This is a genomic window from Paenibacillus sp. IHB B 3415 (genome assembly GCF_000802655.2).
GTDB lineage: Bacteria > Bacillota > Bacilli > Paenibacillales > Paenibacillaceae > Paenibacillus_AQ > Paenibacillus_AQ phytohabitans.
Genome location: NZ_JUEI01000040.1, coordinates 1 through 57,671, shown reverse-complemented (window position 1 = coordinate 57,671; position 57,671 = coordinate 1). Strand labels below are relative to the sequence as shown.

50 protein-coding genes, 2 tRNA genes and 1 pseudogene (1 of these 53 running past the window's edge) are annotated in these 57,671 nt (G+C 52.5%); 39 read left to right on the top strand and 14 right to left on the bottom strand.

Annotated elements, in window-relative coordinates; genetic code table 11:
• A protein-coding gene (locus tag QW71_RS18215) for a SpaA isopeptide-forming pilin-related protein (RefSeq protein WP_160311822.1) crosses the window boundary here: on the top strand, window positions 1–1,355 show its 3' end. The gene continues 5,029 nt to the left of window position 1, outside the view; the window shows 1,355 of its 6,384 coding nt (coding positions 5,030–6,384); the start codon falls outside the window, past its left edge; the stop codon is at window positions 1,353–1,355.
• Window positions 1,356–1,457: 102 nt separating this feature from the next.
• On the opposite strand, the gene QW71_RS18210 is transcribed toward QW71_RS18215, so the two are convergent.
• Entirely contained in the window at window positions 1,458–2,603 is a 1,146-nt protein-coding gene (locus QW71_RS18210; protein WP_083442611.1) for a response regulator, read from the bottom strand.
• 273 nt (window positions 2,604–2,876) lie between these two features.
• On the opposite strand from QW71_RS18210, the gene QW71_RS18205 reads away from it, so the two are divergent.
• The 4 genes from QW71_RS18205 (at window position 2,877) to QW71_RS18190 (ending at window position 5,680) form a co-directional block, all read left to right on the top strand.
• Window positions 2,877–3,419: an RNA polymerase sigma factor gene (locus QW71_RS18205; RefSeq protein ID WP_042134488.1), complete on the top strand. Its 543-nt coding sequence runs from the start codon at window positions 2,877–2,879 to the stop codon at window positions 3,417–3,419.
• Window positions 3,416–3,880 (top strand): zf-HC2 domain-containing protein, encoded by a 465-nt coding sequence (locus tag QW71_RS18200; RefSeq protein WP_039301494.1) that lies wholly within the window; start codon window positions 3,416–3,418, stop codon window positions 3,878–3,880. Before QW71_RS18205 ends, QW71_RS18200 begins: the two co-directional genes overlap by 4 nt.
• 194 nt (window positions 3,881–4,074) lie before the next feature.
• Window positions 4,075–4,572: a hypothetical protein gene (locus QW71_RS18195; RefSeq protein ID WP_039301491.1), complete on the top strand. Its 498-nt coding sequence runs from the start codon at window positions 4,075–4,077 to the stop codon at window positions 4,570–4,572.
• Window positions 4,573–4,591: 19 nt separating this feature from the next.
• Window positions 4,592–5,680, top strand: coding sequence for a DUF4097 family beta strand repeat-containing protein (locus QW71_RS18190; RefSeq protein ID WP_039301489.1), 1,089 nt, complete (start codon window positions 4,592–4,594; stop codon window positions 5,678–5,680).
• A 104-nt stretch (window positions 5,681–5,784) separates the two neighbouring features.
• Here QW71_RS18190 and QW71_RS18185 read toward each other — a convergent pair whose 3' ends face one another.
• Window positions 5,785–6,765 carry an aldo/keto reductase gene (locus QW71_RS18185; protein WP_039301486.1) on the bottom strand — a complete coding sequence of 327 codons (981 nt, stop codon included), beginning with the start codon at window positions 6,763–6,765 and terminating at the stop codon, window positions 5,785–5,787.
• Between the two features lie 240 nt (window positions 6,766–7,005).
• Between QW71_RS18185 and leuB the strand changes: the two genes are divergently transcribed.
• From leuB to QW71_RS18160, 5 genes are all read left to right on the top strand, one after another.
• Window positions 7,006–8,088: a 3-isopropylmalate dehydrogenase gene (gene leuB, locus QW71_RS18180; protein ID WP_039301483.1), complete on the top strand. Its 1,083-nt coding sequence runs from the start codon at window positions 7,006–7,008 to the stop codon at window positions 8,086–8,088.
• A gap of 238 nt (window positions 8,089–8,326) precedes the next feature.
• The gene (locus QW71_RS18175; RefSeq protein ID WP_039301479.1) at window positions 8,327–8,866 is read left to right on the top strand and encodes a peroxiredoxin; all 540 of its coding nucleotides are present in this window, start codon (window positions 8,327–8,329) and stop codon (window positions 8,864–8,866) included.
• 228 nt (window positions 8,867–9,094) lie between these two features.
• On the top strand, window positions 9,095–9,502 hold the full coding sequence (locus QW71_RS18170) for a hypothetical protein (RefSeq protein ID WP_039301477.1): 408 nt from the start codon (window positions 9,095–9,097) through the stop codon (window positions 9,500–9,502).
• Between the two features lie 333 nt (window positions 9,503–9,835).
• Window positions 9,836–10,939, top strand: a complete 1,104-nt coding sequence (locus QW71_RS18165; protein ID WP_039301474.1) for an ATP-binding protein — start codon at window positions 9,836–9,838, stop codon at window positions 10,937–10,939.
• Window positions 10,940–11,084: 145 nt separating this feature from the next.
• On the top strand, window positions 11,085–12,629 hold the full coding sequence (locus tag QW71_RS18160) for a leucyl aminopeptidase (protein WP_047013842.1): 1,545 nt from the start codon (window positions 11,085–11,087) through the stop codon (window positions 12,627–12,629).
• A gap of 201 nt (window positions 12,630–12,830) precedes the next feature.
• Here the strand turns inward: QW71_RS18160 and QW71_RS41830 are convergent, their stop codons facing one another.
• The 4 genes from QW71_RS41830 to QW71_RS18145 form a co-directional block, all read right to left on the bottom strand.
• On the bottom strand, window positions 12,831–12,962 hold the full coding sequence (locus tag QW71_RS41830) for a hypothetical protein (RefSeq protein ID WP_268794622.1): 132 nt from the start codon (window positions 12,960–12,962) through the stop codon (window positions 12,831–12,833).
• Between the two features lie 108 nt (window positions 12,963–13,070).
• The gene (locus QW71_RS18155; RefSeq protein ID WP_039301473.1) at window positions 13,071–13,253 is read right to left on the bottom strand and encodes a FeoB-associated Cys-rich membrane protein; all 183 of its coding nucleotides are present in this window, start codon (window positions 13,251–13,253) and stop codon (window positions 13,071–13,073) included.
• 43 nt (window positions 13,254–13,296) lie between these two features.
• Window positions 13,297–15,309: a ferrous iron transport protein B gene (gene feoB / locus QW71_RS18150; protein WP_039301472.1), complete on the bottom strand. Its 2,013-nt coding sequence runs from the start codon at window positions 15,307–15,309 to the stop codon at window positions 13,297–13,299.
• A complete protein-coding gene (locus QW71_RS18145) occupies window positions 15,306–15,548 on the bottom strand; it encodes a FeoA family protein (protein WP_039301469.1) in 243 nt (80 codons plus the stop codon). Before QW71_RS18145 ends, feoB begins: the two co-directional genes overlap by 4 nt.
• Window positions 15,549–15,798: 250 nt before the next feature.
• Between QW71_RS18145 and QW71_RS18140 the strand changes: the two genes are divergently transcribed.
• From QW71_RS18140 to QW71_RS18125, 4 genes are all read left to right on the top strand, one after another.
• Window positions 15,799–16,758: an aldolase catalytic domain-containing protein gene (locus QW71_RS18140; protein WP_171717412.1), complete on the top strand. Its 960-nt coding sequence runs from the start codon at window positions 15,799–15,801 to the stop codon at window positions 16,756–16,758.
• 189 nt (window positions 16,759–16,947) lie between these two features.
• Complete coding sequence (locus QW71_RS18135; RefSeq protein ID WP_039301466.1) at window positions 16,948–19,071, top strand: bifunctional diguanylate cyclase/phosphodiesterase; 2,124 nt, start codon at window positions 16,948–16,950, stop codon at window positions 19,069–19,071.
• Between the two features lie 77 nt (window positions 19,072–19,148).
• A tRNA-Gly gene (locus QW71_RS18130) sits at window positions 19,149–19,222 on the top strand.
• A 60-nt stretch (window positions 19,223–19,282) separates the two neighbouring features.
• Window positions 19,283–19,356: transfer RNA gene (locus QW71_RS18125), tRNA-Gly, on the top strand.
• Between the two features lie 196 nt (window positions 19,357–19,552).
• Here the strand turns inward: QW71_RS18125 and QW71_RS18120 are convergent.
• Window positions 19,553–20,908, bottom strand: a complete 1,356-nt coding sequence (locus tag QW71_RS18120; protein WP_039301463.1) for a dipeptidase — start codon at window positions 20,906–20,908, stop codon at window positions 19,553–19,555.
• Between the two features lie 157 nt (window positions 20,909–21,065).
• Window positions 21,066–21,746 (bottom strand): SDR family NAD(P)-dependent oxidoreductase, encoded by a 681-nt coding sequence (locus QW71_RS18115; protein ID WP_039301460.1) that lies wholly within the window; start codon window positions 21,744–21,746, stop codon window positions 21,066–21,068.
• A gap of 114 nt (window positions 21,747–21,860) precedes the next feature.
• Here QW71_RS18115 and QW71_RS18110 point away from each other — a divergent pair, with 114 nt between their 5' ends.
• The 4 genes from QW71_RS18110 (at window position 21,861) to QW71_RS40975 (ending at window position 24,396) form a co-directional block, all read left to right on the top strand.
• Window positions 21,861–22,343 (top strand): helix-turn-helix domain-containing protein, encoded by a 483-nt coding sequence (locus QW71_RS18110; protein WP_047013841.1) that lies wholly within the window; start codon window positions 21,861–21,863, stop codon window positions 22,341–22,343.
• Window positions 22,344–22,387: 44 nt separating this feature from the next.
• Window positions 22,388–23,338: a TRM11 family methyltransferase gene (locus QW71_RS18105; protein WP_039301575.1), complete on the top strand. Its 951-nt coding sequence runs from the start codon at window positions 22,388–22,390 to the stop codon at window positions 23,336–23,338.
• Between the two features lie 84 nt (window positions 23,339–23,422).
• Window positions 23,423–24,040: an NUDIX hydrolase gene (locus QW71_RS18100; RefSeq protein ID WP_039301457.1), complete on the top strand. Its 618-nt coding sequence runs from the start codon at window positions 23,423–23,425 to the stop codon at window positions 24,038–24,040.
• Window positions 24,041–24,240: 200 nt separating this feature from the next.
• Window positions 24,241–24,396: a hypothetical protein gene (locus QW71_RS40975; RefSeq protein WP_200905936.1), complete on the top strand. Its 156-nt coding sequence runs from the start codon at window positions 24,241–24,243 to the stop codon at window positions 24,394–24,396.
• Window positions 24,397–24,494: 98 nt separating this feature from the next.
• On the opposite strand, the gene QW71_RS18095 is transcribed toward QW71_RS40975, so the two are convergent.
• Window positions 24,495–24,968, bottom strand: a complete 474-nt coding sequence (locus QW71_RS18095) for an ASCH domain-containing protein (protein ID WP_039301453.1) — start codon at window positions 24,966–24,968, stop codon at window positions 24,495–24,497.
• Window positions 24,969–25,037: 69 nt separating this feature from the next.
• Window positions 25,038–26,975, bottom strand: a complete 1,938-nt coding sequence (abc-f, locus tag QW71_RS18090; protein WP_039301451.1) for a ribosomal protection-like ABC-F family protein — start codon at window positions 26,973–26,975, stop codon at window positions 25,038–25,040.
• Window positions 26,976–27,399: 424 nt separating this feature from the next.
• Here abc-f and QW71_RS18085 point away from each other — a divergent pair, with 424 nt between their 5' ends.
• The gene (locus QW71_RS18085; protein WP_039301572.1) at window positions 27,400–27,777 is read left to right on the top strand and encodes a PH domain-containing protein; all 378 of its coding nucleotides are present in this window, start codon (window positions 27,400–27,402) and stop codon (window positions 27,775–27,777) included.
• Window positions 27,778–27,825: 48 nt separating this feature from the next.
• Here QW71_RS18085 and QW71_RS18080 read toward each other — a convergent pair whose 3' ends face one another.
• Together QW71_RS18080 and QW71_RS18075 are read right to left on the bottom strand one after the other, a co-directional pair.
• Window positions 27,826–28,365, bottom strand: a complete 540-nt coding sequence (locus QW71_RS18080; protein WP_039301448.1) for a chromate transporter — start codon at window positions 28,363–28,365, stop codon at window positions 27,826–27,828.
• Window positions 28,365–28,943 (bottom strand): chromate transporter, encoded by a 579-nt coding sequence (locus QW71_RS18075; RefSeq protein WP_039301445.1) that lies wholly within the window; start codon window positions 28,941–28,943, stop codon window positions 28,365–28,367. The genes QW71_RS18080 and QW71_RS18075 overlap by 1 nt, the downstream gene beginning before the upstream one ends.
• A 281-nt stretch (window positions 28,944–29,224) precedes the next feature.
• Here QW71_RS18075 and ggt point away from each other — a divergent pair, with 281 nt between their 5' ends.
• From ggt to QW71_RS18000, 16 genes are all read left to right on the top strand, one after another.
• A complete protein-coding gene (gene ggt, locus QW71_RS18070; RefSeq protein WP_235441495.1) occupies window positions 29,225–30,769 on the top strand; it encodes a gamma-glutamyltransferase in 1,545 nt (514 codons plus the stop codon).
• A 66-nt stretch (window positions 30,770–30,835) separates the two neighbouring features.
• A complete protein-coding gene (locus QW71_RS41405) occupies window positions 30,836–32,203 on the top strand; it encodes an amidase family protein (protein ID WP_039301441.1) in 1,368 nt (455 codons plus the stop codon).
• A 704-nt stretch (window positions 32,204–32,907) separates the two neighbouring features.
• On the top strand, window positions 32,908–34,602 hold the full coding sequence (locus tag QW71_RS18060; RefSeq protein ID WP_039301438.1) for a PucR family transcriptional regulator: 1,695 nt from the start codon (window positions 32,908–32,910) through the stop codon (window positions 34,600–34,602).
• Between the two features lie 43 nt (window positions 34,603–34,645).
• Window positions 34,646–35,266, top strand: coding sequence for an NTP transferase domain-containing protein (locus QW71_RS18055; protein WP_039301435.1), 621 nt, complete (start codon window positions 34,646–34,648; stop codon window positions 35,264–35,266).
• Between the two features lie 218 nt (window positions 35,267–35,484).
• Window positions 35,485–36,642: a BMP family ABC transporter substrate-binding protein gene (locus QW71_RS18050; protein WP_039301432.1), complete on the top strand. Its 1,158-nt coding sequence runs from the start codon at window positions 35,485–35,487 to the stop codon at window positions 36,640–36,642.
• Window positions 36,643–36,749: 107 nt separating this feature from the next.
• Complete coding sequence (locus tag QW71_RS18045) at window positions 36,750–38,282, top strand: ABC transporter ATP-binding protein (protein ID WP_039301429.1); 1,533 nt, start codon at window positions 36,750–36,752, stop codon at window positions 38,280–38,282.
• Window positions 38,279–39,394: an ABC transporter permease gene (locus QW71_RS18040; RefSeq protein ID WP_152679797.1), complete on the top strand. Its 1,116-nt coding sequence runs from the start codon at window positions 38,279–38,281 to the stop codon at window positions 39,392–39,394. Before QW71_RS18045 ends, QW71_RS18040 begins: the two co-directional genes overlap by 4 nt.
• Window positions 39,395–39,424: 30 nt before the next feature.
• Complete coding sequence (locus QW71_RS18035) at window positions 39,425–40,354, top strand: ABC transporter permease (RefSeq protein ID WP_039301426.1); 930 nt, start codon at window positions 39,425–39,427, stop codon at window positions 40,352–40,354.
• A gap of 253 nt (window positions 40,355–40,607) precedes the next feature.
• On the top strand, window positions 40,608–41,126 hold the full coding sequence (gene uraD / locus QW71_RS18030; RefSeq protein ID WP_235441494.1) for a 2-oxo-4-hydroxy-4-carboxy-5-ureidoimidazoline decarboxylase: 519 nt from the start codon (window positions 40,608–40,610) through the stop codon (window positions 41,124–41,126).
• A 249-nt stretch (window positions 41,127–41,375) separates the two neighbouring features.
• Window positions 41,376–41,753 (top strand): hydroxyisourate hydrolase, encoded by a 378-nt coding sequence (gene uraH / locus QW71_RS18025; RefSeq protein WP_039301423.1) that lies wholly within the window; start codon window positions 41,376–41,378, stop codon window positions 41,751–41,753.
• A gap of 60 nt (window positions 41,754–41,813) precedes the next feature.
• Window positions 41,814–42,755, top strand: coding sequence for an allantoinase AllB (gene allB, locus QW71_RS37170; RefSeq protein WP_306766052.1), 942 nt, complete (start codon window positions 41,814–41,816; stop codon window positions 42,753–42,755).
• A complete protein-coding gene (locus tag QW71_RS42000; protein ID WP_306766051.1) occupies window positions 42,736–43,197 on the top strand; it encodes an amidohydrolase family protein in 462 nt (153 codons plus the stop codon). Before allB ends, QW71_RS42000 begins: the two co-directional genes overlap by 20 nt.
• Window positions 43,161–44,495, top strand: coding sequence for a Zn-dependent hydrolase (locus QW71_RS18015; RefSeq protein WP_235441493.1), 1,335 nt, complete (start codon window positions 43,161–43,163; stop codon window positions 44,493–44,495). The genes QW71_RS42000 and QW71_RS18015 overlap by 37 nt, the downstream gene beginning before the upstream one ends.
• A 101-nt stretch (window positions 44,496–44,596) precedes the next feature.
• Window positions 44,597–45,829, top strand: a complete 1,233-nt coding sequence (locus QW71_RS18010; RefSeq protein ID WP_039301420.1) for an alanine--glyoxylate aminotransferase family protein — start codon at window positions 44,597–44,599, stop codon at window positions 45,827–45,829.
• Window positions 45,830–46,075: 246 nt separating this feature from the next.
• Window positions 46,076–47,884 (top strand): adenine deaminase, encoded by a 1,809-nt coding sequence (locus tag QW71_RS18005; protein ID WP_039301418.1) that lies wholly within the window; start codon window positions 46,076–46,078, stop codon window positions 47,882–47,884.
• 345 nt (window positions 47,885–48,229) lie between these two features.
• The gene (locus QW71_RS18000; RefSeq protein ID WP_039301415.1) at window positions 48,230–48,682 is read left to right on the top strand and encodes an IDEAL domain-containing protein; all 453 of its coding nucleotides are present in this window, start codon (window positions 48,230–48,232) and stop codon (window positions 48,680–48,682) included.
• 602 nt (window positions 48,683–49,284) lie between these two features.
• On the opposite strand, the gene hemH is transcribed toward QW71_RS18000, so the two are convergent.
• Window positions 49,285–50,346: a ferrochelatase gene (gene hemH / locus QW71_RS17995; RefSeq protein WP_039301413.1), complete on the bottom strand. Its 1,062-nt coding sequence runs from the start codon at window positions 50,344–50,346 to the stop codon at window positions 49,285–49,287.
• Between the two features lie 487 nt (window positions 50,347–50,833).
• Between hemH and QW71_RS17990 the strand changes: the two genes are divergently transcribed.
• Both QW71_RS17990 and QW71_RS17985 read left to right on the top strand, forming a co-directional pair.
• A complete protein-coding gene (locus QW71_RS17990) occupies window positions 50,834–53,137 on the top strand; it encodes an FMN-binding protein (RefSeq protein WP_039301410.1) in 2,304 nt (767 codons plus the stop codon).
• 205 nt (window positions 53,138–53,342) lie between these two features.
• The gene (locus QW71_RS17985) at window positions 53,343–54,299 is read left to right on the top strand and encodes a 3'-5' exoribonuclease YhaM family protein (protein ID WP_039301406.1); all 957 of its coding nucleotides are present in this window, start codon (window positions 53,343–53,345) and stop codon (window positions 54,297–54,299) included.
• Window positions 54,300–54,418: 119 nt separating this feature from the next.
• Here QW71_RS17985 and QW71_RS40535 read toward each other — a convergent pair whose 3' ends face one another.
• Complete coding sequence (locus QW71_RS40535) at window positions 54,419–55,813, bottom strand: TerD family protein (protein ID WP_160311821.1); 1,395 nt, start codon at window positions 55,811–55,813, stop codon at window positions 54,419–54,421.
• Between the two features lie 142 nt (window positions 55,814–55,955).
• Between QW71_RS40535 and QW71_RS41400 the strand changes: the two are divergent.
• Both QW71_RS41400 and QW71_RS41395 read left to right on the top strand, forming a co-directional pair.
• Window positions 55,956–56,429, top strand: a pseudogene (locus tag QW71_RS41400) (TerD family protein); the annotation flags it as partial.
• A gap of 252 nt (window positions 56,430–56,681) precedes the next feature.
• Window positions 56,682–57,347: a VWA domain-containing protein gene (locus tag QW71_RS41395; protein ID WP_039301558.1), complete on the top strand. Its 666-nt coding sequence runs from the start codon at window positions 56,682–56,684 to the stop codon at window positions 57,345–57,347.
• The last annotated feature ends 324 nt before the right edge of the window (window positions 57,348–57,671 follow it).

Sequence of the window (57,671 nt, the reverse complement as noted above, 5' to 3'; positions counted from 1 at the left end):
CAAATTCCAGCAATATTGTGGTAGCGACGAAGACTACCAATGCGAACGGTGAAATTGTGTTCGATGATTTGAAGCTGGGTACGTACACGCTGGAAGAAACAAAGGCTCCGGCCGGGTATGAATTGGATTCAAAGCCGAAGGACGTCACAATCACTGTGAAAGCCCAGCAGGTGCTGGCTCCAATTACAAACCAAGAAACCTTAGGTTCACTCAAACTCATTAAAGTAGACGCCGCTGACGCGACGAAAAAGCTTGCGGGAGCAGAATTCAAGCTCACGAATTCTAGTAAGATTGTGGTAGCAACAGGCACTACGAATGCGAATGGTGAAATTGAATTCAATGATTTGAAGCTGGGTACGTATACTATAGAGGAAACCAAGGCGCCCACAGGATATGATCTTGATCCAACGGAGCGCACTATTACGATTAATTCAAAGGTGCAGCAGGTATTAGCACCAATCACGAACCATGAGACCTTGGGTTCAATCAAGCTCGTTAAGATTGCCGAAGGTAACGCAGCGAGAAAGCTTGCCGGGGCTGAGTTTAAGCTTTATGATTCCAGCAAGAGCGTAGTTGCAACGGGGATTACCAACGTGAATGGTGAGATTGAATTTAAGGATTTGAAGCTTGGAGTATACACACTGCAGGAAACCGTGGCTCCAACCGGCTATTATTTGGATTCAACGGAGCGCAGCATCATAATTGATTCGAAGGTACAAAAGGTGCTGGCCCCAATTACGAATAAAGACATACCGGCACCGACAGGAGCGCCCGGAACGAATCCGGTGGTTACTCCAACACCTACTCCGGTTAGTACGGTAACGCCAGGTGTAACTAGTACACCAGGTCCTTCCGCAACAGGAGTACCTGGCGTAACGTTTACACCGGGACCTACACCAATAGCGACCTTAAGTCCTACTGCACCTGCAGTAAGCAGCACACCGACGCCACAGGCTACGTTAGCAACTACTGTTGAGGATATTCCAATCGATGGGGAAATTCCGCTGGGCGGCATTCCAAGCATTAGTGTGGAACCGTCACATGGTACAGTAGTCGTTACACCAGACGGCAAATGGACTTATACTCCTGATCCGGGATATACCGGCAAGGATGAGTTCACCATTACTGTAACGGATGAAGACGGCAATGATCAGGATATCATTATTGAGGTGGGTGTTGACGAAGTGCCGACAGGTACGGTAACTGACACAACCTCCGGTGAAGATGGCCTGCCTGGAGATCTCCCTAAGACAGGCGAAGAAAGCCCGCTTCCATTGTATCTGATGGGTGGGGGACTGATCGTTCTGGGAATTATCCTGGCACAGAGATTCAAGACACGCAATAAACCGGAGTAATAAGTGACAGCATAAGCAAGGTTACATTGGTATACAGACAACCCGCCCGAAGCAAATGCTACGGGCGGGTTGTCTTGTTCTTATATTCAGCAGAAGATTAATTCACAGACTTCTGAAATTATGCTGCTTCCATTCCTCGTACCACCGGGTTATATTTGCCGGCAGGCCGATTCCCAGTTCCCCGTTCCAAAGAGCTGTCATCGTGTTATATTGCTCCTCGACCCCTGAGCGTTCACCGATGATATCATACGTTTTCATAAGTCCGAAATATCCCTGTTCGAAATAAGGCTGAAGACGGACAATACGCTGATATATCGTAACAGCCTCCGGGAGTTTGCTGGTCTCTATATAGAACGCTGCCAGACTCAGTGCATGATGCAGCCAGATCGTCCGGAGCCGCTGACGTTCACTCTCAGCCCATAAATAATCGTAGTCGGCCAAATAATCACCAGTGTAGAAATCCAGCAGACGCTGATGCTCTTGAATATTGCCAGCGCTGACCGGCTCCAGAGTAAGAAGGCCTTTCTCCCATTCGTAGCTGTCGATTAAAGCGCCTCCGGTCTCCAGGGTATAGCCTTCTCCGCCGCTGACATTATTGATGGGCAGATCGATTTCTCCCTGCTTCAAGCACTGCCTTACTTGATAAATAGTAGTGTACAGGTGGGTTGAGGCTTTTTTGAGATTGAAATCAGGCCACAGGAGGTCGATCAGGCTATCCTTGCTGACAAACCGGTTACGGTTATGAAAAAGATAAGCAAACAGCTCCTGGGCTTTCGAGGTACGCCAGCGGATATTGCTTAGCGGCTGTCCGCCGCGCTCGAAACGCAGGGACTGGAGGCTGCGGATCATGATTTGATGATCTGTAATTTTCTTGTCGGGCTCCAGCTCTATCCGTTCCTCCAGACGCTGAATAGTCTTCACCAGCCTGCTTCTGCTTACCGGCTTCAATACATAATCAAGCGCGTTTAGCTCAAAAGCATCTACAGCGTAGTTATTATATGCAGTCACAAATATGATTTTGGCACGGGGGCAAAGATTCTGCAGGATTTCACCAGCTTGAACTCCATTCATCTCGGGCATATCAATATCCAGGAAAATAACTTCCGGGTCCAGCTCCGGTGCTGCTTTTACCGCTTCATAAGGGTCTGTAAAGGCGGCAAGGATCTGTACTGACGTTAATTCTTCAAGCATGAGCTGAAGTTTAATAAGTGCAAGCCGTTCATCATCCACTAGCATAGCTCGAATCATTTCTGTCCACCGCTTTCCTTATCTTTATCGCTGAAACGGATAACATCCTCTTAAGGAGGAGCAGCCGTTTCTATTTGAATGCTGCCTAGCCATGATGATAAATGAATTCGACAAGAAAAAGGAATTTCCCTTTCTGTAGAGGATAAGCCCCATGTAGGATATAGTAAAGTAAAATAGACTACAAAAATTATATTAAAAAAATTTCGCATGTCCTGCAGGGGGATCAGCCTGCCCGGCGTCTAACGTTATGTAACTGAAGGAGGGGAGAATTACTTGGAAGAGACGGAGTGGATTACTGCTGTGCTCAGCGGAGAGCATCAGGCCTTCGGGCATCTGGTGACACGTTATCAGGGCATGGTATACAGTGTATGCATCAAAATTACAGGAGAAGCCGAGTCGGCCAAGGATATGGCCCAGGAAGTCTTCATCAAGGCCTATAAGGCTCTTCCCTCCTTCAGAGGACAGTCTTCATTCTCCACATGGCTGTACCGGATTGCTTACCGGACCTGTCTGGACTGGAAACGGGCCAATGACCGGGAATGGCGGCACCGGAGCACTGCGGACTACACGGAGAATGATTGGGTGACTTCGCAAACACCTGAGCAGGCGGCGCTCCGCAAGGAAGCCTCCCAGGAGCTCGGTGAGAATTTGAACAGTCTGACAGAGCCGTACCGGTCGGTTGTGCAGCTGTACTATTTTCAGCGACACTCGTATCAGGAGATTGCCGATCAGAAAGGAATTTCGGTCAAAACGGTTGAATCGCAGCTGTATCGGGCCAGACAGATGATGCGTAAAAGCGGGGAGGAATGGCGATGAATTGTGCAACAGTAAAAGAATGGATGCCGCATTATATCGATGGCCAGCTGCCGCCTGAGGCGCAGCAGACAATCCGCCTGCATGCCCTGTCCTGTCCCGACTGCGCGCAATGGCTGGAAGAGGCACGCGGTCTCGCAGCGCTGTGGAATGAGATGGATGCCGGGCTGGACGGCCTTGGCCAGGAAGCAATGCAGCCTGTGGACTTCCCTGATCTTACAGCGGATGTGATGGCTCAGATTGACCGTATGGAGAATGGCCGCAGGGAACGGGTGATTAAAGCAACAATGTCCAGACGGCGCACCGCTCCGGGAACCTCATGGATGCATTATGGCGTTGCCGTGGGGCTGACTTTTCTCCTGCTGCAGTTCGGTGTGTTTGAACACCTTGCCTATGGCATTACCGAAATTAATGGGCAAATGTCCACTTCAGTCAGCGCCTGGTTCGGCCCTCAAGGCAAATAATCCAACAATCAGCAGGGGCTTTTCCGGCTAATTCATACTAATTAAAACCTGCGTACGATAGAAGCAGCTTTGCTGCAAGAAGATTTCGAAGAAGCGGATGTTCCGCAAAACTCAGCGTATGCTTTCGAAGCAGTTTTGCTGTAAAGAGAGTTCTGAGAAGCGGATGTTCCGCAAAACTTTTAGGAGGGTATTATATGATTAAGAAAAGACGCTGGCTCACTTTTCTCCTGGCGATGGTTCCGGGACTGGGCCATATGTATTTAGGCTTCAAAAAGCTGGGTCTTGAGTATATGCTTGGAGCATCGCTGTGTATTATGTTCATTCCGTCGATGCCCACCGTATTTCCGTTCGCGCTGGCAGCACTCTGGTTCTATCAACTATTCGATGCGCTGCAAAAAGCGGCCTGGATGAAGCTCTCTGCGGCTGAGCATGAGCGGATGATGTTCCATCCGGATAGCTTCGGGGCACCTTGGACTATGGGAATGCCGGCACCTCCGGTGTATCCGCATGATGATGTTAATCCGGTATGGGTAGGCATAGGCTGTGTCATAGCGGGTATTATGCTAATGCTCATTACGGTATTTCCAACCCTCTGGAGAATACTCAATGACATGAACATCGGGGCGATCGTGCTGTCTCTTGCCTTGATCGGATATGGACTGAGAATGCTGAAGAACAATTCTAAAGTATAGTGAAATGGGGAAATGAATTATGGGGAGATGGAAAATCGGCAGCTTTACCGCCGCAATAGGCTGCATTGTGATTGGGGTCATTGTAGTACTTGCCCAGTACGATGTAATCACTTACGAGGCGCTGGGCTATATCTGGCCGGCACTGCTTATTCTGTTCGGGCTGGAGATGCTGCTTAGGCTCTTCATTAAATCGGATGTCAAGAGCCGTGTGAGCGGCTGGGCGATTGTACTGATTATCGTGCTTGTCGCGGCAAGCGGGGCACAGACGGTGCTGGCCGGCGGTTCGCTGAGCAGTATCTTGGGCAATACAACGCTTGTCCCGGTAAGCGGGAAGGTAGAAGTGAATCAGGAAATTAAGAGTGTACGGATTGAATTGCCGGACGGCAAGGTTAAGATTGAAGGCGTGCAAGGAAACACCCTGGAATATGAAGGAAAGCTGGAGCTGCCGGGCAATACGGACAGTGAAGCAGCAAGCGCACTAGAGCGTAAATGGAAAGTGACGACCGAAGGCGACACGCTTGTCATGGAGCTGGAAGGAGATTCCGGCTGGCTCGCGAACATCCAGTTCGGAATTAATGTCAAAGCTCCTTACCTGAATGTCAGCATTCCGCAGAATTTAGCCGCCCAGGTAGAGACCAGCGACGGATCCATCGAAGCTGCCGGCCTGACGGCCGGCATTGATGTGGACACCAGCAACGGGACAATGGATATCCATGATATTACCGGAGGCGTGGAGGCTCACACCAGCAATGGTACAGTAACCGTGCAGAATATACAGGGTAAAGTGGAGCTGGTCAGCTCGAACGGGGCGATTACACTGGGCAATATCGACGGCTCCTTATCTGCCAAGAGCAGCAACGGGAAGATTACGGTCAATTCTGCGGTGACAGGCGACTGGGAGCTGAAATCCAGCAATGGCAAGATTATAGTGGGCCTGCCGGCTGTTACGGATGCGACAATCCATGCGGATACGAGCAATGGTTCCCTTAAAGGGAATGTTACCTGGGATGGCGATGATAACAATGGAACAGCTGTGCTTGGCAGCGGAACCCATGAAGTTACATTGTCCACCAGCAATGGTTCTGTGACGGTGGACACAGCACAATAAATCGCACAAAGAGCTGTTTACCGGAATAATTGCCGGTGAACAGCTCTTTTTATGACCTGCTATAGAACAAGAATACGAGTCAGATCTGGGTTCTTAAACCCTGCTTACCAAGCATAAGCCTTTGGAGCAGCACCGCCGGGTCCCGGGAAAATCTCGTCCAGACGTTTCAGCACGGACTCGTCCAGGGTGATCTCCAGGCTGCGCAGCGCGCTTTCGAATTGTTCCAGCGTACGCGGCCCTATAATCGGAGCCGTCACCGCAGGATTGGCCAGCAGCCAGGCCAGTGCGATATTATCCTGCGGTTCGCCCAGTTCCAGACTCAATTCCGCAAAGGCTTCCAGCTGGCTCTTATGCTGCTCTACACGTTCTGAATTGCCCCCGCTGCGGCTGCCCTCGATCTTCTTCAAGGCGTTGCGGCCGAGGAGTCCCCCGTCAAGCGGGCTCCACGGGATAATTCCAAGACCGAGATGCTCGGCAGCAGGCAGGACCTCCAGCTCTGGCAGGCGGCAGGTGAGGCTGTATTTATGCTGTTCCGATACCAGGCCCAGGAACCCGCGGGCCTTCGCTTCCTGCTGGGCTACGGCAATATCCCAGCCGGCAAAGTTACTGGAGCCGACATAACCGATCTTGCCCTGGCTGACAGCAAGCTCAAAGGCGCCCCACAGCTCGTCCCACGACACGTTGCGGTCGATATGGTGCATCTGGTAGAGTTCAATATGATCGGTCTGCAGACGCTGCAGAGAGGCTTCCAGGTGCCTGCGGATAATATAAGAAGAGAGGCCGGCCTCATCGTTTGGACCATCCAGCTTGTCACTCATTGCGCCATAGACCTTGGTAGCGAGCACAACCTTTTCACGGCGTCCGCCGCCCTGCTTGAACCAACGCCCGATAATGGTCTCGGTCAGGCCGGAATTCTCACCCCAACCATATACGTTAGCGGTATCAAAAAAGTTGACTCCGGCGTCCAGCGCAGCATCCATGATGCGGAAGGCTTCCTTCTCGTCGGTAATCGGCCCGAAATTCATCGTTCCCAGACAGAGGCGGCTAACCTTCATACCGGACTTGCCAAGCTTAGTATATTGCACCTTAGTATCACTCCCTCATTAAGATGACAGCATTTGCATACTAATTGTAAACAACTTAAGAATCAAGAGCAAACTGCGGTGCAGTTTTTATCAGTGCCAGATACGGTAACCGTACTCCTATAGGCTTCGCCTATCAGTTCAATAGAATCTATATCTTTGTCCTTTGTCTGTTGTTATGATACAACAATATACAGAAGAACTATGTCTGCGAGCAGCAGGACTACCTAAGGAGTGACAGGAATGAGCGAGGTTAAGAAAATCGCCGTAATTGCCGGGGACGGTATCGGACCTGAAGTTGTGGCAGAAGCGGAAAAAGTATTGAAAAGAACGGAAGAAGTGTTCGGCTTTGCTTTTGAAACGGAGCATGCCCTCTTCGGCGGAATTGCCATTGACGAGCGGGGAACACCGCTGCCGGAGGATACGCTGGAAATCTGCCGCAGTGCAGATGCCGTACTCCTGGGAGCTGTTGGCGGACCGAAGTGGGATAACAATCCTAAGGAGCTGCGTCCGGAAACGGGACTGCTGGGTATCCGCAAAGCACTGGGTCTGTTCTCCAATCTGCGTCCTGCAGTTGTCTTCGACTGCCTGAAGGATGCTTCAACGCTGAAACCGGAAGTACTGGAAGGCACGGACCTGATGGTGGTGCGTGAGCTGACAGGCGGTATTTATTTCGGTGAGAAGCTGCGCCGTCAGGGTGAACACGGGGAAGAAGCTGTGGATACATGTGTATACAACGTAACGGAAGTAGAGCGCATTGTACGCCAGGCGTTCGAGATTGCCGGCAAACGCCGGAATAAGCTGGCCAGTGTCGATAAAGCGAATGTGCTGGAGACCTCGCGCCTCTGGCGTGAGGTAGTGAACAGACTGGCGCCGGAATATCCGCAGGTAGAGCTGGAGCATGTGCTGGTGGATAACTGTGCAATGCAGCTGCTGCGCCGCCCTTCGAGCTTCGATGTAATTGTTACTGAGAACATGTTCGGAGATATCCTGAGTGATGAAGCGGCGATGCTGACCGGTTCCATTGGTATGCTGGCTTCGGCTTCACTGGGAGAAGGCAGCTACGGCCTCTACGAGCCGGTACACGGCTCTGCGCCTGATATTGCCGGCCAGGGGCTCGCGAATCCGATCGCGACGATTCTGTCGCTTGCGCTGATGTTCCGCATGACCTTCGGCTACGAAGAGGCAGCGGCTGCCATAGAAGCAGCTGTCGCAGAGGTACTCGATGCCGGTCACCGGACCAGCGATATCGCTGTAGACAAGAGCAAGGCAATCAGTACTACAGAGATGGGCGATCTGATTGTTGCCGCTATCCGCAAAGCCTAGTTCTACCACATATGCCCTCCTTTGACGCAGAAAGAAGAAAAACTTCACAAAATGTTGCTTATTTATAATAATTATAAAAAAGTAATCAATGTAATATTGACTTTGATTTTGTACGATGATAACATTTGTTCTGTAGCAGCAACAATGTAACCATCCCATCAAAATCAAGAAAAGCATATTGCACCGGCTAACGGCACCGTAGTTGTTTTTCTTACATAATCAAAGGAGGATTTAAGCAATGGCAGAACGTTTGGTAGGTAAACCAGCCCCTGATTTCTTCATGGAGACAGTAACGGGCGACGGTAAGGATTTCGGTAAGGTTAGCTTGTCCGACTATCGCGGCAAATGGCTTGTATTCTTCTTTTATCCGCTTGATTTCACATTTGTATGTCCGACCGAAATTACAGCACTGAGTGATGCTGCGGCTGATTTCGCAGAACTCGATACAGAAATTCTTGGTGTGAGCATCGACTCCATCCACAGCCACAAAGCCTGGTTGACAACCCCTAAGGATATGAATGGCCTTGGTCCGGTTAACTTCCCGCTGGCGTCTGATATCACGAAGAAGGTTGCCAGCGATTATGGCGTCCTGATCGAAGAAGAAGGTATCGCACTCCGCGGATTGTTCATTATCGATCCTGACGGAGAACTGAAATATCAAGTGGTTAACCACAATGATGTAGGCCGCAGTGTAGAAGAAACTCTGCGTGTACTGCAGGCCCTGCAATCCGGCGGGCTGTGCGCTATGAACTGGAAACCGGGCGACAAGAATCTGTAAGCTGCCGGTCCTCATCAGCTGCGATCTTTGATATACGAAGAGAACCTCCTTGCGGGAGTATTTCCCGTCAAGGGGGTTTTTTGCACCAAACGGCCCATCCTTAGCGGACAAGCCGTTTGAAAATGGGCGTAAAGGTTAATATATAGCTTCAAGGAGAGGAATCTCTCCTGCCATTGTGTAATATAATAATAGGAATTCAACGGAAAAAATCAAGGAGGGTGAACAAAAATGAGCTTTTGCTGTGGAGCGAGTATGGTTGGAACTAAGGGGACCCTAAAGCATTATCGCACGCAAGTCCATAATGTTCCCCTGCTTTTTTGTCCGGTATGCCACCGGGTAGAGGTACATTATAAAGTCGAAAATGAATATGAAATCCTGGCAGAATATGCCCATGGCGACGGAGTTACGGATGTTGATTTCCAGGATTATGTAATGGAAGATGAGGAAGCGATCTTCGAGAATGTGATAAATATGGAGAGCGAGGATCCGCTCGCTATTGTGCGCAGCCAAATCGACATGTCGCTTGACCTGCTGGCCGTAGCCAAACAAATTGGCGATACCAAATGGGAACGTGAACTGAAAAAGCGTCTGGCGGTTATGAGTCAGCGGCGCCACCGGCTGCAGCAGAAAGCCTGAATACCCAAGCTTAATGCTTCCACGGAATGTCATAAAAGAGGAGAGTCTTCGCGAAATGCGGAGGCTCTTTTCATTGTATTTGCAGGAAACGAAACATTCTAACGATATTTAATGTGTCTTAAGAATCATTTTAAGAATATTTTTATCATTCGACAGTTTCTCCGATTGCGTTGTCTTCTTCTCTTGGATATGATTGGAATATAGTTGAAACGGTTGGATAATATAATACGATTTCCGAATGTTCTGGCGGCTTCGTCATATACTCATATACATAGTAATTTGATGTCGCTTAAGCGTCTTCGTCAATTGCAGTAAAAGGGGGAACTTCGTATCGTGATAAGCCAATATCAGGAAAGCTTGCTTTTACCGGCAAGAACGTTTCAATCCGGACCGATGGATACTACATATGAGGATGTTCTGGAGCATATCGACAGCGGGATTCTGCTTTTTGATGAAGAGGGAGTTCTGACGTTTGTAAACAAGCAGATGTACGGCATATTGGAACTGGGCCGTCATTCTCTGCTTGGCTGCACCCTGACTCATTTGATAAGCCATATTCAACTAAGCCGTTTTAAGAAGAAGCTCGTTTTGCGGAGCTACCGTGAAATGGTGGTCAAAGGTAAGCCAAGCTATGAATTTGTAGATGAATATGGCCGGTACTGGCGCGCCTCTCTCTGCAGCGGTGAGCAGATGAAGGGCTGCTACCTGTTCACGCTCAAGGAGATCTCAGACTTCAAGCTGATTGAACAGACAGCATACCAGAACGACAGTCTGGCGATGCTCGGCAGACTATCAGCTTCAATTGCTCATGAGATCCGCAACCCGCTGACTGCGATCCGGGGTTTTATTCAACTGCTGCATCCCCATCTTCACCTGCTCGGCAAGGAGGAGTATGCGAAGATTATATTGGCTGAGATTGATCGTGCCAATGACATTATTCATGAATTTCTGACTTCCTCCAAGCCATCGGTACCACAGGTCAGTATGATTCCTGTCTCGGCGCTGCTTAAGGAAGTCGTTCTGCTTACAGAGAGTGAAGCTCTGATGAAGGGCTGCCAGATTAATCTGCAGGTGCTTCAGGAAGATCTGTTCATCTCCGGAGACACGAAACAAATGAAGCAGGTCGTCTTAAACATGATTCGAAATGCTATGGAAGCGATCGCGGAGAGAGCGGATGATTCCATGGGCAAAATAGAGGTCGGCGCGCGCAAAGAAGGAACAGAGGTGCGGATTTTTATCTCTGACAATGGCAAAGGCATGGATATCTGCACACTGGATAGGCTGTTCAATCCTTTCTTTACCACGAAGGAGAATGGTACGGGATTAGGACTCTCGGTCAGTGACCGTATCATCAAGAATCATGGAGGCTGCATCTCTGTCAGCAGCCGGCTGAATGAGGGAACCCGGTTCGTGATTTCGCTCCCTCTCATTCATTAATCTAACAATAGACTCGGTATTTCCAGGCTTCCGGGTTATAATCAATATATTAAGGGCTGATTCCTGCAGTGCACGGTCATGTGCGGGAGATCAGCCCTGTCTGCGTTATTTGGAATAATACAGTGAGTCAGTGGAGGGGTGCAGCATGAATATTGAATGGAGCAGCGGTTCAGAGGCAGCTTCGCTGCAAGGCGATGCCTTATGTTTCATAGTCTCGGAGGAACAGGCGCAGGGGGAAGGACTTTCGGTCGAATGGGCGGAAAGGATCAGTCTGTTGTCCAGGGCAGGGCTGTTTAGCGGCAAGCTGGGGCAAATTTACCTGCTGCCGGTGACTGGCCGTCCGGAGCTGCCGGTAGTCATTCTGGCCGGAAGCGGCAATGGCAGCGCAGCAGTCCATGACCTGCGGCTGCTGATGGCGCAGGCCGCCAGGGCGGCTCACAGACTGAAGGCTGCTACCCTGATCGTGCAGATCCCCGATCAGCTGAACCAGCTGCCTGAGGCCCTGAAAGCTGAGACAGCAGGCCAGGCCCTTGCAGAAGGCCTGGTCCTTGGGTCCTACCGCCGCAGACAATACAAGCTGGAGCAGCCGGGCTACGCCGGCTTAATCGCCGTAAGGCTGCATATGGAGCGTCAGACCGAAGAGTTAGAGGATGAGCGCTGGAAGTCAGGTGTGTTGCGGGGGCAGGCTTTTGGGGAAGCGACGAATCTGGCCCGGGATTTAACCAATCTCCCTGGTAATCTGCTGACCCCTTCAGAGCTTGCGGCAGCAGCCATCGAAGTAGCCGAACGCCACGGCCTTCCTGCTGAGGTGCTGGATGAACGTGAGATTGAGCTTAAGGGAATGGGCGGATTACAGGCCGTCGGCAAAGGCAGTGTGAATCCGCCGCGTATGATAGCCATTCGCTATCAGGGAACCAATCAGTGGGAGAATGTGGTGGGGATTGTCGGCAAGGGCATCACCTTCGACACTGGAGGCATTTCACTCAAAAGAGCTCCTGGGATGGAGGATATGATCAGTGACATGGGCGGTGCAGCCGCAGTACTCGGAGTCATGGAGGCCTTGGGGCGTTTGCGCCCCCGGATCAATGTGGTCATGCTTATTCCGTCGGCGGAGAATATGCCGGCAGGCAATGCTTTTAAACCTGGTGATATTATAACCTCCCTCAGCGGAAGAACGATTGAAGTGCTGAATACCGATGCGGAAGGCAGAGTAGTTCTGGGAGATGCAATCACGTATGCGCGGGAGTGGGGAGCGGAACGGATTATTGATGTCGCCACGCTAACCGGGGCCGTCTTGTCCATTCTGGGCGATGTGGCTACGGGTGCTGTAACGAATGATGAAGGGTTCCTGGCGGAGCTTCTGGAGGCCTCCAGGCTGTCAGGCGAGCAGATATGGGCCCTGCCCGTCTATCCGGAATTCCGCGAGATGCTAAAAAGCGAGGTCGCCGATATCCGCAATGCTGCCGGAAGATACGGCGGAGCTACTACAGCCGGATTATTCATCGGCGAATTTGCTGAAGGTCTGCCATGGATTCATCTGGACATTGCCGGAACGGCATTTTTGTCGAAAGAGCGGGGAGTGAACCCCAAGGGGGCAACGGGTGTGATGGTGCGTACGCTGCTGGAATATCTGCTCCGCTTAGCTCCTGGCTCTGGATTCGAGGCAGATACTGCCCAGTCCTCTTCATAAATCTGTTATGACCCGTATGAAGCTAAACAGCCGCAGTCTCCGGATTCCCGGGACTGCGGCTGTTTAAGATTGGACTATTTTTTGGAAGAAGCGAGTTTGGTTTGAGTCACATCCTATTTTCTGGCTTTCATCTGTGCAGTAAGGGGGCTGTTTAAGATTGGACTATTTTTTGGAAGAAGCGAGTTTGGTTTGAGTCACATCCTATTTTCTGGCTTTCATCTGTGCAGTAAAGGACTGGACCCCATTCATGATATTGTCCCGCGTATTCTTATTCTTCAGCAAGTAGGCTGCTCCCAATGCTACCGTAGTAAACAATGTCTTTTTGGTGTTCATGGTAATTCCTCCTTGGTATGGTCTGGCTGTAATTGCTTATAACTAACATACCCGCATGCCAAGGATTCTAAACGAATTGTATTCTTTTCTCTAGAGACGCAGACGGATCTAGTGTTTGGGATCGGCTGTAGTTCCGCAGCAGGACAAAGGTGAATCCAGCGATGCGGCCGAACAGGTTTTGCTTTTGTCACAGCCGGCACAGGCGCCTTCTTTGCCCTTTTGAACATGACGGTACAGCATCCAGCCGGAGTACCCGAAGATAAGCGCTACAATCAGAATATTGACTATCATTGCTGCTCTCGCTTCCTCTCAGTAAATCTTGGACTTGCTGCCTCTACGACCATCCCAACAGCCGGCCGCCCTGGAAAATAACCAGTGACACGGCATACGCCAGTACCAGTGAATATCCCATGGAGAAGAAGGTCCATTTCCAGGATGCCGTCTCTTTCCTGATTACTCCGACCGTGGCCAGGCAAGGAATATAGAGCAGGATGAAGGCCATGAAGCTGATCGAACTAAGCGGTGTGAAGACTGAAGCAATTTGTCCTTCCAGCCCTGCGCTATCCGGCGCATGGTAAATGATATTCATGGTGGAGACCACAACCTCTTTGGCGAGGAAGCCGGGAACCAGTGTGGAACCGGCCTGCCAGGTGCCGAAGCCGAGCGGCTGCAGCAGCGGTGCGATCAACCCTCCGAATTTGGCCAGGAACGAGTGGTCCATCTCCACATTGAATCCGGCAGGACCCGCGTAGGACATTAGCCAGATAATGACCGAACCGGCAAGAATGATGGTTCCTGCTTTACGCAGGAAGCCTTTGCCCTTCTCCCAGGTGCTGCGGCCTAGTGTCTTGAACTGCGGCATCCGGTAAGGCGGCAGCTCGATGATGAAGATGGAGGATTCATTCTTGAACAGATGTTTGGAGAATAATTTACACAGAATCAGGGCGAAGACTACTCCCATCACATACATCGCCAGCACCGCCGTTGCTTGCCGGGCCGGGAAGAAGACCGCTGCAAACAGCAGGTACACCGGCAGCCGGGCTGAACAGGACATCAGCGGCATAAGCAGTGTTGTCAGCATCCGGTCTTTGGGCTGTTCGATACTGCGCGCAGCCATAATCGCCGGCACGTTACAGCCGAAGCCGATAATGAAAGGGATAAAGGCTTTGCCGTTCAGGCCCATCCGTTCCATCGTGCTGTCCATCAGCAGGCAGACGCGTGCCATGTAACCGGAATCCTCCAGGAAGGAGATCATCAGGAACAGAATGAAAATCTGGGGAACGAAGACGAGCACGCCGCCGACACCGCCGATAATGCCATCGACAATCAAAGCATGAGTAAAGCCTGATGCACCGATCACCTGCAGCAATGAGTTGGCTCCGTCACTGAGGGGGCCCCCAATGAAGCCGTCCAGAAGATCCGATAAAGGTCCGCCTACCCAGTCAAAGGTCGTTTTGAACATAGCATACATAAAGACGATAAACAGAGGCAATCCCAGAAAACGGTGAGTCAGGATGGAATCCAGCCGCTCTGTCAGATTATGCGGTTTCTGCTTCGTCGCATCGATGGCTGACGCGCATACACTGCGGATGTAGTCCATGCGGATGGAGCGGATCCACTGCGGAAGGGTAAGCGCCAGCTTCTGTTTTTGCAGCTGGGTCTGGCAGGCATCGCAGAGGAGCATCAGCTCGGAAGTATCCATACGTTTCTTGAGCAGCTCCAGTACTACCGGATTCTGCTCCATCAGCTGCAGGGAAACCCAGCGCAGGTTAGGCAGCCCGGAGATCTGCTGCAGTTGATTTGAAATAGAAGTTATCGTCGCTTCAACGAGTTCGCCATAATTCAGATGGAAGCTTACAGGCGGAATATTCGCCGGCTTCTCCAGAACGCTCAGCACCTGGCTGCTTCCTTTGCCTGTTCTGGCAATCAGCGGTAACACGGTTATCCCAAGCTGTGCCTGCAGTATTTCAGGATTCACCTGAATTCCACGGGCATTGGCAACATCCATCATGTTCAAACCGAGTACAATCGGCTTGCCGTATTCGAGCAGCTGCAGGGTAAGCAGCAGATTTCGTTCCAATTGCGATGCATCGACAATATTGATGAGTGCTTCGGGTGATTCTTCGATCAGATATTGGGCGGCTACGCCCTCATCGCGGGAGAGCGGATGAAGTGAATAGATTCCGGGTAAGTCGATCAGCATGCCGGCTCCGTTCTTCAGGCTGCCGACCTTCTTCTCAACAGTAACGCCTGCCCAGTTCCCGACATATTCATACGAAGATGTGAGTGTATTGAAAAGCGAGGTCTTTCCGGTGTTTGGATTCCCTACAAGGGCGATGGAGCTCATGAAACTTTCACCTCAATCATCGAAGCTTCCTTCCGGCGGATAGCGAATAATTGACCGTTACATTCCAGCGTAATGGGGCCCATAAAAGGACCTTTACCCTTCAGGCGGATCATTACACCTTCGGATACTCCAAGATCGGCAAGACGGCGGCGCAAGATGGGGTTCATGCCTTCAATTCTATAAATAGAGCCGATAGTGCCCGGTTGTAAACGCAGCAAGGAGCAGGATGCAGAAGCCATTGTAATCCCTCCGAGAGAGATTGATAATCAATCTCAATTATTTCTTGTACTGTAGCATTTTGTTAGAAACTTTGCCGTGACTAATATCATTGTTTTGATCTCCTGAAATCTATATGGAAATTACTGAAATTTTCTTTACAATTTATTCTTCATTAAAGTATGATTGAACGATAATGTAAGCATAGTAAGTTTGTGGCCTTGTTTATTATGAGGATATAATATGAAGCTAAGCCCGAAGGGAGAACAGATTGTGAAGACTAATCAGAGCAAAATTGTCGATTGTACCATCCGTGACGGGGGATTGGTGAATAACTGGGATTTCAGTATTGAATTTGTTCAGAAATTATACGCTGGTTTGAATGAAGCCGGTGTTGATTATATGGAAATCGGATATAAAAACTCACCGAAGCTGCTGAAAGGGTCCGAGGGTGCCGGCCCGTGGCGTTTTCTGAATGATGATTTCCTGCGCAAGGTTATTCCGCAAAAAGGCCACACCAAGCTGTCGGCACTGGTCGATATCGGCCGTGTAGACGTGAATGATATCCTGCCCCGCAGTGAGAGTATGCTGGATCTGATTCGTGTAGCCTGCTACAGCAAAGATGTGGACAAGGCGCTTGAGCTGGTGCAGACCTTCCACGATCTGGGGTATGAAACTACGATTAATATTATGGCTCTATCCAATGTCATGGAGAATGAACTGCTTGAAGCGTTCGAACAGATCCGCGAAAGCGTCGTTGATGTTGTATATATCGTAGATTCCTACGGCAGTCTGGATCACAATGACATCCATTACCTGGTAGAGAAGTTCAGAACACATTTGCCGGATAAACGCCTGGGTGTACATACGCATAACAATCTGCAGCTGGCCTTCTCCAATACACTGATTGCAGCGGAAAAAGGTGTCGAACTGCTGGACGCTTCCTGCTACGGCATGGGCCGTGCTGCCGGCAATTGTCCTACAGAGCTGCTGGTTACCCATTTGAAGAATACCAGATACACCCTCCGTCCCGTTCTGGATATCGTTGAGAACCTGATGATTCCGTTGCGTGAGAAGGAAGAGTGGGGATATATCATCCCATACATGATTACGGGAACACTGGACGAGCATCCGCGCTCGGCGATGGCGCTGCGTTCTTCAGCCGATAAAGACAAGGCGGTTGACTTCTATGACAAGCTGACTACACCTGAGGTTAATTTCGGGGATAAATAAACGTCCGGAAGAAGAAAGCACTGACCTCTATTTATGAGGAAGGTGCTTTTTTTCTGCCAGAGATGGTTTCTTTTAATATTGTAGGATGAACGATGTAACTTTACAGGAGTATTCAACCGATATTTATACATAGGACATAATACACATCGACTAGTTATTATAGATATCATTTTTAGACGCGAGGGACTTATGAGACAAGAAGAGAGAAAGACCATTCATGCGGCGATTATAGGGGCTGCGCTGTTCCTTCTGATCCAGATTTTTCGTACACCGCTGGGCCATATAGAGGATAAAGATTTACTGCTGGCATTCTATCTTATTTCAGGCTGCTGCACTGTGGCTTTCGGCTTTGCGATTTTTGCCCAGGGCTGGTTGTTATTCTCCAATAAATTATCCAAAGCAAGACTTTATACATCCGCGCTGTTTTTGGGTGTAAGCATCTTTGATTTCCTGCATGTTCTCAGTTTTGTAGGCATTCCCGGAGTTGCCTCTTATATTAGTTCCGGACAGTCCCTATGGCTGCTGACCTTCTCGCGGCTTGCCAGTGCGCTTGGGATCGTGCTTATCTTCTGCAGGGCAGATCAGCCGGTGTCGGTTGACAGCAAGCACAAGGTGTTCCGGAATTCATTTTTGTTAATTCTGCTATCTGCGGCTGTGTTTGGCTCCGGCAACCTGATTGTCTCTGGACTGGCGGATTATCCGTGGGTGGAGACAGTAAGAGATCTGATGAATATGGCCGTACTGTTCGTTTATCTGCTTGGAGTAGGGATTATTGTATATCCGGGCAAAATTGAGAAGTCGGCTTCGTTGCTGATTATTATCCGCTCCCTTGTATTCTTTGCACTGGGCCAGGTCTTCTTCATGAATCTGTTCAGTGTCGGAGATATGGATTATCTGTTCGGGATGCTCAGCAGCGGAGTGGCGTATTATCTTCTGCTGACCGGTGTCTACAGATTGACGATTGAGGAGCCCTTTGAGGAGAACCAGCAGGCAGAGGCGCGGATTAATTATCTGGCCTTCCACGATGATCTTACAGGTCTTCCGAACAGACGCCGCCTGATGCAGCGTATGGAAGAGATCGTGATCCAGAGTGAGAAGGACAAAAGCCGCGGATTCTCGGGCCTGGTCATCATGAACATCAATCATTTCAAGAATATTAATGACTCCCTCGGACATTATGCAGGAGATTTGCTGCTGCAGCTGGTCGCCCAGCGGATCGGGAGTCAGGTTAGAGTGAATGAAGAGCTCTATAGTATGGGAGCGGATGAGTTTGCTTTTCTGATGACAGAGCGGACCGGTCTTGAGAACTGTCTGGTCCGGGCGAATGAGCTGCTGCGGCTGTTCGAGACACCGGTAAGCCTCGAGTCCGGAGAATACCACATCTCGCTTAGTCTGGGGATGAGCATCTTCCCCGGAGACGGTGATTCGGCAGAGCAGCTAATCCAGAACGCGGATACTGCTGTGCATAATGCCAAGGAGCAAGGGGTGGATATCCGCCGCTATATTCCGGCTATGCAGATGAAGGCGAAGGAACGCCTCAAGCTGGAGAATGATCTGCGCAGAGCCCTGGAGCGTAAGGAATTCTATCTCGTCTATCAGCCTCAGGTACTGCTTGAGACCGAAGAGATTGTCGGCATGGAAGCGCTGCTGCGCTGGAATCATCCCAAACGCGGTCTCGTCTCTCCCGTTGATTTCATTCCAATCGCAGAAGAGAGCGGGCTGATTGTTCCAATCGGGGAATGGGTGCTAAGAACGGCCTGCCAGCAGAATAAAACATGGCAAAATGCCGGTTATCGGCCCATTTGTGTCTCTATTAATCTATCGATGCGTCAGTTCCTGCAGCCGAATCTGGCTGGTAAGATAGGGGCAATTCTGCAGGAGATCGGTCTCGATCCCAGCTATGTTGATCTGGAGATTACAGAGAGCATGACACTGGACAAGGAGACTGCCTTTGACCAGCTGAACCGCCTGAAGAGACTTGGCGTATGCATCAGTATTGATGATTTCGGCACAGGGTACAGCTCATTGCATTATCTCAAGAACATGCCGATTGACCGGCTCAAGATTGACCGCTCCTTTGTCTCGGAAGTGATGGAGGACAGCAATAATGCGGCGATTGTCTCCACGATAACGTCCATGGCTCACCACCTGAAGCTTAAGGTAACTGCAGAAGGCGTTGAGAACAAGGAACAGCTGCAATTCCTGCGCCAGCAGCATTGCCATGAAGCACAGGGGTTTCTGTTCAGCAAGCCGGTCAAGGCAGAGGAGTTCGAACTGTCTTTTCTGAAGCCGCTGCTGGAAATGCCATCGTAATATGATCTTGGAGATCCTGCTAGGGTTGCAATTTATTCGTAGTAATGCTACAATGTTTCTTGTACTCAATTTGAGTTGCGGGTGTAGTTCAATGGTAGAACTTCAGCCTTCCAAGCTGATAGCGTGGGTTCGATTCCCATCACCCGCTCCATATTTAAATTCGAAATCCTTGTCCACAAGGGTTTTTTTTTTCTTGTACTCAATTTGAGTTGCGGGTGTAGTTCAATGGTAGAACTTCAGCCTTCCAAGCTGATAGCGTGGGTTCGATTCCCATCACCCGCTCCATATTTAAATTCGAAATCCTTGTCCACAAGGGTTTTTTTGTTGTTTTATTTTCGTTTTACAACTAACGAGAATAGGATTATGGGCAGTCATACGTATTACGTATTATGAACCGCAAAAAGCCAGGCTCCTGATTCTCCGGGAGCCTGGCTTTGCTGTTGCAGCTATTGTGGACCATCTTGGACAATGCTGTGCCGGATTATACGGTCTTCAGGAACTCCACAATCGTCAGCAGGCCCTTATCGAAATTCTCCAGATTGAAGTGCTCATCCGGAGCATGCAGGTTCTCGTCGTCCAGGCCAAAGCCCATCAGTACCACTGGAGCCTTCAGGATGCGGGAGAAGCTCTCCATGATCGGGATCGATCCGCCGTCTTTGGTGAAGAGGGCGCGGGTGCCGTACACTTTGCCGTAAGCATCTGCAGCGGTCTGCAGAATTGGATGAGACGGATCGATGTTGAAGGCCCGGGCTTTCTCCATTTGCTTCACATGCACTTTCGCGCCGCTCTGGATATTAGCCTGCAGATGCGCTTCTACAGCATCCAGGATATGCTGCGGGTCCTGGTCACCGACAAGGCGGCAGGTAATTTTGGCATGAGCTTCCTTCGGAATAACGGTCTTGCTGCCTTCGCCCTGGAAGCCGCCGTACACGCCGTTCAATTCAAGCGTTGGACGTGCGCCAACCCGTTCTACGAAGCTGTAGCCTTCCTCGCCGTATAATTGCTCCAGGCCAAGACCGGTCCTAATCTTGTCTTCGTCTACACCCTGCTTGGCGAATTCTTCGCGCAAGAGAGGAGAAAGGGTAGGCACGCCTTCATAGAAGCCTTCAACGGACACACGGCCCTTATCATCATGAAGCGAGCTGAGCAGCGACACCAGGGCATGCAGCGCATTGGGAACGCCACCGCCGTAAGAGCCGGAGTGAAGATCTGTCAGTGCGGTATTCACAGTGACTTCAAGTGAGCACAGTCCGCGCAGTCCGGTGCAGATTGCAGGGCGTCCGCGTTCCAGCAGGGAGGTATCCGAGACAAGTACGGCATCTGCCGCAAGCTTGTCCTGGTTGGCTTCCAGGAATGGAGGCAGGTTCACGCTGCCGATCTCTTCCTCGCCTTCGATGCACAGCTTGATGTTGACCGGAAGTGTGCCCTCCTGCTTGAGGATGGCTTCGATGGCTTTAATGTGCATAAACACCTGGCCTTTGTCATCAGTGGCTCCGCGCGCGTACAGCTTGCCGTCACGGATCTCTGGTTCAAACGGAGGGGTAGTCCACAGATTCAGCGGATCAACCGGCTGTACATCGTAATGTCCATACACCAGAATCGTCGGCTTGCCCGGGGCGTGAAGATAGTCTGCATATATAACAGGATGGCCTGCAGTGGGATGCAGCTCGATATTGTCCAGTCCGGCACGCTTCAGAGTCTCTACCAGCCAGCCTGCGGCGGCGTTCACATCTTCCTTGTGGGTAGAGATAGCCGAGATGCTGGGAATTGCCAGCCATTGCTTGAGTTCGGTTAGCTGAGCCTCACGCTCAGTCTGAAAATAAGTTTCGTAAGACATAGTAATTATGTACCTCCTTGGAATCGCTGCATAATGCCGCCAAGACCCGTATCATGCCAGGGCAAGATAACAGGTCCGGACGGCTTAGGTTCGGCAGTGTAATGCATCCATTATACTGGAGATATCATTAGGGATCAAAAAGGTTTGTTCAAACCGTTTACCAGAGGATGGTCGCCGGTGTTACGCCTTGGGGGAAGGTATTCTCGGCCTCGGTTCCGGTAGCGTACAGATTGTACCATGCATCGGCAATCAGATCCGGATCGGCCGCAGTTCCCGGCCTGATAAATGCGCCGATAGCCAGATGGGCCACATAAATACCTTGCGGTGCCAGATCCGAATGCAGGTTCATCGCATAGTTGCGCAGCCCGCTGAGAGCTATACCCATATTGCCCATCATCGGAATCGGGTACAGGGAGGACAGTCCGGTTGTGAATAAAATAGCGCCGGTTTTCTTCTCCAGCATCTCCGGCAGCACCTGCTCCACACTGCGGATCGCGCCGATGACTTGTGACTGGAACGCGTCAAGGGCAATTTGTTCCGTAACCTGCGTTGCCGGAGTCGGCGGATAGCTGCCGCTGGTCGGACTGAACTCAAGGACATCAATGAAGCCGTAGTTGTCTTTGATGTCCTGGAAGGCAGCGGTCAGCTGCTCTTTATTGTAGAGATCTGCCGGAAAGGCAGCGGCTTCAATGCCCAATTCTGCGAGTTCCTCTACTAAATTATTTAATTTGTCCGCGTTGCGGGCGATCAAAGCGGCACGGAAGCCATGTGCACCAAACTTCTTGGCGATAGATAATCCCAGACCCGGTCCTGCGCCTACGATAGCGATAGTTTTCATGGTTCATCAGTTCCTTTCAGGTTGTTGATTACTAACAGTAACCATGATAAACTTAGTTAGCTTAAGCGGCAAGAAGGCACTATTAGCTGCTTAGGTTACATGGAGGTAACTACCTTGAACAATCAATCGAACGATGGATTACAAGCAGTCCGGCAACTGACTATGTTGGAGGATTGCACGGTGACCCGGCAGATTCTGGACCGTGTTGGCGATAAATGGAGTATGCTGATTATTGTGAACCTTGGTGTGCAGTCTTTGCGTTTCAAGGAACTGCAGCGCCGTTCCAGCGGCATCTCGCAGCGTATGCTGACCCAGACGCTCCGCCATCTGGAACGTGATGGGCTGGTCTGGCGCAAAGCCACCCCCACAGTCCCTTTAACTGTAGAGTACGGTCTTACAGCGCTGGGTGAATCTCTTCTTGGCCCGCTGACTTTACTGGTAGAATGGGTGAATGGAAACCGTGGAGAAATCGCCAAGGCAAGGATCAGCTATGATGGCGGGCATGGAGCTGCTGAACCGGCGGATAGCCCGGAAAAGTTGAGTATAGAATCAGAAACAAAACCGCCGCAAGCGGCGGAAGCGATAGGAGCGGAATAACAGTGTCAGCGAATGTACCTGCAAGTCTTGAATATGAAGCACAAATGCCCCAGGGCGGAAACCGGTCTTATATCTATACGTACGCCCATTCTGAGGATGAGACATCCCTATGCGGTATGGAGCTGCGCTGCCTGTTTGGACGGGAGATCCCGCCGGCTATATTCTCAAGCGGGGACCGGGTGGACGTCAGCCGCAGCCCTTTTATCAAAGAGCGGATTGATGTGATGTATGAAGGGGACACGCTCCCGGAAATCTACCGGCAAACGGAGCAGGTGGAGCTGGAGGGGAAGACCTTTAAGGTTATTTTTGTGAAGACGAATGATTTAGCACCTGAGCATAAAATTGAATACGATGAGCGCAGAGTGATTGAACGGGAAATCGGCCTGCGGATTGAAGGCGAGGCGGATGTGAATCATCCGGAGCTGGTGTACGGAATTGTAACGCTGGGCGGACGCTGGTACTTCGGTGCTTATCATAAGAATAAGGCAACCTGGTTCCGGCAGATGAAAAAGCCCCGCAGCTACTCCATAGCACTCAGCACACGGGTGGCCCGGGCAGCGGTCAATATGGCGGTCCCCCGCATAGCCGGAGTGAAGATGATAGATCCCTGCTGCGGGATTGGTACAGTAATGGTTGAGGCACTGTCTATGGGGATTGATATTGTAGGACGTGATATTAACCCGCTTATTGCTGCCGGAGCGCGGACGAATATTACCCATTTCGGCTTCGAGAGTGAAGTCACGCTCGGGGATATTGCCGACATTACGGAGCATTACGATGTTGCTATTGTGGATATGCCTTATAATCTGTATTCGCGGATTACTCCTGAGGAGCAGTTTGCCATTCTTACCCATACCCGCCGGATTGCTGACCGGGTTGTGATTGTGGCGATTGAAGCGATGGATGAAATGATTCATTCTGCCGGCTTTACGATCATCGACCGTTGTATTGCGAAGAAGGGTGCGTTCTCCCGTCATCTGATGCTGTGTGAGTAGCGCTAATATTAATATAATGAATGGAGCTGCTGGAGTTCTGTAAAAGTATGTTCTATCCCATATCTGATTAGAGGCGGTGTACTTATGGAACAGAAATGGTTAACCTGGGCCAAAGAAATACAGGGGATTGCCCAGACAGGTCTGACCTATGCCAAGGATGTATATGATATCGAACGTTACCAGGCGCTGCGGGAGCTGAGTGTAGATATTCTGGCTAACTATACGTATGAGAGCAAGGAACGTATCCGGCTCTCCTTCGCGGGAGAGGGCGGATACAGCACACCGAAAGTGGATATCCGCGGAGTGATTTTTCAGGATAACAAAATTCTGCTGGTACACGAGAAGCTGGACGGGAAATGGGCATTGCCCGGAGGCTGGGCGGACATCGGCTTGTCTCCGAGCGAGGTGGTTGTGAAAGAGATTGCCGAGGAATCCGGCTATCAGGCAGAAGCCGTACGTCTCCTCGCTGTGCTGGACAAGAAGTTTCACCAGCATCCCCCAGAGCCTTATCATGTCTACAAAATGTTCATCCTGTGCCGGATTACCGGCGGGGCAGCGGAAGCGGGTGTGGAGACAAGCGGGGTAGGCTTTTTTGCCGAGGATGCCTTGCCTGAATTGTCTGAGGAGCGCAATACGGCGGAGCAGCTGCACACACTGTTCCAATATCTACATAATCCTGAAAAGGCAGTAATATTGGACTAAAGTACTGCATATAATAGATGATCAGGAGTATATAAGTTTTAAAGTAGACAAAAATTGGTTAATATTATTTATGTAAGCCTTTGCATTAATCAACCGCTGAGCCTTTATATCTAAAAATTTATCAGAAACACAACTTTTTGGGCCAGGCGGTCTACATTTTTTCCTCTGCTGTGTCGATAACAATTTTAGGAGGGGATCGCATGGAACAAGAAGAGTTAAGACTTCCGCTGACGCAGGAAGGTGTAACACGTCCTGCAGAAGGTAATATTGCCACCGGCCTGGTATGGGGCGTCCTAATCAGTATTCCATTATGGATCTCGGTTATCGGCTGGATTATGGGCATCTGGAAATTTTAAGATTCATCGCTGAAGCTCTAACCTTATACTAACTTGCAACTATACAATGAAGGCTGCCTCTTCGGTTACGAAGAAGCAGCCTTTTTAAGTGCTAAGATTTACAGTTCTTTATTGATATGCACCAGTCGAAAGGTCTCGCAGATGACCGGCATACCCGGGTCGAATGGCTTACCTTCACCCTCAAGTTCTCTGGTGAAGAACACTTCATGGTTATAGCGCCACGATTCGAGGCTGCGGTCATCCTCCCCTTCAGAATACGCGAACTCAGCCGTTACATCCGCAAACGGAACAATCTCAACCTTCGTAGTCTCGATGATTCCGCGCGGCAGCCCCGTACTGTCCAGCAGCACGGATAGCCCGCCCGCAAAGGGCAGAGGCGTACCGTGTGCTTCATTCAATTCATAATTTTGTGCCGTTCCGGTCTTGATTCCAGCCAGGACCAGCTCCAGCAGTTCATCGGCCAGCCGGGGGTTGTCGCCAAAAGCCCAGGCGCTGTCGAAATTCTCCGCTGCCTCAGGATGGTCTTGCAGATAAGACTCCCAGTATTGTGCTATCGCCGGGGTTAATGTCACCTTGCTCACCTCTGTTATGGGATTAGAAATCGTCTAAAGAATAAACGTAAAAGAATTAACATAAATGAATTAAGAGTTATCCGCTTCGCTTAACCAGCTGCTGTACAAGTCATCCAGCTTCTGCTGCGCGGCATCCCGCGCCGTCATAAGCTCAGCCAGCTTCCCGGAATCGCTGGCAAACCGCGGGTTCAGCATCTCGCCGTCGATAACACTGAGCTGAGCCTCCGCAGCAGCAATGTCCTGCTCCCAGGAGACGGCCGGGCGCGGCTTGCGGGAAGGAGCGGCGGATGCGGCACCGCCGGCTGGGCGGGGCTTAATGACGGCAGCAGCCGTACTCCCTGCTGCAGCTGCAGCTTGCCGTTCGGCAGCCGCGGCTTTCTCAGCCTGCTTCTCCTTGTAATATTCATAATTCCCGGAGAAGGATGAGAAACGTCCGCCATCAATACTCCATAGCTTTCCGAAGCAGCGGTTAATGAAATAACGGTCATGCGATACAGCAAGCACGGTCCCGGGGAACTCCTCCAGCGCCTCTTCCAGCGCTTCGCGGGAATCGATATCGAGATGGTTAGTCGGCTCATCAAGAATGAGCAGATTCGGACGGCGGTGCATCAGCACCGCGAAGCGCAGCCGTGTCCATTCTCCGCCGGAGAGATTGGTGATGTTCTTGAATACATCACTGCCGTAGAAGAGAAACCGGGCCAGCTGCCCGCGGGCCTCGCCTTCTTCAAGCCCTGCTTCCTCGCGGAAATAACGGAGTACGGATTGGCCGTTCTCCTCCGGTACAGCTTCTTGGGCCAGGTAGCCGACAACGGCTCTGGAAGCCAGCGTGCAGCTGCCGCTGTCCGGGGCTTCCTGCCCGAGAATAATCCGCAGGAGCGTGCTTTTGCCTGCGCCGTTGCCGCCGATCAGTGCCGTAGTCTCTCCATATCTGAGAATGTCACTGGCTGCCGAGAAGAGCTTACGCTCTCCGAAGGCTTTGCTAATCTGGTCAAGGATTACGACCTGATTGCCGGTCCGGTCATCCTGCTCCAGCTGCAGATCCATGGACTTGCGCTCCAGAACCGGACGTTTGACTCTGACCATCCGGTCCAGCGCCTTCTGCATGGAAGCTGCGCGGCGGGGGAACGAAACGTTCTGCGGATTCAGCTTTCCCCATTCAATCAGCCGCTTGATGCTCTCCTGCATCTGCTTAATCTTCTTCTGCTGCTCCTGATAATCGGCGAACTGCTGCAGGAGTCTGGCCTCCTTCTCGACCTGATAGCCGCTATAATTGGTATGGAAGGTGAAGGCTTCCCCGTCTTCGATCTCAATGACCTTCTTAACGACGGCATCAAGGAAATAGCGGTCATGGGAAATGGCCAGCACAGTGCCGTCATAGCTCTGCAGGAACTGCTCCAGCCATTCGATAGCATCCATATCGAGATGGTTGGTCGGCTCATCGAGCAGCAGAATATCGGGACGGCGCAGCAGCAGCTCAGCGAGGCCGACCTTGGTTTTCTCCCCGCCGGAGAGGGAAGAGAACCGGCGGTCATACTGGCCGCTTCCAATGCCAAGGCCGGTGGCAATACGGCTGATGGAGGATTCAATTTCATATCCGCCAGCGGCTTCGAATTTCTCCTGCAGGTTGCCGTATTCCTTAAGCAGCCGGTTCCAGGCCTGTTCATCGTCACTTGCACCGGAAGCGGACATTGTCTGCTCCAGCTCCCGCAGGCGGCGCTGCCACTGCAAGGGCTCCGAGAAGCTGCGCTGCAGAACCGCATATACGGTTTCATCATCATTAACCTCCTGAATCTGCGCGAGCAGTCCGATGACGCTGCTCCGGCGGATGGAGATATGTCCCTGATCGGGACGTTCTTCCCCGCTCAGCAGATGGAAGAGGGTGGTCTTGCCGCAGCCGTTGCGGCCGATCAGGCCGATTTTTTCGCCTTGGCGGATATCGAAGGTGATGTTGTCCAGGACGAGCTGGGCACCGTGGTATTTTTGGACATTTTGGCATGAGATGATCATAGTTATTCTCCTTTTATAGGAACGCCCTGACTACAAAACAACATAAAAAGGCCGCAGGGAAATTTCCCCGCGGCCTGAGTATTCTCCGGTTTATGAGATCCGTTGAAGTGTAGGCGAGAAAGGCATTTCACAATGTTGTAGTGTTATTAAGTTCTTGTAAATGGACAGACTTCTCCCGTCCAGGGCATTTACATGAACGATGCCAGCCATAATATTAATCAGCCGGCTGCTAACACTGTTGGTCCGATTGTGATCCATTCTCCTACACCTCCTTTTCTAAATTTAAAGTCATTTTAACCAATAAGCCGGGAATAAGCAAGAGGGAAATCCCCTTGCTCTGGTATAAATCTATAAATCCGCAAGTAGTATGGACTATGGCGGAGGAGGAATTGCTGCCAATCTATTATAGGAAAAGGGGATTATGATGGCGATTTTTAACGGATTGCTGGGCAATGCTTCCCAGGTCCCGCTGGAAGATGTGAAGCGGGAATACGCGCAGATTCTGGCCCCGCAGGAAACGATCGAACGCGCCTACAAGCTGATCCGGGATATGTTTATTTTTACAGACAAACGCCTGATCCTCGTAGATAAGCAGGGGGTGACCGGCAAGAAAACGGAATATCATTCGATCCCCTACAAAAGCATCACCCATTACTCGGTGGAAACGGCCGGACATTTCGACCTCGATGCGGAGCTGTGCCTCTATGTGTCCGGTGCGGCGGTCCCGCTGAAGAAAACCTTCAACAAGTCCGTCAATATCTATGAGGTGCAGGCGGTGCTGTCGCAATATATTCTGAAGTGAGCGTCGGCTGCGGAGAAGGTTATCAGCCAGGGGGAACGTGAGAGTCAGCTAGACCGTGTACTGCAGCACCAGCCCGCCATAGGCAAAAGCAGCGAGAATAACCAGCGCGGGGTGGAGTTTTAAGTGCTTCAGCGCCCAGAAGGCTATTGCGGCAATGATCAGGGTCTGCCAGATGCCGATGGAATCTGCCGGGCCTTTGGCCATTTTGAAGGTAAGCACAACCATCATAATGGCGATAACCGGCTGGACAAGCAGCGTCATGCCTTTGACGACAGGCGACTGCTTGTATTTCTGCATCACGTTCAGCAGGATGATCAGCGCAGCAGCGGAGGGGACAATCGTCGCCAGCAGTGCAGCGGCCAGTCCGGGCCAGCCATAGACATCGTAGCCTACATAAGCAGCGATTTTGGTGGCAATCGGCCCAGGCAGCGCATTGCCGAGCGCCAGCATATTGGAGAATTCTTCATCGGTCAGCCAGCCGTAATGCGGCACAATCTCTTCGTACATTAGCGGAATGGAGGAGGGGCCGCCGCCGTAGCCGAGCAGGTTGGCCATGAAAAAACCGTAGATCAGCTTGAGCCATTCCATTAGGCGGTCCCCCCTTTGTTCTGTTTCGCGAGTATCCGGTAATGGACCGTTCCATAACCGAGGTATAGCACGATGACTATGGCCGGATGCAGATGCAGCACTTCAAGCAGCACCAGGGCGAGCAGCAGGAAGCCAGCCCCGATCATTACACCAAGGCCCTTAAAAGCCTTACGGGCAAACTCATAAGCCATCATTCCCAGCATAACCGCAATCACAGGGGAAACCGCAGCGATCATTCCGGCTACAACCTTGGAACCGCTTAAGTAATTTACCGCAGATAACAACGCGATCATCGCAATTCCGCTGGGAAAGATATGTGCCAGCACGGAGAGGATGGCTCCCCGGACGCCTTTTAGCTTATAGCCGAGGTAAGCGGCCATTTTGGTAGCGATCGGACCCGGCAGCGCATTGGCAATGGCAAGCGTCTCGCCGAACTCCTCATCGCTCAGCCAGCCATAGCGGGTTACGGCATCATGCCGGATCAGCGGGATGACGGACGGTCCGCCGCCATAGCCGAGGATGCCTGTTCTGGACATAGCCATAGCAATCTGGATGTATTCGTTACCGGTAGTTTTCATTAGAGGATAGGCCCCATTTCGTAAGTGGATTCCGCAGCGCGGAATGGTGCTTGGCCGCTTGATCAGCTTATTCTATACAATTCATATGCCCGGTTCTATATTACAGGCTCTTATAGACGTAAAGTTTGTGCATGGCTCACAAAAATAACAGCGTGAATTTACGGTTTCCCGGAACCGATTGACAAAGGTTTCGGGCGTACTGTTAAATGACACTAACTTGAACGACACCGGAATGGGAGATGGTCAGCTTGACGACAGGACCTGTAATCGGCACGAAAACGATGGTGGTCAGTCCCCATTATCTGGCATCCGCCGCCGGAGCACGGATGCTGGAAAAAGGCGGCAACGCCTATGATGCGGCGGTTGCAGTCAGCGCCGCGCTGGCTGTAGTCTATCCGCATATGACCGGGCTCGGCGGCGACGCCTTCTGGCTGGCCTACAGCGCCGGTGAAGGGCGCGTGCGGGCCTACAACGGCAGCGGACGATCCGGCTACGCCGTCCGCAGGGACTGTTACGCGGGGGAGATGGCCATCCCGCGGCGGGGTGTGCGCAGCGCCATTACGGTACCCGGAATGGCGGACAGCTGGGAGGCCGTCCAGCGTGAGTATGGACGGCTGACCCTGGCTGAGGTGCTGGAGCCGGCAATCGGCTACTGCGCCGATGGATTTCCGCTGTCGCCGGACCAGCACGGTGGCAGCGTTCTGGCCGGAGCCGCGCTGTCTCCTGAGGCAGCGGCGATCTATCTTCCCGGAGGCCGGATTCCGGCGGCGGGCGGGAGGTTTGTGCAGCGGCAGCTGGCCGGGACGCTGCGGGCCTTGGCCGCCGGAGGCCGGGATGCTTTTTATAAGGGAAAGATCGCGGAAGAGATAAGTGAGTATATGCAGGCGTCGGGCGGATATCTCACCCAGGATGATTTCGCCGATCACCGGGGGAACTGGGAAGAGCCGCTGTCCACGGACTACCACGGGCACAGGGTCTATCAGGTTCCGCCCAACTCGCAAGGGTTCACAGCGCTTATGGCACTCAATATACTGGAACGTTATAACTTTGCCGACATCGGGCATGGCTCGTATGAGTATTATCACCTGCTGGCGGAGGCGCTGAAGCTGAGCTTCCGCGACCGGGACCGGGTGCTGACCGATCCGGCCTTCAGCAGGATTCCGCTGGAACAGCTGCTGGATAAGGGATATGCAGCACAGCTGGCAGCATCAATCTCCCCGCAGCAGGCGCTGGCTATCGGCAGTGAGCCGGTCGGCCGGGATACGGCCTATGCTGCGGTCGTGGACGGGGAAGGCAACGCGGTTTCGTTCATCCAGAGCCTGTACTTCGAATTCGGCTCCGGGGTTGTGGCCGGGGATACGGGGATTCTGCTGCAGAACAGAGGCTCATTCTTCTCGCTTGATCCCGGTCATATTAATACGCTGGAGCCGCATAAGCGCACGTTCCATACACTGATGCCGGCGATGGCCTGCCGGGACGGCAAGCCCGCCTATCTGTATGGCACGCAAGGCGGCGAAGGTCAGCCGCAGACGCAGACGCTGCTGCTGACCCGGATGCTTCATTACGGCATGAACCCGCAGACGGCAGTGAATGAACCCCGCTTCGTCTGGGGCAGAACCTGGGGAGAGCCTACCCAGGAGCTGAAGATAGAGAACCGGGTAGCCGGACATGTGCAGGCCGAATTGGCGGAGGCAGGTCATCTGGTCCGCGAGGTCGGGAGCTACGATGGCATTATGGGCCATGCCCACGCCATCTCGATTGACGGCAACGGTTACCGCAGCGGCGGTACGGACCCGCGTTGTGACGGATCAGCCATCGGGTGGTAGCGGATTAACGGTAGCTGTAAGGAAACAGAGGTACCCGGTCCGTCCGGGAAGAAAGGTGGGAACAGCATGGCTCTACATAATCATCACGGTGCGTTCAGAGTTCCGGAGCTTGCGGTTCCCGGCAGCGGACACGGAGCTCTGCATGGCTTAAGCTTCACCGTTAAAGATGTATTCGCGGTAGCCGGACACCGTTCATCCGCAGGCAACCCGGACTGGCTGCGCACCCATGAACCGGCGGCTGCCCATGCCCCGGCTGTGAGCAGACTGCTGCAAGCTGGAGCAGCACTGCGCGGGGCGGCTCATACGGATGAGCTGATGTACAGCCTGGGAGGCGAGAATTATCATTATGGCACCCCGGTGAATCCGCACGGGGAGGGCCGGATTCCCGGCGGTTCGTCCAGCGGCTCCGCGGTGGCGGTGGCCTCCGGCAGTGTGGATTTTGCCTTAGGCACAGATACCGGAGGCTCTGTCCGTGTCCCTTCTGCCTATTGCGGTGTATACGGCTTTCGTCCAACGCATGGAGCGGTTGATATAGAGGGTGTAATCCCGCTGGCCCCGGGGTTTGATACGGTAGGCTGGATTGCAGGCAGCGCGGAGCTGCTGCTGAAGGCTGGTGAGGTTCTCTTGGGACAGCCCGTGAGGGTGACGGATCAGCCTGGTGAGATCCAAAAGGACAAGCAAACGGATGCTCAAACCGGTGAGCCAGCCGATATGAGGAACGGTATGAGGAACGGTATGAGGAACGGTATGAGGAACGATATGAGGAACGGTAGGCAAGCCGAGCCGCACAACATTAAGCCAAGCGGTACGCAAACCGGCAAGCAAACCAATACGCACAGGCTGTCCCGGATGTTCATCCCGCCGGAATGCTGGTCATTAGCTGGTCAGGAGTGCGGCGGCTATCTGAAGCTGGGGCTGAATAGGTTTCAGACAGGTTCCGCATTGCAGACTGCCGTGATGGAGATTGCCCCGGAAGGCTTGAAGACATGGATGGATGTCTTCCGTGAACTTCAGGGCGCTGAGATATGGGCAACGCATGGCGCGTGGATTGAGCGGGAGCGGCCGGTCTTCGGACCGGATATTGCCGCCCGGTTCACTTGGGCGGCCGGGCTGGCCGGAGCGGACCACAGCGGGGCCCGCTCCTTGCAGAGTGAGTTCGCGGAGCGGCTGCGGGGGCTGCTCGGGAATGACGGCTGCCTCGTCATTCCGACCGTGCCCGGCCCGGCGCCGCTGCGCGGCGGAGATCCCGCGCAGCTGGAGCTGAACCGCAGCGGCGCCATGATGCTCAGCTGCATTGCCGGACTGGCCGGGCTGCCGCAGGTTACGCTGCCGGTGGCGGGACCTGACGGACTGCCGCTTGGACTGTCCATTATCGGCGGGTATGGGCAGGATCTGGAACTCCTGTCATGGGTGCAGGAGGTATGGAAGCAGTGATACGCTGAGTACTGGGAAGAGAGTAAGAGAGTAAGAGAGTAAGAGAGGAATAAGAAGAATGTGCTGACCATGTGGACGATACTTAAGCAAACGGGCAGCCGCAGAGTGAATCGGACTCAGAAGACCCTATTTTGCCCAAAAACCTATTATTCTGCCGGTTGCGGACTCAGGAGCCGTTATCTTGTTCATTGAAGCCCGAAATGAGGGGAAATGAGCTTATTAACGGAATTTGAGTCCGCATAACCTGTGAAAGGCTATAATTCGGCCCAATAAGGGCCCTCCAGTCCGGAATGCTTCACGGCTACCGGTTGATCCCCCTCAGCGGATTTGCCACCGGCGCTTATTGCCGCCGGATCGTCCTGAAGGACGCCAGCTGCTGCGAATAGCAGCTAATCATCCATCTTAACATCGCACTGCACACAGCAAGCCCTAGTTCTCCCGACGAGGAGAAACAGGGCTTTTTCTGTTTTGTGCGTCGGATTAAAACCTGTGCTTGAGGATTTACTGGATTGAAAATAAGTAATGATTTAATTTTCCTCCAGCAACCCATTCGTTAAAATTCTGTGACTTACGTAATGTTACCTGACATTACGGGTTTATATTTTCACTTTCCTCTTTCCATGAAGGGTCATTTTATCTATAATGTTACATAAAGTAACATAAAGAAGAGTTAAAGAAGATGAACCTATAGAAGGAGGGATGGCATGCATCTTACGGTTGAAGAAGCGTTGTCCATTTATCCTTTATCTGAAGCTAAACTCATTGCAGGCTCCAAGGGGAAACACAGGATTGTCAAATCCATCAACGTGATGGATGCCCCGGATATCTCGGATTGGATCAAAGAAGGGGAAATGCTGCTGACTACCGCCTATCTGATCAAAGACAGTCTCGAGGATGCCTCGGCACTGCTGCAGACGCTGAACCGCCGCGGCTCGGCGGGTCTTGGCATCAAGCTGGGCCGTTTCTGGGATGCGGTGCCGGAGAAGCTGATTGCCGAAGCGGAAACGCTGAATTTCCCGCTGATTGAGCTGCCGTTCCAGTTCACCTTCTCCGATCAGATGAACGGCTTGTTCCGCGCCGAACTCTCGCGCAGCACAAGTGTGCTGCAGAGCATTATGGAGAAGCAACGCAAGCTTATGCGCTTCGCCCTGCGTTCCGGACGTAGCCGTCCGCTGCTCGAATCGGTCTCTGAGGTTATCGGCTATCCGCTGGCGGTGATCAGCGCCCGGGGCGCAGCGGTCTTCAATAACTCCGGTTATTCCGACAGCCAGCTGCCCGGACGTAGCCGTCCGCTGCTCGAATCGGTCTCTGAGGTTATCGGCTATCCGCTGGCGGTGATCAGCGCCCGGGGCGCAGCGGTCTTCAATAACTCCGGTTATTCCGACAGCCAGCTGCTGGAGGGCTGGCCCTGGCAGAACCGGAATCAGCGCTTCCGCATCGGCGAATGCTCGGGATACCGGATTCCTCTGATGCAAGGCGAGAAATGCTCGGGTTATCTTCTGTACTGCAGGATTGATCCTTTGCTGCTCCCGGTCGAGGAAAGCCTGTTCATCCAGGGTGCTGAACTTATTTCATATCATGTCCATGCCGGGTTTGAGGATTATTTCGAGCATGCCGAGCACCGGGAATTCAGCGGGCTGCTGCGGCGTTGTCTGAACGGCGGGCTGTCGTGTGCGGAGCTGTCCCAGGCGGCGCTTAAGCTGGATGTGCAGCTGCTGCAAGCCCCGTTCCAGCTTCTGCTGACCGATGTAGCTGCTGCTGGAGAAGCAAGGCAGGCGGAGCTGCTGCGGCTGAAAGAGGAGTATCTGGAGCATCCGGTGCTGCATGGGCTGCAGGCGGTTCATTTGATAATGGAAGAGGGATTGCTCTCCCTCTATCCGGTAGGTCCGCTAGCCCCGGAGCAGTTCCGGGAGCTGATTAATGAATGTTTTCACAATCTGAAGTTTGATAAAGGCTATTATCCGCGGGCTGCCGTCAGCGGGGTGAAGGTGAAGCCGGAAGGGCTGAAGGAAGCTTTTGCCGAGATTAAGGAATGTATGGGGATGGTCCAGCAATGGGGGGCACACGGAAATGTGGTGCATTACCGGCAGCTTGAGCTCCATCTGTTGCTGAACCAGATCCCGGCGGAGACGATGGAGAGATACTGCAGCGGCAGTCTGCGCGGTCTGCTCAGCCGTGAACCGGAATACGTCAAGGAAATGCTCCATACGCTGGAGGTCTATCTGGATAATGACGGCCATGTGAATGAAACTGCGAAGAAGCTGTTTATTCACCGCAATACCGCTACTTACCGGATTGAGAAGCTTAGTGAGCTGCTGGATGTCGATTTCAAAAAAATCAATGATCTCATGAGGCTGAAGCTGGTATTCCTGTTCCGCAGAATGCTGGAACGTGAATAGCTGTAGTATGCCTCTGCAAATTAACGGAAGGAGTGGAGTGCACTTGAAAGTAGCCGGAATCTATCTGGCGGCAAGCCGGAGCAAGGAAGCAGTTGCCGGGAGTGCTTCTCTGAAGCAGCCGGGCGGAATAACGGTTGGAGCAGCCACGCTAAGTGAGCTGGAGCGGTGCGGTCTTGATCCGCTGATTGTGGTGGTCCGGGCAGATGATCCTCTGAAATGGATGCCTCCCGCCAGTTCCCGGAGCAGCAGGCGTACGGAGACCTGCCTGACGGCTCATTTAGGGCTGTCCTTCTCTCTCCGGTGCGGCCTGAATGCCATTTCATCGCTGCAGCCTGATGCCGTTGTCATCGCTCAGGCGGATCAGCCGTTTATTCCTGCGGCGCTGGTGAACCGGCTGACGGATGCCTTTGAGCAGAATCCCGGACTCGACTATGTGGCAAGCATAAATGAAGGCGTGGTAAATCCCCCTGTGTTGTTCGCAAAATCTGTGTTTCCGGAGCTTCAGGCACTAGACAGCGATAGGGGGTTATCGGCTATTTTTCAATCTCCCGGCTACAAGGGAATGCTGCTGCAGAGTGATTCCGAACGGGATTTCACGGATGCGGAGCTGCCGGACAGCTTTGGGGAGCTTCGCAGGGAATGGAGTGTGCCAAGGGACAACTGACAGCGAAATCACTATTTTCCGAAATTATGTTAGGGAATATCACATATTTTAAGCATAATTCAAGGTGTCCTAGTGCACAAAACACAAAAACGACAGCGATTCTTATAAAATGACACAAAGCTATGTTATATAAATTTACGTAACTGCTGTGTCTCAGTATAGTAGAGATACATTAATGGCTGGAGCCATTATGAGAGATATCCTGGAGGAGGAGAATTATGAAAAGAAGGGGTCAGGGATTTAAATTCAGCCTGGTAACCATGTTCCTGTTAGCGGTGGTTCTGACGGGGTGCGGCAACAACAATACGGCGTCGAATACGAATGGGGCGGCAACGAATGCGGCAGCAGCCACTGAGGCAGCAGCAACAACAGAGCCGGCAGCAGAGAAGCCGACGGTTGCTTTTGTCTACATCGGGCCTCCGGGTGACGGCGGGTATACGTATCAGCATGATCAAGGCCGCCTGTACATGGAGAAGGAACTGGGCATTAAAGCGGATTTCGTGGAAAATGTACCGGAAAGCGCCGATGCGGAACGCATCATCACTGAACTTGCCCAAAACCATGACATTGTCTTCACAACAAGCTTCGGATATATGGATTTCACCTTGAACGTAGCCGGCAAATTCCCTAACGTGAAGTTCCTTCATGCCTCCGGTTACAAAACAGCCGATAACATGGGGACTTATTTCGGCAAAAACTATCAGGCAAGTTATCTGTCCGGTATCGCGGCAGGCAAAATGACGACGAAGAATCATCTTGGTTATGTTGGTGCCTTCCCGATCAGCGAAGTTATTTATAACCTAAATGCTTTTACCCTGGGAGCACAAAGTGTAAACCCTGATGTCAAAGTGGATGTAGTATGGACCAATACCTGGTATGACCCTGCTACTGAACGTCAGGCGGCAATCAGCCTGCTGGATAAAGGCGCAGATGTTCTGCTGGCTTACCAGGATTCACCGGCTACGCTGCAGGCTGCTGCAGAACGCGGAGCTTTTGCCGGAGGAAATGACTCTGACATGAGCAAATATGCACCGGACAACTATTTGACCAACCCTGTATGGAACTGGGGCCCTTATTACGTAAAAGCCGTTCAATCCGTTATGGATGGAACCTGGAAGAGCGAGCAATACTCCGGCGATATGGCCGATGGTATGGTTGAGCTTGCACCGTTCGGCAGCAAGGTTCCGGATGATGTGAAGCAACTGGTGGAAGATGCCAAAGCCAAAATCATCAGCGGAGAGCTGGATGTATTTACCGGCCCGATCTCAGACAACAAAGGAAATGTAGTGGTTCAAGACGGCCAAAAGCTGACGCTTGAAGAAGTGCTTTCCATGAACTGGCTGGTTAAGGGTGTAGAAGGTACCATCCCGCAATAACAGCAGCTTTGAATTGAATACAGCATGGCCTTATGGGTGGGGCGGGTTCCGTATGTCGGAATCTTCCCCACCCGTACTACAACTATAAAGGAAAGGAGCTTCCCACAATGCAGGACCATTCGGTTGAAATGCGCGGGATAGTGAAGAAGTTCGGTTCTGTAACGGCCAGCGATCAAGTCGATTTTTCGGCAAATGCGGGTGAGATTCACGCGCTGCTTGGTGAGAACGGAGCAGGAAAAAGCACAGTCATGAGTATGCTGTCAGGTGTGTACAGGGCGGATGCGGGGGAGATCCTCATTCACGGCAAACCAGCCAAAATCCGTTCTCCGAAAGATGCGGCACTCCTCGGGGTAGGCATGGTATTTCAGAACTTCAGACTGGTGCAAAGTCTCACGGCAGCGGAGAACATCGTGCTTGGCGAAAAGTCGTCTTTCTGGCGTGGCAGCAAGTGGATCAAGCATAAACATGAAGAGATTGAGGCGCTCGGAGAACGGTTTGGCCTGAAATTTCCGGTTGACCGGCCGATCTGGCAGTTGTCTGTCGGTGAACAGCAGCGTGTTGAAATCGTCAAAACCCTGTACCGCGGTGCAGATATTATTATTCTCGATGAGCCGACCTCGGTGCTGACACCGGGAGAGGCGGAGCAGCTGTTTGAAACCCTCAAGGTGATGAAGCAGACGGGGAAGACGGTAATCATGACGACTCATAAAATGAAGGAAGTCATGTCCTCCTCCGACCGGATCTCGGTGATGCGCAAAGGGAAAATGATTGCCACTCTGGAGACGGCAAAGACGGATGAGCTGGAGCTGGCCCGGCTGATGGTAGGCAGGGAAGTCACGATCAGCCGCCAGGAGCGCGAGGCTACTGCAGGTGAACCCCTGCTGGTTGTTAAGGAGCTGGATGTTGCTGCCGATCATGGGCGCAAGGCACTCGATGCCCTGTCGCTCACCGTACGTGAAGGCGAGATCGTAGGGGTGGCCGGTGTGGCCGGCAACGGGCAGAAGGAGCTGGCCGAGGTGCTGACCGGGCTTAGAACGTGGAAGACGGGCGAGATTATTTTTGACGGCAGTCCTGTGAAAACAGCCTCGGTAAGAGGCGCCATCGATTCGGGAATCTCACATGTGCCGGAGAACCGGATGAAGAGCGGTCTGGCCGGACGCCTGGGCTCCGTCGACAATCTGCTGTTCAAGTCCTACCGCAGTAATGAGCATTCGAAATTCGGCATCCTGAAGGCTGCGAAGAACCGTTCCTGGTCACAGGAGCTGGTCCGCCGCTTCAATGTGAAGACACCGGAGCTGGATACCCCGGTGCAGCAGATGTCGGGCGGAAACCAGCAGAAGCTGCTGTTCGCCCGCGAGGTCAGCCACCAGCCGAAGCTGATGGTTGCCGTTCATCCGACCCAGGGGCTGGATGTCGGCGCTACAGCCGGTGTCCACGAGCTGCTGATGGAGCTGCGGAGCTCCGGCAGCGGCGTGCTGCTGATCTCCGAGGATCTCGATGAGCTGCTGCAATTGTCTGACCGCATTCTGGTCATATACAACGGTTCAATTATAGGTGAAAGCGATCATGAGCATGCGGACCGGGAACAAATCGGACTGATGATGGCCGGAATCCGGAACATGGAGGGGAGCGCCGTATGAGTCCGAATACTGGAAGCAATACTGCAGTGCTGGAGCCCTCACCGGGGAAAAGCGGGAAATGGTACTCCCTCAGGCTGGAATACGATTCAAGCCGTACCCGTTCACCGTGGTGGACGCCTGTTCTGTCAGTTATTCTGGCGCTGCTGCTCTGTGCGGTGTTCATTGCCGCCAATGGCATGAGCCCGCTTGTGGTATACGAAAAAATGTTCCGCGGAGCCTTCGGAACCTCCTACGGCTTCACGGAAACCATGGTAAAAGCCATTCCGCTATTGCTATGCGGACTTGGTATCGCGGTGGCTTACCGGATTTCCGTCTGGAATATCGGAGCGGAAGGCCAGCTGACTGTAGGTGCTATGGCGGCTACAGCGGTGACGATTTATTTCCCTGATCTGTCTTCGTTCTGGTCGATCACGCTGATGCTGGTCTTCGGTACGGCGGCCGGGGCATTGTGGGGTCTGATGACCGCAGTTCCGCGGACGCATTTCGGTGTCAACGAGCTGATTACGTCGCTGATGCTGAACTATGTGGCTCTGCTGGCCCTGGACTATGTGGTCTTCGGACCGTGGAAGGACCCGAAGGGCTTCAACTTTCCGGGTTCACCTATGTTCACCGCTGCACAGTCATTGCCGGTCCTGGGAAGCACGCGGCTACATATCGGGCTGATCTTCGGGCTGGTGGCCGTCCTTATCTATTATCTGATGATCAAATTCACCCGCTGGGGTTATGAGCTGCGCCTGATCGGTGCCAACCCTACAGCTGCCCGCTACGCGGGGATTCATATCAAGAAGCATATCATTATCGTCATGCTGATTAGCGGCGGTCTGGCCGGTATTGCCGGCATGGCTGAGGTCTCGGGGGTTACTCATAAGCTGATGCAGGGGATATCTCCCGGTTATGGCTATACGGCAATCATCGTGGCTTGGCTTGCCAAGCTGAACCCGCTGGGTCTTATTGTCACCTCCATTCTGTTCGGCGGACTGATCGTCGGCGGTTATAGTGTACAGACCATCGGACTGCCTTCGTCCATATCGGAAATGCTGCAGGGTGCGATCCTGTTCTTCCTGATTGCCGGCGACATGATTCACCGTTTCCGCATCCGCCGGAGCGCATAACAGCATTCGCTTAGAGAAGGGAGTTTACCCATGGATTTCACTACACAGTTATTAATAGCCGCCATATCCGCCGGAACACCGCTGCTGCTGGCTACACTGGGAGGCATTCTGACCGAACGGGCAGGCATCATTCAGCTCGGTGCGGAAGGGCTGATGCTGATGGGGGCGGTGACGACCTGTATCGTCTACATCCGCAGCGGGAATCTGATCCTTGCCCTGCTCGCAGCTGTAGCCATTACTGCGCTTCTGGGTATGGTGCATTCCTTCCTTACAGTTACCCTCCGGGCGAACCAGACAATGTCAGGTCTTGCCATGACGCTGTTCGGCAGCGGACTCAGCGCCTATCTCGGCAAGTCTATCAGCGGTATTCCGCTTCCGGGCACTTCACCCAAGCTGGATCTGGGGGCGTTGAAGTCGGTTCCGGTGATCGGGGATATTTTCGGCCGGATGGATTATCTGACCTGGTTCAGCCTGCTGCTTGTGCTGGTGCTGCATCTGCTGATCCACCATACCTCATGGGGCCTGCATCTGCGGGCAGTCGGAGACAATCCGGCTACAGCGGACGTCATGGGCATCCGTGTACAGCTGATCCGCTATAGCTACGTTACAGCCGGAGCTGCACTGATTGGTCTTGCCGGGGCAGACATGGTGCTGGCCTATGCGCCGACCTGGAATGAAGGCCTTACGGCCGGCCGGGGCTGGATCGCCGTCGGGCTGGTGATTTTTGCCAGATGGAATCCGCTGCGTGCGCTCTTCTGCGCATACTTCTTCGGGGCACTCGATTCCCTGGGCTTCCGAATACAGCTGCTGGGCAGTGTGGTGCCGTCTTATTTCCTCAAAATGATTCCTTATGTCGTTACGATTCTGGTCCTGATGTATCTGGGATACCGCAACCGCAACAAGCCTTCCGGCACGCCGGAATCGCTGGGAACCCCTTATGTCCGTGAACAGCGGTTCTGAGTTGCTGAATGCTGCATAGAAGGTACAATATAAGATAGTAAGTATACGCGAGCAGGAAGGAATATCACGCGGATTTATGGAGTAACACAGGTATGGTCCATTTCATGCATTTCGAACATCTTAAATCACAGAGAGATCGGCACTTCAGGTGCTGATGGCTAAGTAGATGGCTTGAATGCGGAAATGGGCCTTTTTTACCCTAAAGAATGTTTGAATTTAAACTATGCAAATTAGATGGATGGAGGATGAGCCATTGAATACACCTGCGGATATTGTGACACTGGAACAGATCAACAGCATGGGACAACGGGAATTTGTAGAGAGTCTTGGAGGCATATTCGAACATTCGCCCTGGGTTGCGGAAGGCGCCTATAGTGAGCGTCCGTTTGAATCCGTACAGCAGCTGCATGACTCTATGGTGGAAACGGCGCGGAAGGCGGATCGTAGCCAGGTACTTGCGCTGCTTAGAGCCCACCCTGATCTGGCAACAAGACTGCAGGTCACTCCGCTATCGGCGGCAGAGCAGCAGGGGGCCGGTCTGGACCGGCTGACACCGGAGGAATTCAAGCAGCTTACGGAGCTGAATGCCGCCTATACCGAGAAATTCCAGTTCCCGTTCATTCTGGCTGTGCGCGGCAAAAATAAAGATGACATCATCAACGCCATCCGTGAGCGGGTGGACCGCAGCTTGCAGGAAGAATGGGATCAGGCGCTGCAGGAGATCGGCAAGATTACCCGTTTCCGGCTGGAGGATCTGCTGGCGGAGGAATAGGACACAATGCAAGAGGCCTCATCCGACCGCACTCTACAGCACTCTACAACACTTGCTTCTAACAAATCAGCAGGAGGTGTCATTCATGCCCGGAACCAGCGGCTTAATCCTTAGTATGGAGAGAAGAATGGACAAAAAAATGAGCAAAAGGCACAGCGGTCAGTACGCGGGTAATAACGCAGAAATGCTTCTGCCGGAATCGGAAGTCCGCTGCATCAATAGATGCAGCAGGCCTGGAGGGTACCTGTCATGAGCGGGCAGTTAACAACTCATGTGCTGGACCTGTCGCTAGGGAAGCCTGCAGCGGGCATGTCGCTACAGCTATGGAGATTCGGTGAGGTAATGCCCGCGCTGATACGCGAGGCTGTCACGAACAGTGACGGCAGGTTGGACGCTCCCCTGCTGGCAGGGGAAGAACTGCTGGCCGGAAGCTACGAGCTGGTCTTCATGGCCGGCGACTACTTTAGGGGTGCTCAGACGGATGCTGGCGGTGAACCGGCAAGCGGGACCGGCAGCATGTTCCTTGAGCATATCCCGATCCGCTTCAACATTACGGACCCGGCAGAGCATTATCATGTGCCGCTGCTGGTTGCACCGGGAGGATACAGCACATACCGCGGCAGTTAAACGAACCTATACAAATGCGAATACTATTACGAATACCACTAGACCGGAGGTGACCGTTTCATGGAGGAATCCTATGAGCTTATTATCAGGAATGGGGATGTTGTACTCCCTGGAGAAGTCCGTAAGCTGGATATCGGTGTGAAGGACGGCAGAATCGCTGCCCTGGGCGAAGCGCTGCACGGCTCACCTGCCACTACAATTATTGATGCAGCAGGACAATATGTGCTCCCCGGCATGATTGATATGCATGTTCATTTCAATGAGCCGGCGTTCGGCCATTGGGAAGGCTTCCGCAGCGGATCGGCTTCTCTTGCCGCTGGAGGCTGTACCTGTTATGCGGATATGCCGCTGAATGGTAATCCGCCGACTGTAAATATAGAAGCACTCCGCTTGAAGACAGAAGCTGCAGCCGGGAATTCGGCGGTGGATTATGTGCTGTGGGGCGGACTCGTGCCCGGCAATCTGGAGGACCTGGAGGAGCTGGCGGCGGCAGGTGTTACCGGCTTCAAGGCGTTTATTTCTAATCCCGGCGGTGAAGGCGAAGGCCGGTTCCGCGAGGTGGATGACGACACCCTGTATCAGGGGATGGTCCGCATCGCCGCAATCGGCGGCATTCTCGCCCTGCATGCGGAGAGTGAAGAGATGACCTCGGCGCTCGGAGCAGCTGCACTCCGCGAGGGGCGGAGCTCTGCGCGTGATTTCGCCGCTTCCCGCCCGCCCGAAGCGGAGCTTGAGGCTGTTGCCCGGGCACTCCTATATAGTGAACGGACCGGCTGCCGGCTGCATTTCGTGCACATCAGCACCTCCGCAGCCTTGGAGCTGATTCACGAGGCCAAGCAGCGGGGGCTGGATGTGACATCGGAGACTTGCCCTCATTATCTGATTCTGAACGAGGACAGCATGGAGGAGCTGGGGCCGCTGGCGAAATGTGCTCCGCCGCGGGGAGCGGGAACGCCTGTGGCATGCGGTGGCTGCGGGCCTGGTGGATCTGATTGCTTCTGATCATTCCCCATGTCCGGCGGAATTGAAGCTGGCGCCCGGCTTGTCTTTTTTTGAAGCCTGGGGAGGAATATCGGGGGCGCAGAGCAGTCTGGAGCTGATGTTCTACGAGGGTGTCCAGGTGCGCGGCCTGCCGGTCACTCAGATCTCTGCGCTATTGTCGGAGCTGCCTGCCCGGCGTTTCGGACTGGAGCAGCGCAAAGGCTCCATCGCTCCGGGACTTGATGCCGATCTGGTGCTGCTTGACCCGAATGCGAATTATACACTGCTGGCGGAGGATTTATATTACCGCCACAAGCATAGTCCTTATACCGGTATGACCTTATCCTGCAAGGTAACGGCAACCCTCTCCCGCGGCAATGTGGTTTATACAGCCGGAGAAGGCATTGTTGCAGCGGATGGCGGTGAATGGCTGCGGATCTCCAGCCGCCAGCCGGCCCGATGAAGCTGCCGGTCCGGCATGTCCCGGCCGGAGAGATGCTGAAGCTGCTGGATGAACTCGCAGCCTTCAGTGCTCCCGGCCCGGGGGTTACCCGGCTGCTGTACACGCCGGAGTGGTACCGGGTCCAGCATTTTTTGCAGGAGAGAATGTCTGGATTCGGACTTGAGGTCAGAACGGATGAGGTCGGAAATGTATACGGCAAGCTGGCCGGATCAGTGGTAACAGATAAAGTAATCCTAACCGGCTCGCATATCGATACGGTGGTGAGCGGCGGACGTTACGACGGTGCTTACGGAGTAGCTGCTGCGGTAACTGCACTGCATTATCTGCAGATGACCTTTGGCCAGCCGCTGCGGACTCTGGAGGTGGTGTCCTTTTGTGAGGAGGAAGGCAGCCGCTTTCCGTTGACGTTCTGGGGTTCCGGCAATGTTACAGGGCTCTACGACGGGAGTGAGCGCGAGAACTGTGCAGACGGCGAAGGAGTAACGCTCGGGGCGGCGATGGCTGCCTGCGGTCTGGGCGGCAGCATTGAAGCCTCCAGAGCAAGCCATTATAATACTTCAGAGAGTGGCGGCACTGCCTTCGGACACAGTCCGGTCCGCAGTGATATTGCCGCCTACGTTGAACTGCATATTGAACAGGGTATTATTCTGGAACGGTCGTTCCAGGAGATCGGAGTGGTGCAGGCGATCGCCGGTCAGCGGAGATACAAGGTCAAGGTGTGCGGCACAGCCAATCATGCCGGAACAACGCCGATGGGACTGAGGCAGGATGCGCTGGCAGGCAGCGCAGAAATGCTGCTGGCACTGGAGCGTTCCGCTGTGGCAGAAGGGGACCCGCTGGTAGCAACAACGGGCAGGCTGGAAGTATATCCGGGTACGCCGAATGTCATTCCGGGCGAAGTGCAATTTACGCTGGATATCCGGCATAGCGAAGCCTTGAGGCTGGAGCGCTTTTGCTCAGGAATTCTTGATGAATTCGCAGACATTGCCGGCAGGCGAGGTCTGATTCTGGAAGTGCTGCCTCAGTTGGCCACTACTCCTGCACCAATGGATGCCGGGTTGTGCACGCTGCTGGAACAAATCTGCCTGGAGCAGGGGCGGTCGTACCGGAGCATGGTTAGCGGGGCAGGGCATGATGCCCAGCTGTTCGCGCCGCGCTGCCCGTCGGCAATGATATTCGTGCCCAGCCGGGGAGGGGTCAGCCATTCTCCTGATGAATATACTTCACCGGAAGAGCTGGCTGCGGGACTCGAAGTACTGACGGCAATCTTATATAAATTGGCTTATACAGAGAACTGAAGCTCAGGGGTTCTTGAGCTTAAAGAGCTTCCATAAATTCAAGGAATTCAAGAGATTTTAAAGATTCAGGAGATTCAGAGAGACGAGAGGGGGAGAGAGTGATGAAGCGCTACGAAGATTTGTCGCCGTCCTTGCGGTGTATTATGACTCCGGGGCCGGTGGAGGTTGATCCGCGTGTGCTCCGGGCTATGTCATATCCGGTATTGGGACAATTCGATCCCGAGTTCACAGATATTATGAACGAGACGATGGAGATGCTGCGTGAGCTGTTTGCCACAGGCAATAAGTGGGCCTATCCGGTGGACGGCACATCACGCTCCGGGATTGAAGCGGTAATGGTCAGTCTGATTGCTCCGGGAGACCGGGTGCTGATTCCGGTCTTCGGACGGTTTGGACATCTGCTGCATGAGATTGCCGAGCGCTGCGGTGCTGAGGTGTTCACTATTGAGCAGACCTGGGGCAGCGTGTTTTCGCCGGAGGATGTGATCGCGGCCATCCGCAGCTTTAAGCCGGATGTGGTGGCGATTGTCCACGGGGAGACCTCCACTGGACGTGTGCAGCCGCTGGCCGAGATCGGGCGGGCTTGCCGTGAGCAGGATGCCCTGCTGATTGTCGATGCAGTGGCGACCATTGGCGGGGTGCCTGTGGAGACGGATGCCTGGATGCTGGATGCCGTGGTCGGCGGAACGCAGAAATGTCTGTCTGTCCCTTCGGGCATGTCCCCGGTCACCTATAACGAGCGTGCCGAAGCTAAGCTGCTGAAGCGCAAACAGGTGGAGCGGGGGCTTAGAACCGGCGGCGATGACGCAAGCGAGCTGCCGGTTGTCCGCAGCAACTACTTTGACCTCGGCATGCTGCAGGATTACTGGAGTCCCCAGCGGCTGAATCACCACACGGAGATGACCTCCATGCTGTACGCATTGCGTGAGGGGCTGCGGCTGGTGCTGGAAGAAGGGCTGGAGGCCCGTCATGCCCGTCATAAGCATCATGAGCGAGCCCTGGTAGCCGGCCTGACCGCAATGGGGTTGGAGCTGTACGGTGATCCGGAGAGCAAGCTGACGGTAGTCACCTGTGTGCTGATTCCGGAGGGAATAGACGGGGAAGCCGTGCGTTCCATGCTGCTGAACCATTTCGGGATAGAGATTGCCAGCTCGTTCGGTCCGTTAAAAGGCCTGATCTGGCGCATCGGCACCATGGGCTTCAGCTGCCGGGAGAATAATGTGCTGCGTCTGCTTGGTGCACTGGAGGCGGCGCTTGTACGCCACGGATTCGCCGTTTCAGCCGGCCAGGGAGTTCAGGCGGCACTTGACGTATACGAGTCAAAAGTAAGATAATCATAAAAATGCGCTAAGTGGTGAAAGGTAAGCAGCACAAGTTGCGCTCCGGAGCAGCCGGACGGCTTGTGTTTTGGGCTAAGTACTCTATATAAGCATCGTTAAGCTCCGCTTAGATAAGCAGTCAGGTCTATTCTCCTGGCGATAGTTCAAACAACGGCTTGCGACCCGTGAGGGGCGTCAGGGCCGTTTTTGCTAAATAGAATATAAATATAGGAAACCAATAACCGGAAGGGAGTGTGTATTATGACTTATACAAGAAAACCACTCGCGGACTGCGTGCCCGGACTTGTGGCTACAGCCCGCGGCGACCAGCCGGCGACACTGGTGATTACTGGCGGCAAACTGGTCAATGTATGCTCCGGAGAGATTCTGGAGGGTATGTCTGTAGCAGTACAGGGCGGACGTATTGCCTACGTTGGCAAGGATGTCTCGCATACGATCGGTGAGGGGACACAGATCATTGATGCTGCGGGCAAATACATTGCCCCGGGTCTGCTTGACGGGCACTGTCACATCGAGAGTACACAGCTGACGGCGACTGAGTTTGCCCGTGCAGTGCTGCCTATGGGCACAACCGGCGGATTCTTTGATGCCCATGAGATCGCCAATGTATTCGGGCTGAAGGGCATTAAGCTGATGCTGGATGAGATGCGTGAAACTCCGCTGGCGGCTTATATGCAGGTTGCCTCCTGCGTACCTTCAGCAGGGGCGGAATTCGAAACGACCGGCGCATCGATCGGACCGGAGGAAGTAGCCGAGGCTTTTACCTGGGGCGAGGATGTCATTGCGCTGGGCGAAGTGATGAATTTCCCCGGGGTGGTGTACGGCGATGAGAAAATGCTCGGGGAAATTCAGGCGACCCTGCGTGCGGGGCGTTATGTGGACGGTCATTTCACCTGGCCGGCGGATGACTGGAGACTCCCGGTCTATGCCGCCGCAGGTGTAACCGGCGATCATGAGTGTGTGACGGCGGAGGATGTAATCGAACGCGTACGTCTTGGGATGTATGCCAAAATGCGCCGCGGCTCCGCCTGGCATGATGTGGCGAAGACCATCACCGCGCACACCGAGCATGGGCTCGACCCGCGCCGGATGATGCTGGTGACCGACGACCGCAGCTCAGAATCGCTGCGGGATGAAGGTCATATGGATTTTGTGGTGCGGCACGCCATCTCCCAGGGCCTTAAGCCGGTCACGGCTTTTCAAATGGCAACGATCAATACCGCCGAGCGGTTCGGGGTAGCCCGTGATATCGGCTCAATTACTCCGGGCTCCTGCGCGGATATCATTCTGCTGGACGGAAATCTGGCTGATGTTCATGTTGTCATGACGATTGCGGCCGGAGTGGTCGTAGCGGAGAACGGGATCATGACCGCTGAGCTGAGTCCGTACACCTACCCGGAGGAAGTGCTGGCTTCCGTGCATCTGCTGGAGCCTCCGGCTCCGGAGGACTTCGTGATCCACGCGCCAATTGCTGAAGGTACTCTGGCCACACGGGTCATCAAAGTGATCGAGAATCATGTGGAGACCGGGGAATTGATCATCAATCTGCCGGTGGCTGAGTCCAGGTTGCTGGTTCAGGAGGGCTTGTGCAAAATCGCCGTCCTGGAGCGGCATAAGGGAACCGGCAACAAATCGGTTGGCGTGGTTGAGGGGATCGGCTTCCATGAGCCTGCTGCGATTGCCATGACGGTAGCCCATGACAGCCATAATGTGCTGGTCATCGGCAATGATGATAACCTCATGGCTAAAGCTGCGGGTGCAGTAGCTGAAGCTCAGGGCGGTGTTGCGGTTATTACCGCTTCCGGAACAACTCTGTTCCCGCTGGCAATTGCCGGACTGATGTCTGCAGAGCCGTTCGAGATTGCGGCAGCCCAGTCTGCGGCCATCAGCAAAGCGCTGTATGATGCAGGCTGCACATTGAATTATGCTTTTATGACCTTGTCGCTGCTTGCACTGGCGGTCATTCCGACGTTGCGGATCTCGGATAAAGGGCTGGTGCGGATTTCGCCGGAAGAGGGGATTCAACTGGTTCCATTGTTTGTGAGCTAAATCCTGCGATCAGAAGCCGGCAAATGTCTTGCCGGATCATACAGACATCACCGAAAAGGGATGCTGCCCGCTCATTACAGAGCCTGGGTAGGATCCCTTTTTTGCATGTGATTTCTCTTGTCAGAATAGCCTTTACTGATAAAATAATGACATTAATCCGGTGCGGGGCATATAATTAACCATTTCATCACAATTAGAAACATATTTTTTTAAAATTTTAATGAAAAACATTAACAAATTGTGAGAAATAGTCGATAATACTTTTAAATTAGTTAAAATTATTGTCGAATCGTGTATTTGCTGAAAAATACTGAAAGTCCAAATATAAGGAACGGGGTGTATGAGATGATGAGATTAGAAACACAGGACATCGTGAATATCACCAAGAAGCAAATTACCGGTATTTTTAAAATGGAGCCGGTGGAACTGAGATTTGTCAACGACTTTCAGGGTGAGCAGTATCTCTTGACCAATGATAAGCTGCATCTCAGCAACCAGCATTATTGGGCCAAAGTAATGGATTGTGTCTTCGACAGTCATGTCAGACCTGTATTGATGTGCGAGGTGCTCTACTTCCTGCGGAATGAGTTTCTGGAGAGTGATATCAAGCTGATGTTTTCTTATGACTTTGCGGATGGGGCAGATGGGGCAGCGGTCGCTACTGCTGAAATCAGCTTCAATGATTCGCCGGAGCTGCAGCCGGGAGAGATTGCCGAATTAATTGATTTTGCGTTGACTTTGCAGGATAAACAGTGGTTCGAGGAACTGACTGCCAAATATAAACAGCTGACCGCTTAAATATTATGCGGAAGGATAAGCTGCCTGAATACAATTCATATGATGAAGCCGTCCGGGCCGCAGGGGAAGTCAGCCTGCGGACCAGGCGGCTTTTCTGTTGTATAGGAAATGATGATATTCGTCTGTTGGGGGGACTTAAAGGGATAAGTCCCTCTGATTCTACCGAAAGTGGGCGGTAGGGTGAAATTAAAGGGATAAATCCCTCTGCTTCTACCGGATGCTGCCCAAAGGAAGAAATGAGGGGCATTAGTGCTCTTGATTTCACCGAATGCTGCCCAAAGGAGGAAATGAGGGGTAAAAGTGCCCCTGATTACACCGGATGCTGCCAAAAGGAGGAAATGAGGAGCAATAGTGCCCCTGATTACACCGGATGATGTCCAAGAGGTAGTCTGAATGGAGCAATGCGAAGCGGCTTTTAATCTGCATAATCTGCACAGGCCGTATAAACTTGCACAGGCCACATAAGCCCCGGCTTGATTCACCCGTTGGGGTGGTTTTTTTCTTTAAATATAGAAGAAAGTATATGTTTACGCCATACTTTATCCTTATATTTCCCGTTGGAAAGGAAGCCGTCCCTCAAAGGACGGCATAGCCGCTTCCGCTTAGGTACTGAACGTCTCCGGAGTGGACAATTCCGCAGCTTCTGCAGCTGGGAGCCAGCCCAACGCTGTGCCGTTCACCATCCGCGCGAGGAAGTCTATCCATTCCGGATGGTCATTCAAGCAGGGGGCGACAGTTAAATTCTCAGCTGTTCCACCGCCTGAAGCGAACAGCTCCCGGCCTTCTACAGCCAGCTCATGCAGCGTTTCGAGGCAGTCGGTTACAAGCCCCGGGGAGAAAATCATAGGCCTCCGGATTCCGCGTCCGCTGAGCTCTTTGAGCGTATCGGCAGTAGAAGGGCCGACCCATTTCTCGGGTCCAAAGCGGGATTGGAAGGAAATCTGCCAGCTTTCCGGTGCCCAATTCATAGCCTCTGCAAGCAGGCGGCCGGTCTCATGGCATTGCTGCGGATACGGGTCTCCAGTCTCCGCATAACGGCGGGGTATTCCATGGAAGGACAGAATATAGTAATCCGGTTCTTCGTTCAGCTCGCCAAGCTTCCGGAGCAGCAGCGACTTCATCGCCGAGATATAGTCCGGCGCATCATGATAGGCTTCTATGAAGCGCAGAGCCGGCACGAAACGCTTGGAGACCTGCCCTGAGCGGCTATGCCGCCCCAGTGCGGCATAGCTTGCAGCTTCATAGACCGACGCAGTTGTGGTCGAGGAATACTGCGGGAACAGCGGCAGTACAATGATCCGTGTAATACCTGCAGCTTCCAGCTTGCGGAAGGCTTGCGGCATGCTTGGCTCGCTATAGGCAAGCCCTAATTCCACCTGGTAGCGGCTGCCAAGCAGGGACTGCAGCGCAGTCTGCTGAGCCCTGGAGTGGACGAGCAGCGGGGAACCTTCCTTCATCCAGATCTCCTGATACAGCTTCGCAGACCGGCGCGGCCGGGTGCGAAGGATGATGCCGCGCAGCAGAGGCTGCCAGAGCAGCGGATGATAATCAATGATTCTGCGGTCAGACAAAAAGCGCTTAAGATATGGACGAACCGCCTTGGCGCTTGGGGCGTCAGGTGTTCCGATCTGAGCAAGAATAACTCCTACGGGAGGCTGATTCATGAGCAGCAGCGGCTCCTTTCCATGAACATGACATCGTTTAAAAATATCAAATATAGGGACAGAGTTACAATGTGATGTATCACATTATTATCATATGACGGTGTAAATGGGATAATTTGAGAGTTAGAAGAATTGTAGTTTTGAAGTTAATTGCGAAATAGTGATGTTTCTTATAGGGTGTGTGATTTTATATACAGAGAAAAGTGTTTCAATTTTGATACCATCAAGCCAGAAATTACCGATAGAAGCCTGAAATCATCTTATGTGAATTTATTCACCTTTTTATGTGAATTATTTCACCTTTTAAAAGATTGTATAAATGGATGCATCTTTTTTGCACACGGGATGGGTCGCGCAGGAACGGGAAAGGGGGGATGACCTCTTATGAAGAGTCAGGGTACTCTTTGTAAGAAGGAATGGAATGAACGGGAAAAACGGTTTACAAGAGCTACATACTACTGGGGATATATTAAAGGAGAATACGCATTTGAAAAAACTAATTGCTTTGACTGTAAGCGCAGCCTTGCTGCTCGCGCCAATTGCCTACACGATTAATGCACCGGCCTTGAACCTGAAGGTGGATGCGGTTTCGGCAGCTTCGGAAGAAGCTCCGGCAGCTACTGCTAAACCAGCTCCTAAACCGACTGCCAAACCAGCTCCTAAACCGACTGCAAAGCCTGCAGCAACACCTAAGGCTACTGCTAAACCGGCAGCAACACCTAAGGCAACCGCAAAGCCTGCAGCAACACCTAAAGCAACTGCAAAGCCTGCAGCAACACCTAAAGCAACTGCTAAACCGGTAGCAACCGCTGCACCAGCAGCATCCGCCAAAGCATCTGCTAAACCAGCAGCAACAGTTAAGCCAGCTGCTACAGCTAAGCCTGTTGCAACAGCAGCACCGGTTACTGTTAAAGAAGCCGTGTATCAAGACGGAGTCTATGTAGCCTATGGCGATGCTTACTCCAAAGGTACTGAAGGCGCTAAAGTTACAATTAAAGACGGCAAAATTGCCGACATCGAGCTGCTGAGAACCAGCCCGAAAATTATCGACCGCAACGCCCGTGATAACTACAGCGGCGTATGGGTGGCATACGGTCTGATGAAAGACAGACTGATCGGCAAAACCAGAGACGGCGCAGCAGCTGTTGACGCTGTATCCGGCGCAACCCGCTCCAGCAACGGCTGGAAATTGTCGGTTGACAGAGCGTTCGAAAGATCGCTGCAGGATAAACCGGCTGATGCTACTTATTTCGCCGGCGACCACATGGGTGTAGACCCTGAAGCCAAGTATGCTGTATTCGCAAGCTATGATGCGAACAAGCTGACTGCAGTTAAACTGTATCCGCTGACTGCAACTGGAGATTTCGCAGATGAGAAGACTTATACTGCTGAACAAACTGCAGCGATTGCAGCAATTACACCAGTGCTGTTGGCCAATGGTTCAGCTGCTAAGCCTGTAGCCGGCTTCGAAGCTGAATCCAAAGCTGCCATCAACGCATTCTGGGATGCTGAACAAAATGCCAGCATCAACAACACTTCCGCTTATGTGGACGGATTCTACTCTTCCTACGGTACAGCAAGAAGCGTAGGCGTTGAGAGAGCTGATGTTGTAATCCGCAACGGCAAGCTGGTTGATGTGAAATTGTTCAGACTTGGAACTAACCTGATTGACAGAGGCGCAACTGCTTATGCTGAAGTAGTGAAAGCTAATGCTCCTATGACTGCTAAATTGCTTGCTAACGGTTCTTATATCGCTAATTATGATGAGAAGGTAGACGGAATTTCCGGCGCTACTGAGAGCAGCCACGGCTGGAACCAGGCTGTAGAAAGAGCTTTCGAAAAGGCTCTGAAGGTATCTGCAGAAGGTAAATACTTCGACGGCAAATTTGCCGGAGTGGATAACCAGTCTAAAGTTCTTCTGCTGGTAGATGTTGCTGACGATCAAGTAACTGCTATCAAACTGAGCCTGTTCGGTACAGACGGCAAGATTATTGCTGACGACAAGCGTACGGATGCACAGAAATCCCTTGTGGATCAACTGACTGCCGGATTGCTTGCAAACGGCGTGGACACTGCTGATATCGCTGGCCAGGAAGCTGTATCTGCTGCAGCAAAAGCAGCACTGACTGATGCCCTGACCAATGCTTCCAAAGTACAAGGCACTTATAAAGACGGCACGTTCACCGCTTACGGTGACGCTTATGACAAGGGTACAAACAAAGCTGACGTTACCCTGCGTAACGGAAAAATCGTAAATGTTGCTCTTTCCCGTGTAGGAATGAACATGGTAGACCTGGGTAAAGCCGCTTATGCTGAAGTTCAAAAAGCAATTCCTGTGCTGACAGCTAACTTCCTGGCTGCAGGTACAAGAGAAGGCGCAGCACAGGTTGATGCTGTATCCGGCGCTACCAGCAGCAGCAATGCACTTAAAGCTGCCGTTGACAGAGCTTACGGTAAAGCTGAAGTTGTTGAAACCGAGAAGGCTGCATACTTCGATGGGATCTTCATCGGTGCTAGTGCAGACAAATCCGTAAATGTAATGGTTACTACTAAGTTCAATGTTCCAGTAACTATGGTTGTTTACTACCTTGATGATAAAGGTAAAGTAAGATACAACCTGACGGATGACGAATTGCTCGTGAAATACGAAATCGAGAATACTTCTAACGGCAAAGGACTGCACAAGTACGGATACCGTGCTGCAGCATTCGGAACGAATGATGCTCAGAAAGCAATCTCTGCCAAAGCTATTGAAGCTATCAAAGCAGCACTTGAAGCAGCTGGCAAATAATTAAATCTAACTACAAAGGGGCGTCCTTGACCATGCAAATGGTTGGGGGCATCCCTTTTTTATTTTTGCACGAACGGGCTGCAAGGGGGGATGGACATAATTAAGAATGGATATCGTATAGTAATTTAAAGGGATTTCGGATGTGAATGTCTAAACTTTAATATACACCGCAGGTTCAAAGCCTGTAAGTAATAGGAGGCTCCTCATGACATTAATTAAACAGCTATCCCCACAGGATGAATTCACCGGCTTCTATCTGCTTAGGGAACTGGTGCTCAAACAGACAAACGGTACTCCTCCAAAGGATTATTTTGATATTGTACTTGGTGATTCCAGCGGCCAGCTGTCGGCTAAATATTGGGATGTAAGTGTAACGGATAAGGAAACTTTTTTCCCGATGGCCCTGGTGAAGGTCCGCGGGATTGCCCATACTTACCGGGAGAAGCTGCAGGTCAAAATAACCAAAATCAGATTGGCGGATGAGTCCGATGGCGTGTCACTTACCGAGTTCATCCGTTCAGCCCCTGTGCGTCCTGTAGATCTGATCCACACGATTAAGAACGCAATGGCCAGTATAACCGACCAGGAGGTCGCATCGATCGTTTCCTTCTGTGTGGGGAAAGTGGAAGAGAAGCTGATGCACTATCCTGCGGCCAAAACACATCATCACGCTTATTTCGCCGGACTGGCTTATCATATGGTGCGGATGCTGGAGATCGGTGATTTCCTGTGCAAGCAGCGCCCGTTCCTGAATCCTGATCTTATGAGAGCGGGAATTATCCTCCACGATATTGCCAAACCGGAAGAAATGATCTCGCAATTCGGCATTGTGTCGGATTATAGTGTGCAGGGCAAGCTGATCGGACATATTTCGATGGCGTCGAGCTGGATTACGGAAGCGGCTATCCGCACCGGTATTGATCTGGAATCGGAGAAGGTATTGGCGCTGCAGCATCTGGTATTATCGCATCATAATCTGGGGGAATGGGGAAGTCCGGTCCAGCCCCAGACTGCGGAAGCGGTCGCCTTACATCATATTGATGCCATGGATGCCAAGCTGCAAATGGTGGAGGATGCCCTGGATACCACTCCCGAGACGGAGGAATGGACACCGTTCATCAGGGGACTGGAGAATAAGGCGGTTTACCGGATGAAAATCTGAGGCTATGCTGTAACGCATAAGAGAATAACAACACCCCCAAGCCACGATTGCGGCTTGGGGGCCCCCAAGCCACGATTGCGGCTTGGGGGTGTTTGTTTATGCCATAAGGGGCATGAATTCTATGAGTTGCGGGTAGACGGAGGAATCCTGCCGGCTGTTCGTACTATTTCTGCTGTTTCTATTGTTGCGGCTGATTCAGCTGTAGACTCAGCCGCAGCTTCAGGAGATTCCACCTCAAGACCATAATGATTACACAGGGCACGGAGTCCGCCCGGGAATCCCTCTCCAATGGCAACAAATCTCCATTTGTCCTTGTACCGGTAGAACTCGCCTATGACTACTGCCGTCTCAAGGCTCAAGCCCAGGCCAAAGGGAAAAGCGGCCAGCCTGGTTCCCGTCTGGGAATCAATTAGTGAAGCGGAGGCGTTATTGATCTGGCCCGGGTTCTGGCCGGAAGCCTCCCCATAGAGTGTGAAGGTCAAAGCGATCCGCGTAATGGACGCAGGCAGCTTCGCCAATTGAAGATGCAGATGTCCCGCGTTTGGAGCAGGCTTCGAGTAGGATACAGAACCGCTGGGGTCCTCCATGTTTCCATAGAAGACAAAATCCTGATCCTGTTCGCAGCGTCCTGTCTCCCGGAGCAGGAAAGCAGAGGTATCCGGCTCCATGTTGGAAAGCGTTGGATCCCACTCCACAGACATGAGGATCCTCGAAGCACTGAGCTTGCCGCCGATATCCACGCGCTGGCCTCTCACCAGCTCGGGTACAGGTTGAACTTCAGGGGCAGGCGGTGTTGCAGCCGGGAGACTTGCAGAAGAAGTCAGACGCTGAGTGGATACGTGGGGAGCTCCGCGATCCGGTACAGCCGGGCTTACGGGGATTTCCGTCTTTGCAGCAGTTTTCGGGGCCGCCGGTTTCTTGGCGGCTTTCTTGGGGGATGCCTTGAAGGCAGTATATCCGCCCGCATACATCGTGCCTGCCTGGTAGCCCTGGCTGCCGGCTAAGAGGAGGGGATCGAACTGCTGCCACTGCTCCATCAATTTCAATAGAATGAGTGCCGAAGCTCTGGCGTCATCCAGTGCATCATGGTGCTTCAGCCTAATGCCGAAATGCTCGGAGACTACATTCAGTTTATGGGAGGGCAGCTCCTGAAGCATTTTTTTGCCCAGCAGGTAGGTACACATATATTTGAAATCCGGATAGCTGAATAACGAATCATCCAGGCAATAACGCAGAACGCTCATATCGAAGGAAGCATTATGCGCAATCACAATCTCGCCTTGCAGCAGCGGTTCAATCGTGGGCCACAGCTCTGCGAAGGTCGGTTTGCCTTTAACCATTGAGGGCGTAATTCCGTGTATCGCGATATTCATTCCGTCGAACCTCTGCCGCGGGTCAATCAGCCAGTCATATTCTGCGGTGACCACACCATTTCTAACCTGAACAAGCCCCAATGCGCAAGCGCTGGAGCGGCTGGAATTGGCTGTTTCAAAGTCTATTGCTGTAAAATCCATAGGTAAAGCCCCTTATCTATCATGTATAAGGTTCATATTAAAGGAGCGCAGAGAGAATTACAATCCAGCAGAATGTACAAAACGCAGCGGATATGGTATGCCTTATCTATGAACTGCTGGAATATGCTGCTATAACGGGGAGATGAGAGACTTGCAGCTGTTAAAAGGCCAAAAAGTAGATATCACCAAGGGAAAGGGCGTCCGTGATCTAACCATCCGGTTGCGCTGGAATACGGAGCATGCCGGAATCAGTGTGGATGCAGCAGCCTTTTTGTTGTCGGGGCAGAACCGGTGTGAACGGGACGAGGATTTTATATTTTACGGTAATCCGGTATCAAGGGATGGAACAGTAAGTCATACGACAGAGGGGGAGAACGAGGAGAGCCTCTTTATTTCATTATCCGGAATTCCGGAGCAATATGCCCGGATTGCGGTGACATTGACGATCTACGAGGGGGAGCAGCAGAATCTGCGGATGAAGGAGCTGTCTGGACTGCAGCTGTCACTAATGGACCGCAAGAACGGTGAGGAATTATACCGCTTCGATTATGGAACGGATCTGTCCGACGAGACAGCAGTGGTGGCCGGGGAGTTGTACCGTCATCAGGGAGAGTGGAAATTCAGCGCGATCGGCAGCGGTTTTAACGGAGGATTGGCTGCGCTCTGCAAGAGCTATGGACTTGAGGTTGAACCGGAGGGAGGCAACGAAGCGGCAGCGACAGCCGAACTGGTGGAGAAGATGGAGAAGCTCGAGAAGGTATTGGTCGCGGCGGAGGAGGGGGAGGTAGAGAAAGTAGAGAAAGTAGAGAAGGTAGAGAAAGTGGAGACCGTCCTTCCGCAGACTGCACCGGCCGCCGATGTCAACGTCCTGTCATCCATAGATTTGCGCAAGAAAATAGTCGGGTTCACCCTGGTCAAAAAACAGCTGACCGATGTAAAAGCCAGAGTGGGAATTGTGCTGGACATCACCGGCTCCATGAGAAATCTCTATTCCAGCGGTGTCGTGCAGGAGGTGGTGGAACGTATTCTGGCCGTAGCCTGCCAATTGGATGACAACGGCTCGCTGGATGTGTGGGTGTATGATACGGAATTCAGCAGGCTGCCGCCGGTAACGGAATGGGATCTCGGGAGCTATGTCTTCAATCATATTATGAACAACGATTCAATCCATAAGTTCGGACGCAACAATGAGCCGCCGGTGATGGAGGATGTGATTCAGAAATACACCCGCGAGGAGAAGGATACAACTCCGGTTTTCATTATTTTTATTAATGACGGGGGCGTAGTGAAGCCAACCAAAAAAGTAATTATGGCGTCTTCCTCGCTGCCGATCTTCTGGCAGTTTGTGGGTATCGGTGATTCTGACTTCGAGGTACTGAAGCAGCTCGACACGATGGGCGGAAGGCTAGTGGATAACGCAAACTTCATCCATCTGGACCGTATAGAAGAAGTGAACGACGAGCAGCTCTATGATCAGCTGTTGAATGAATTCCCGCAGTGGCTGAAGGCGGCGAAGGCGAAGCGGATTCTCTAGCAGCGAACACCAGTATGACGTACGCCTGTATGGTGTTCACACAGTATAGTGTTTATCTATAGCTGTCTTCACCCGTATGGCGCTCACAGTGGATAGCGTTTATTCATAGCTGTCTTCACCCGTATGGCGCTCACACTGGGTAGCGTTTATTCATAGTTATTCACCCGTATGGTGCTCACCAATATGACCTTCACACTATATAGGCATTATTGTTGTACTTTTTACAACTTTATCTCGCAGATAGGTGGGCGTTTGGGAAGATTGTTGTATGAAATATAGGCGTGTTGATTTCCCAAAAAAAGGGACGAAAAAGGCCGCCATTTC

Coding starts and splice junctions, on each gene's coding strand:
- QW71_RS18210 (WP_083442611.1), bottom strand. CDS start 2,603: ATGATTCGAGCTATGCTAGTGGATGATGAACGGCTTGCACTTATTAAA.
- QW71_RS18200 (WP_039301494.1), top strand. CDS start 3,416: ATGAATTGTGCAACAGTAAAAGAATGGATGCCGCATTATATCGATGGC.
- QW71_RS18195 (WP_039301491.1), top strand. CDS start 4,075: ATGATTAAGAAAAGACGCTGGCTCACTTTTCTCCTGGCGATGGTTCCG.
- QW71_RS18190 (WP_039301489.1), top strand. CDS start 4,592: ATGGGGAGATGGAAAATCGGCAGCTTTACCGCCGCAATAGGCTGCATT.
- leuB (WP_039301483.1), top strand. CDS start 7,006: ATGAGCGAGGTTAAGAAAATCGCCGTAATTGCCGGGGACGGTATCGGA.
- QW71_RS18175 (WP_039301479.1), top strand. CDS start 8,327: ATGGCAGAACGTTTGGTAGGTAAACCAGCCCCTGATTTCTTCATGGAG.
- QW71_RS18170 (WP_039301477.1), top strand. CDS start 9,095: ATGAGCTTTTGCTGTGGAGCGAGTATGGTTGGAACTAAGGGGACCCTA.
- QW71_RS18160 (WP_047013842.1), top strand. CDS start 11,085: ATGAATATTGAATGGAGCAGCGGTTCAGAGGCAGCTTCGCTGCAAGGC.
- QW71_RS41830 (WP_268794622.1), bottom strand. CDS start 12,962: ATGAACACCAAAAAGACATTGTTTACTACGGTAGCATTGGGAGCAGCC.
- QW71_RS18155 (WP_039301473.1), bottom strand. CDS start 13,253: ATGATAGTCAATATTCTGATTGTAGCGCTTATCTTCGGGTACTCCGGC.
- feoB (WP_039301472.1), bottom strand. CDS start 15,309: ATGAGCTCCATCGCCCTTGTAGGGAATCCAAACACCGGAAAGACCTCG.
- QW71_RS18145 (WP_039301469.1), bottom strand. CDS start 15,548: ATGGCTTCTGCATCCTGCTCCTTGCTGCGTTTACAACCGGGCACTATC.
- QW71_RS18135 (WP_039301466.1), top strand. CDS start 16,948: ATGAGACAAGAAGAGAGAAAGACCATTCATGCGGCGATTATAGGGGCT.
- QW71_RS18120 (WP_039301463.1), bottom strand. CDS start 20,908: ATGTCTTACGAAACTTATTTTCAGACTGAGCGTGAGGCTCAGCTAACC.
- QW71_RS18115 (WP_039301460.1), bottom strand. CDS start 21,746: ATGAAAACTATCGCTATCGTAGGCGCAGGACCGGGTCTGGGATTATCT.
- QW71_RS18105 (WP_039301575.1), top strand. CDS start 22,388: ATGCCCCAGGGCGGAAACCGGTCTTATATCTATACGTACGCCCATTCT.
- QW71_RS18100 (WP_039301457.1), top strand. CDS start 23,423: ATGGAACAGAAATGGTTAACCTGGGCCAAAGAAATACAGGGGATTGCC.
- QW71_RS40975 (WP_200905936.1), top strand. CDS start 24,241: ATGGAACAAGAAGAGTTAAGACTTCCGCTGACGCAGGAAGGTGTAACA.
- abc-f (WP_039301451.1), bottom strand. CDS start 26,975: ATGATCATCTCATGCCAAAATGTCCAAAAATACCACGGTGCCCAGCTC.
- QW71_RS18085 (WP_039301572.1), top strand. CDS start 27,400: ATGGCGATTTTTAACGGATTGCTGGGCAATGCTTCCCAGGTCCCGCTG.
- QW71_RS18080 (WP_039301448.1), bottom strand. CDS start 28,365: ATGGAATGGCTCAAGCTGATCTACGGTTTTTTCATGGCCAACCTGCTC.
- QW71_RS18075 (WP_039301445.1), bottom strand. CDS start 28,943: ATGAAAACTACCGGTAACGAATACATCCAGATTGCTATGGCTATGTCC.
- ggt (WP_235441495.1), top strand. CDS start 29,225: ATGGTGGTCAGTCCCCATTATCTGGCATCCGCCGCCGGAGCACGGATG.
- QW71_RS41405 (WP_039301441.1), top strand. CDS start 30,836: ATGGCTCTACATAATCATCACGGTGCGTTCAGAGTTCCGGAGCTTGCG.
- QW71_RS18060 (WP_039301438.1), top strand. CDS start 32,908: ATGCATCTTACGGTTGAAGAAGCGTTGTCCATTTATCCTTTATCTGAA.
- QW71_RS18050 (WP_039301432.1), top strand. CDS start 35,485: ATGAAAAGAAGGGGTCAGGGATTTAAATTCAGCCTGGTAACCATGTTC.
- QW71_RS18045 (WP_039301429.1), top strand. CDS start 36,750: ATGCAGGACCATTCGGTTGAAATGCGCGGGATAGTGAAGAAGTTCGGT.
- QW71_RS18040 (WP_152679797.1), top strand. CDS start 38,279: ATGAGTCCGAATACTGGAAGCAATACTGCAGTGCTGGAGCCCTCACCG.
- QW71_RS18035 (WP_039301426.1), top strand. CDS start 39,425: ATGGATTTCACTACACAGTTATTAATAGCCGCCATATCCGCCGGAACA.
- uraH (WP_039301423.1), top strand. CDS start 41,376: ATGAGCGGGCAGTTAACAACTCATGTGCTGGACCTGTCGCTAGGGAAG.
- allB (WP_306766052.1), top strand. CDS start 41,814: ATGGAGGAATCCTATGAGCTTATTATCAGGAATGGGGATGTTGTACTC.
- QW71_RS18015 (WP_235441493.1), top strand. CDS start 43,161: ATGGCTGCGGATCTCCAGCCGCCAGCCGGCCCGATGAAGCTGCCGGTC.
- QW71_RS18010 (WP_039301420.1), top strand. CDS start 44,597: ATGAAGCGCTACGAAGATTTGTCGCCGTCCTTGCGGTGTATTATGACT.
- QW71_RS18005 (WP_039301418.1), top strand. CDS start 46,076: ATGACTTATACAAGAAAACCACTCGCGGACTGCGTGCCCGGACTTGTG.
- QW71_RS18000 (WP_039301415.1), top strand. CDS start 48,230: ATGATGAGATTAGAAACACAGGACATCGTGAATATCACCAAGAAGCAA.
- hemH (WP_039301413.1), bottom strand. CDS start 50,346: ATGAATCAGCCTCCCGTAGGAGTTATTCTTGCTCAGATCGGAACACCT.
- QW71_RS17985 (WP_039301406.1), top strand. CDS start 53,343: ATGACATTAATTAAACAGCTATCCCCACAGGATGAATTCACCGGCTTC.
- QW71_RS40535 (WP_160311821.1), bottom strand. CDS start 55,813: ATGGATTTTACAGCAATAGACTTTGAAACAGCCAATTCCAGCCGCTCC.